General features: G+C 44.1%; 50 protein-coding genes (1 of these 50 running past the window's edge). 41 read left to right on the top strand and 9 right to left on the bottom strand.

The window, feature by feature from the left end:
• From lepA to acpS, 7 genes are all read left to right on the top strand, one after another.
• Positions 1-425, top strand: the final stretch of a protein-coding gene (gene lepA, locus AAY47_RS07700; RefSeq protein WP_047768505.1) for a translation elongation factor 4. It extends 1372 nt beyond the left edge of the window; 425 of the gene's 1797 nt are visible here — the last part of the coding sequence; its start codon lies beyond the left edge, outside the window; it ends in the stop codon at positions 423-425.
• Positions 426-447: 22 nt separating this feature from the next.
• Entirely contained in the window at positions 448-1419 is a 972-nt protein-coding gene (gene lepB, locus AAY47_RS07695) for a signal peptidase I (protein ID WP_047768503.1), read from the top strand.
• 227 nt (positions 1420-1646) lie between these two features.
• Positions 1647-2327, top strand: a complete 681-nt coding sequence (gene rnc / locus AAY47_RS07690; protein ID WP_047768501.1) for a ribonuclease III — start codon at positions 1647-1649, stop codon at positions 2325-2327.
• Positions 2324-3229 (top strand): GTPase Era, encoded by a 906-nt coding sequence (gene era / locus AAY47_RS07685; protein WP_047768499.1) that lies wholly within the window; start codon positions 2324-2326, stop codon positions 3227-3229. Before rnc ends, era begins: the two co-directional genes overlap by 4 nt.
• 9 nt (positions 3230-3238) lie before the next feature.
• Positions 3239-3976: a DNA repair protein RecO gene (recO, locus tag AAY47_RS07680; protein ID WP_047768496.1), complete on the top strand. Its 738-nt coding sequence runs from the start codon at positions 3239-3241 to the stop codon at positions 3974-3976.
• Between the two features lie 68 nt (positions 3977-4044).
• The gene (gene pdxJ, locus AAY47_RS07675) at positions 4045-4776 is read left to right on the top strand and encodes a pyridoxine 5'-phosphate synthase (protein WP_047768494.1); all 732 of its coding nucleotides are present in this window, start codon (positions 4045-4047) and stop codon (positions 4774-4776) included.
• Positions 4776-5156, top strand: coding sequence for a holo-ACP synthase (gene acpS, locus AAY47_RS07670; protein ID WP_047768492.1), 381 nt, complete (start codon positions 4776-4778; stop codon positions 5154-5156). The genes pdxJ and acpS overlap by 1 nt, the downstream gene beginning before the upstream one ends.
• A 2-nt stretch (positions 5157-5158) precedes the next feature.
• On the opposite strand, the gene AAY47_RS07665 is transcribed toward acpS, so the two are convergent.
• Positions 5159-5419, bottom strand: a complete 261-nt coding sequence (locus AAY47_RS07665) for a YfhL family 4Fe-4S dicluster ferredoxin (protein WP_047768490.1) — start codon at positions 5417-5419, stop codon at positions 5159-5161.
• Between the two features lie 250 nt (positions 5420-5669).
• Between AAY47_RS07665 and AAY47_RS07660 the strand changes: the two genes are divergently transcribed.
• From AAY47_RS07660 to tadA, 3 genes are all read left to right on the top strand, one after another.
• Entirely contained in the window at positions 5670-6320 is a 651-nt protein-coding gene (locus AAY47_RS07660; protein WP_047768488.1) for a hypothetical protein, read from the top strand.
• A gap of 170 nt (positions 6321-6490) precedes the next feature.
• A complete protein-coding gene (locus AAY47_RS07655) occupies positions 6491-7312 on the top strand; it encodes a DNA-3-methyladenine glycosylase family protein (protein WP_235428315.1) in 822 nt (273 codons plus the stop codon).
• An 88-nt stretch (positions 7313-7400) separates the two neighbouring features.
• Positions 7401-7910, top strand: coding sequence for a tRNA adenosine(34) deaminase TadA (gene tadA / locus AAY47_RS07650; RefSeq protein ID WP_072059758.1), 510 nt, complete (start codon positions 7401-7403; stop codon positions 7908-7910).
• A gap of 4 nt (positions 7911-7914) precedes the next feature.
• Here tadA and mltF read toward each other — a convergent pair whose 3' ends face one another.
• Entirely contained in the window at positions 7915-9450 is a 1536-nt protein-coding gene (gene mltF / locus AAY47_RS07645) for a membrane-bound lytic murein transglycosylase MltF (RefSeq protein ID WP_083446710.1), read from the bottom strand.
• A 265-nt stretch (positions 9451-9715) separates the two neighbouring features.
• On the opposite strand from mltF, the gene purL reads away from it, so the two are divergent.
• The 6 genes from purL (at position 9716) to glnB (ending at position 19991) form a co-directional block, all read left to right on the top strand.
• On the top strand, positions 9716-13603 hold the full coding sequence (gene purL / locus AAY47_RS07640) for a phosphoribosylformylglycinamidine synthase (RefSeq protein ID WP_047768531.1): 3888 nt from the start codon (positions 9716-9718) through the stop codon (positions 13601-13603).
• 658 nt (positions 13604-14261) lie between these two features.
• On the top strand, positions 14262-15701 hold the full coding sequence (locus AAY47_RS07630) for a sensor histidine kinase (protein WP_047768484.1): 1440 nt from the start codon (positions 14262-14264) through the stop codon (positions 15699-15701).
• Between the two features lie 5 nt (positions 15702-15706).
• On the top strand, positions 15707-16567 hold the full coding sequence (gene qseG, locus AAY47_RS07625) for a two-component system QseEF-associated lipoprotein QseG (protein ID WP_047768482.1): 861 nt from the start codon (positions 15707-15709) through the stop codon (positions 16565-16567).
• 2 nt (positions 16568-16569) lie between these two features.
• Positions 16570-17907, top strand: coding sequence for a two-component system response regulator GlrR (gene glrR, locus AAY47_RS07620; RefSeq protein ID WP_047768480.1), 1338 nt, complete (start codon positions 16570-16572; stop codon positions 17905-17907).
• Positions 17908-18014: 107 nt separating this feature from the next.
• Complete coding sequence (locus AAY47_RS07615; RefSeq protein ID WP_047768529.1) at positions 18015-19637, top strand: NAD+ synthase; 1623 nt, start codon at positions 18015-18017, stop codon at positions 19635-19637.
• A gap of 15 nt (positions 19638-19652) precedes the next feature.
• Complete coding sequence (gene glnB / locus AAY47_RS07610) at positions 19653-19991, top strand: nitrogen regulatory protein P-II (RefSeq protein ID WP_045971762.1); 339 nt, start codon at positions 19653-19655, stop codon at positions 19989-19991.
• Positions 19992-20221: 230 nt separating this feature from the next.
• Here glnB and AAY47_RS07605 read toward each other — a convergent pair whose 3' ends face one another.
• Positions 20222-20974 (bottom strand): M48 family metallopeptidase, encoded by a 753-nt coding sequence (locus tag AAY47_RS07605; protein ID WP_047768479.1) that lies wholly within the window; start codon positions 20972-20974, stop codon positions 20222-20224.
• Positions 20975-21365: 391 nt separating this feature from the next.
• Positions 21366-22562: an NO-inducible flavohemoprotein gene (gene hmpA, locus AAY47_RS07600; protein WP_419177435.1), complete on the bottom strand. Its 1197-nt coding sequence runs from the start codon at positions 22560-22562 to the stop codon at positions 21366-21368.
• A gap of 354 nt (positions 22563-22916) precedes the next feature.
• Here hmpA and glyA point away from each other — a divergent pair, with 354 nt between their 5' ends.
• Both glyA and AAY47_RS07590 read left to right on the top strand, forming a co-directional pair.
• Positions 22917-24170: a serine hydroxymethyltransferase gene (gene glyA / locus AAY47_RS07595; RefSeq protein ID WP_047768475.1), complete on the top strand. Its 1254-nt coding sequence runs from the start codon at positions 22917-22919 to the stop codon at positions 24168-24170.
• Between the two features lie 96 nt (positions 24171-24266).
• Positions 24267-25508 (top strand): 3-phenylpropionate MFS transporter, encoded by a 1242-nt coding sequence (locus AAY47_RS07590; protein ID WP_047768474.1) that lies wholly within the window; start codon positions 24267-24269, stop codon positions 25506-25508.
• Positions 25509-25594: 86 nt separating this feature from the next.
• Here the strand turns inward: AAY47_RS07590 and suhB are convergent, their stop codons facing one another.
• On the bottom strand, positions 25595-26398 hold the full coding sequence (gene suhB / locus AAY47_RS07585; protein ID WP_047768528.1) for an inositol-1-monophosphatase: 804 nt from the start codon (positions 26396-26398) through the stop codon (positions 25595-25597).
• 127 nt (positions 26399-26525) lie between these two features.
• Between suhB and trmJ the strand changes: the two genes are divergently transcribed.
• The 22 genes from trmJ (at position 26526) to der (ending at position 52661) form a co-directional block, all read left to right on the top strand.
• A complete protein-coding gene (trmJ, locus tag AAY47_RS07580; RefSeq protein ID WP_047768472.1) occupies positions 26526-27260 on the top strand; it encodes a tRNA (cytosine(32)/uridine(32)-2'-O)-methyltransferase TrmJ in 735 nt (244 codons plus the stop codon).
• 252 nt (positions 27261-27512) lie between these two features.
• A complete protein-coding gene (gene iscR, locus AAY47_RS07575; RefSeq protein ID WP_047768470.1) occupies positions 27513-28013 on the top strand; it encodes a Fe-S cluster assembly transcriptional regulator IscR in 501 nt (166 codons plus the stop codon).
• 62 nt (positions 28014-28075) lie between these two features.
• On the top strand, positions 28076-29290 hold the full coding sequence (locus AAY47_RS07570; protein WP_047768469.1) for an IscS subfamily cysteine desulfurase: 1215 nt from the start codon (positions 28076-28078) through the stop codon (positions 29288-29290).
• Positions 29291-29314: 24 nt separating this feature from the next.
• A complete protein-coding gene (gene iscU / locus AAY47_RS07565; RefSeq protein ID WP_047768467.1) occupies positions 29315-29701 on the top strand; it encodes a Fe-S cluster assembly scaffold IscU in 387 nt (128 codons plus the stop codon).
• A 78-nt stretch (positions 29702-29779) separates the two neighbouring features.
• The gene (iscA, locus tag AAY47_RS07560; RefSeq protein ID WP_047768466.1) at positions 29780-30103 is read left to right on the top strand and encodes an iron-sulfur cluster assembly protein IscA; all 324 of its coding nucleotides are present in this window, start codon (positions 29780-29782) and stop codon (positions 30101-30103) included.
• Between the two features lie 42 nt (positions 30104-30145).
• Positions 30146-30667: a co-chaperone HscB gene (gene hscB, locus AAY47_RS07555; RefSeq protein ID WP_047768464.1), complete on the top strand. Its 522-nt coding sequence runs from the start codon at positions 30146-30148 to the stop codon at positions 30665-30667.
• 107 nt (positions 30668-30774) lie between these two features.
• Positions 30775-32622 carry a Fe-S protein assembly chaperone HscA gene (gene hscA, locus AAY47_RS07550; protein WP_047768463.1) on the top strand — a complete coding sequence of 616 codons (1848 nt, stop codon included), beginning with the start codon at positions 30775-30777 and terminating at the stop codon, positions 32620-32622.
• A 2-nt stretch (positions 32623-32624) separates the two neighbouring features.
• Positions 32625-32960 carry an ISC system 2Fe-2S type ferredoxin gene (gene fdx / locus AAY47_RS07545; RefSeq protein WP_047768461.1) on the top strand — a complete coding sequence of 112 codons (336 nt, stop codon included), beginning with the start codon at positions 32625-32627 and terminating at the stop codon, positions 32958-32960.
• A gap of 14 nt (positions 32961-32974) precedes the next feature.
• Positions 32975-33169 carry a Fe-S cluster assembly protein IscX gene (gene iscX / locus AAY47_RS07540; protein WP_047768460.1) on the top strand — a complete coding sequence of 65 codons (195 nt, stop codon included), beginning with the start codon at positions 32975-32977 and terminating at the stop codon, positions 33167-33169.
• A gap of 170 nt (positions 33170-33339) precedes the next feature.
• On the top strand, positions 33340-34635 hold the full coding sequence (pepB, locus tag AAY47_RS07535; protein WP_047768458.1) for an aminopeptidase PepB: 1296 nt from the start codon (positions 33340-33342) through the stop codon (positions 34633-34635).
• Positions 34636-34733: 98 nt separating this feature from the next.
• On the top strand, positions 34734-35162 hold the full coding sequence (locus tag AAY47_RS07530; RefSeq protein WP_047768457.1) for an enhanced serine sensitivity protein SseB C-terminal domain-containing protein: 429 nt from the start codon (positions 34734-34736) through the stop codon (positions 35160-35162).
• Positions 35163-35509: 347 nt separating this feature from the next.
• Positions 35510-40513: an alpha-2-macroglobulin family protein gene (locus AAY47_RS07525; protein ID WP_047768455.1), complete on the top strand. Its 5004-nt coding sequence runs from the start codon at positions 35510-35512 to the stop codon at positions 40511-40513.
• Between the two features lie 57 nt (positions 40514-40570).
• Positions 40571-42904 carry a peptidoglycan glycosyltransferase PbpC gene (gene pbpC / locus AAY47_RS07520; RefSeq protein WP_047768453.1) on the top strand — a complete coding sequence of 778 codons (2334 nt, stop codon included), beginning with the start codon at positions 40571-40573 and terminating at the stop codon, positions 42902-42904.
• A gap of 295 nt (positions 42905-43199) precedes the next feature.
• A complete protein-coding gene (gene ndk / locus AAY47_RS07515; protein WP_047768450.1) occupies positions 43200-43628 on the top strand; it encodes a nucleoside-diphosphate kinase in 429 nt (142 codons plus the stop codon).
• A gap of 221 nt (positions 43629-43849) precedes the next feature.
• A complete protein-coding gene (locus AAY47_RS07510) occupies positions 43850-45028 on the top strand; it encodes a bifunctional tRNA (adenosine(37)-C2)-methyltransferase TrmG/ribosomal RNA large subunit methyltransferase RlmN (RefSeq protein WP_047768448.1) in 1179 nt (392 codons plus the stop codon).
• 128 nt (positions 45029-45156) lie between these two features.
• The gene (locus AAY47_RS07505; RefSeq protein ID WP_235428314.1) at positions 45157-45519 is read left to right on the top strand and encodes a fimbrial assembly protein; all 363 of its coding nucleotides are present in this window, start codon (positions 45157-45159) and stop codon (positions 45517-45519) included.
• Between the two features lie 116 nt (positions 45520-45635).
• Positions 45636-46586, top strand: coding sequence for a cytoskeleton protein RodZ (rodZ, locus tag AAY47_RS07500; protein WP_047768526.1), 951 nt, complete (start codon positions 45636-45638; stop codon positions 46584-46586).
• A 91-nt stretch (positions 46587-46677) separates the two neighbouring features.
• Positions 46678-47799, top strand: coding sequence for a flavodoxin-dependent (E)-4-hydroxy-3-methylbut-2-enyl-diphosphate synthase (gene ispG / locus AAY47_RS07495; protein WP_047768443.1), 1122 nt, complete (start codon positions 46678-46680; stop codon positions 47797-47799).
• 103 nt (positions 47800-47902) lie between these two features.
• Complete coding sequence (hisS, locus tag AAY47_RS07490) at positions 47903-49180, top strand: histidine--tRNA ligase (protein ID WP_047768441.1); 1278 nt, start codon at positions 47903-47905, stop codon at positions 49178-49180.
• 14 nt (positions 49181-49194) lie between these two features.
• A complete protein-coding gene (locus AAY47_RS07485) occupies positions 49195-49815 on the top strand; it encodes a YfgM family protein (RefSeq protein ID WP_047768439.1) in 621 nt (206 codons plus the stop codon).
• 16 nt (positions 49816-49831) lie between these two features.
• Entirely contained in the window at positions 49832-51004 is a 1173-nt protein-coding gene (gene bamB / locus AAY47_RS07480; protein WP_047768437.1) for an outer membrane protein assembly factor BamB, read from the top strand.
• Positions 51005-51164: 160 nt separating this feature from the next.
• Positions 51165-52661, top strand: coding sequence for a ribosome biogenesis GTPase Der (gene der / locus AAY47_RS07475; RefSeq protein WP_047768436.1), 1497 nt, complete (start codon positions 51165-51167; stop codon positions 52659-52661).
• A gap of 248 nt (positions 52662-52909) precedes the next feature.
• Here the strand turns inward: der and AAY47_RS07470 are convergent, their stop codons facing one another.
• From AAY47_RS07470 to hemF, 4 genes are all read right to left on the bottom strand, one after another.
• On the bottom strand, positions 52910-53131 hold the full coding sequence (locus AAY47_RS07470; protein WP_047768433.1) for a protealysin propeptide domain-containing protein: 222 nt from the start codon (positions 53129-53131) through the stop codon (positions 52910-52912).
• 281 nt (positions 53132-53412) lie between these two features.
• Entirely contained in the window at positions 53413-54471 is a 1059-nt protein-coding gene (locus AAY47_RS07465) for a M4 family metallopeptidase (protein ID WP_047768431.1), read from the bottom strand.
• 229 nt (positions 54472-54700) lie between these two features.
• On the bottom strand, positions 54701-55774 hold the full coding sequence (locus AAY47_RS07460) for a M4 family metallopeptidase (protein WP_047768429.1): 1074 nt from the start codon (positions 55772-55774) through the stop codon (positions 54701-54703).
• A gap of 248 nt (positions 55775-56022) precedes the next feature.
• Positions 56023-56931, bottom strand: coding sequence for an oxygen-dependent coproporphyrinogen oxidase (gene hemF, locus AAY47_RS07455; RefSeq protein ID WP_047768524.1), 909 nt, complete (start codon positions 56929-56931; stop codon positions 56023-56025).
• Between the two features lie 140 nt (positions 56932-57071).
• On the opposite strand from hemF, the gene AAY47_RS07450 reads away from it, so the two are divergent.
• Complete coding sequence (locus AAY47_RS07450; RefSeq protein WP_047768426.1) at positions 57072-57494, top strand: GNAT family acetyltransferase; 423 nt, start codon at positions 57072-57074, stop codon at positions 57492-57494.
• The last annotated feature ends 177 nt before the right edge of the window (positions 57495-57671 follow it).

The following is a 57671-nucleotide window of genomic DNA, read 5'->3' as shown; positions in this document are numbered from 1 at the left end:
TGAAATCAACCTCTCGTGGCTACGCCTCGTTGGATTACAATTTCATCCGTTTCCAGGACTCGGACATGGTTCGTGTGGATGTCTTGATTAACAATGAGCGAGTTGATGCTCTGGCATTGATTACTCACCGCGAGAATTCTCAATATCGTGGTCGTGAGCTGGTGGAAAAAATGAAGGAGCTTATCCCACGCCAGCAGTTTGATATTGCCATTCAGGCTGCCATAGGAACTCACATTATTGCGCGTTCTACCGTTAAGCAATTACGTAAAAACGTACTGGCGAAATGTTATGGTGGTGACGTCAGTCGTAAGAAAAAATTATTGCAGAAACAGAAAGAAGGTAAAAAACGCATGAAGCAGGTCGGAAATGTTGAACTGCCGCAGGAAGCCTTCTTAGCGATTCTGCATGTTGGCAAAGATAATTAACACAAGGTCGTAAGGAGTTCAAATGGCTAACACTTTTGCCTTGATATTAACGTTAGCAACGTTAATTACCGGTATTCTTTGGTGCATAGAACGATTTAAGTTCGCACCTGAACGTAAGAAAAAACTTGCTCATATTCAGGAACAGGCGACAGGCGCAGAAGCTCAGGAAGCTGTGGCTAAAGGACTTAACAAACCGTCATGGGTTGAAACACTTGCCTCTGTCTTTCCGGTGTTAGCCATTGTGTTGATCCTGCGTTCTTTCGTTTATGAACCTTTTCAGATCCCTTCTGGTTCAATGATGCCGACATTGTTGATCGGGGATTTCATTCTGGTTGAAAAATTTGCTTATGGTTTAAAAGATCCCATTACGCAAACAACCTTAATTAAGACTGGCGAGCCTAAACGTGGAGATATTGCGGTTTTCAAATATCCGAAGAACCCAAGCATAGATTTTGTAAAACGCATTATTGGTTTGCCTGGGGATAAGATCGTTTACGATTACGTCAATAAAGAGCTTCAGGTTTACCCTGGCTGTGGCTGGAATACACAATGTAAGGGCGATTTACCTGTTACTTACCGGAATGTGTTCCCAAGTGAATGGACAATAAAAGAAAATATGACACCAGAAGGCGTTCGTATAGGTGGTGTTTATCAAGTGCCTGTCGATGAACCCGTCGGGCCATACGCTCTTCGCCAGGATGAAAGAGTCGAAACTTTAGGTCATGTGTCGCATCATATTTTGACCATTCCTGTAATACAACGTTTCCCTGGTTTCTCTCAAGAAGGCTTGCCAATGGGGACTTGGGTTGTTCCTGAGGGGCAATATTTTGCCATGGGTGATAACCGTGACAATAGTGATGATAGTCGTTCATGGGGATTTGTACCGGAGAAAAATCTGGTAGGCCGTGCAACCGCCATTTGGATGAGCTTTGAAAAACAGGAAGGTGAATGGCCTACTGGCGTGCGTTTCAGTCGAATTGGTGGAATTCACTAATATTTATATATTAGCGCAGCATTAATTTATCTCACAGTGTAGAATATTCTTTCAAACGAGATGACTGGTTCCTGAAGAGGATGAATACTTCGGGAACCAGTGCAAACGCAACAGTTTTGTAAGGCATATCGCAAAAAATGTTCCCAAGATAAATTGTGAATGGGTATCGCCTCACAGGTTTGTTGCGTGTGCTTTTATTTGATGAATTCTAACTGAATTGGTAGCACATGAACCCCATAATAACGAGCCGGTTACAACATAAGCTAGGATATAGCTTTAAACAGCACGATTTGTTGCTTCAAGCGTTGACTCACCGCAGTGCCAGCAGTAAGCATAATGAACGTTTGGAATTTCTTGGTGACTCAATCCTGAGTTTTGTCATTGCTAATGCCCTTTACCATCGTTTTCCCCGTGTTGATGAAGGGGACATGAGTCGCATGCGGGCAACATTGGTGCGTGGTAATACTCTGGCGGAGCTAGCCAGAGAGTTTGAGTTAGGTGAATGCCTGCGTTTGGGACCGGGTGAGTTAAAGAGTGGAGGACATCGTCGCGAATCCATTTTAGCGGATAGTATTGAAGCTTTGATTGGTGCTACTTTTCTTGATAGCGATATTCAGACAGTCGAAAAGATTATCCTGAATTGGTATGAAACCCGTTTGAATGAAATTAGCCCGGGCGATAAGCAAAAAGATCCTAAAACACGTTTACAAGAATATTTGCAAGGGCGCCATCTGCCGTTGCCTACATATCTGGTTGTTCAGGTTCGTGGGGAAGCACACGATCAGGAATTTACAATTCACTGTCAGGTCAGTGGATTTGAACAACCTGTCAGAGGAGTCGGTTCCAGTCGCCGCAAGGCAGAACAGGCGGCTGCGGAACAAGCATTAAAACAACTGGAGCTTGAATGAGCGAAGAAAAAAACTATTGCGGATTCGTTGCAATAGTCGGTCGGCCTAATGTTGGTAAGTCAACGTTATTGAATCAATTATTGGGCCAAAAAGTATCCATCACTTCCCGTAAACCTCAAACAACGCGGCATCGCATCATGGGGATCCATACGGAAGGGGCTTATCAAACCATCTATGTTGATACACCGGGTCTGCATATTGAAGAAAAGCGGGCGATCAACCGCCTGATGAACCGTGCGGCGAGCAGCTCCATTGGTGATGTCGAACTGGTTATTTTTGTTGTAGAAGGTACGCATTGGACACCTGATGATGAAATGGTGGTGAATAAGTTACGTCATTTGCGTTGTCCCGTCTTACTGGCTATCAATAAAGTGGACAATGTGACGGATAAAACCCTTCTTCTGCCACATATCGGTTTTCTTAGCCAACAGATGAATTTTATCGATGTTGTGCCGATTAGCGCTGAAAAAGGCATGAATGTTGATACCATTGCCAACCTGGTGCGTGATCATATGCCCCAGGCGGATCATCACTTCCCTGAGGATTACATTACTGATCGCTCACAGCGTTTTATGGCGTCAGAAATCATCCGTGAAAAACTGATGCGTTTTTTGGGTGAGGAACTCCCCTATTCCGTGACAGTGGAAATTGAGCAATTTGTTACCAATGAACGTGGCGGTTACACCATCCACGGTTTGATTCTGGTAGAGCGCGATGGCCAGAAGAAAATGGTGATTGGTAATAAAGGAAGCAAAATCAAGAAGATTGGCATGGAAGCCCGTCAAGATATGGAAAAGCTGTTTGATATGAAAATCCACCTAGAATTGTGGGTGAAAGTGAAAGCGGGTTGGGCTGATGATGAACGAGCGCTGCGTAGCCTCGGTTACATCGACGACTTATAAGGCTGATGTGTGGACGGCTGGCAGAGAGCCTTTGTGCTTCATGGGCGCCCTTACAGTGAAACCAGTTTATTGCTGGATTTTTTTACTGAAAATGAAGGGCGGGTACGTGTTTTAGCGAAAGGGGCACGCAGCCGTCGCTCCAACCTTAAAGGTTGCTTGCAACCTTTCACCCCGCTGCTTATTCGTTGGAGTGGGCGGGGTGAAATCAAGACATTAAGAGATGCAGAGCCTGTCTCATTGGCTCTCCCCTTAACGGGAAGTGTGCTCTACAGCGGTTTGTATGTGAATGAACTCTTATCCCGACTCCTTGAGCACGGAACGGCATATCCCGCACTTTTTTTTGATTACCTCCAATGTTTACAAGCGCTTGCAGCGAGTGAATACACACCAGAATGTGCATTGCGTCGTTTTGAATTAGCGCTACTCACCAATATGGGATACGGGATAGATTATCTTCACTGTGCGGGCAGTGGTGAACCGGTATCGGATACCATGACATACCGTTATCGTGAAGAAAAAGGGTTTATCGCCAGTTTGGTTGTGGATCATTACTGTTTTACAGGTTATGAACTCAAGGCATTGGCAAGTCGTGAATTTCCCGATCAGGTAACCTTGAAAGCAGCGAAGCGTTTTACTCGCATTGCCTTGAAACCTTATCTGGGGGGGAAACCATTAAAAAGCCGTGAGCTGTTTCGTCAATTCGTACGTAAAAAAACGGATAACCCCAACAAGAAAAATGAAAACTAAAGTAAGCCACTTTTTCATGATGAAGAGTGTAGACTTTATTAAATCTTATATTATTGCAGGAGCTAAAAATGGCTGAGGTATTGTTAGGTATCAACATTGATCACATTGCAACCTTGCGTAATGCCCGTGGGACACAATACCCTGATCCCGTTCAGGCTGCATTTGTTGCAGAGCAAGCGGGTGCAGATGGTATAACCGTTCACCTACGTGAAGATCGCCGCCATATTACTGACAGAGATGTTCAATTATTAAAAAATACAATCCAAACCCGCATGAACCTTGAAATGGCGGTCACAGATGAGATGGTGGAGATTGCTTGCCAAATCAAACCTGCTTTCTGTTGTTTAGTCCCTGAAAAGCGTCAAGAGGTCACAACCGAAGGGGGATTGGCTGTGTCTGGACAAAAAGCGCACATTGCTGCGGCGGTTAAGATTTTATCAGAGGCGGGGATTTTAGTGTCTTTGTTCATTGATGCGGATCACCAGCAAATTGATGCTGCTGTCGAAGTTGGAGCGCCATTTATTGAAATTCACACGGGTGCGTATGCAGATGCAGGGAATGAGGTACAGCAGGAAAAAGAATTTCAGCGTATCAGAGAAGCTGCAACTTACGCAGCCGCTAAAGGGCTTAAAGTCAATGCAGGCCACGGCTTGACCTACCACAATGTGCAGCGTATTGCCGCCTTACCTGAAATTTATGAATTGAATATAGGACATGCCATTATTGGTCGTGCTGTATTCAGTGGCTTATCTGCGGCTGTTGCGGATATGAAAACTTTATTGCGGGAAGCTCGCCGTTAATGGCCATTCTTGGATTAGGCACAGATATTGTTGAAATATCCCGCATTGAAGAAATTGTCGGGCGTTCAGGCGAACGTCTGGCAAGGCGAATTCTGAGTGACAGGGAATGGCAGCAATATCAACAGCATAATCAGCCTGTCCGCTTCCTGGCAAAACGGTTTGCTGTCAAGGAAGCGGCAGCTAAAGCGTTTGGAACAGGTATCCGCAATGGACTGGCCTTTAATCAATTTGAAGTGACTAATGATCCACTGGGAAAACCCACTTTGAAACTTCATGGAGAGGCCGCAGTGCTGGCTAACAAACTGCGGGTAAAATCCATGCATGTCACACTCGCAGATGAACGGCGTTATGCCTGTGCGACAGTGATATTGGAAAATTAAATTCAGATCTTATCAGCATGATGTAGAAGCACAAACTTATCCCATAACTGCTCTTCAGTTTCCTGATGGTTAGGGTCAAAGATAATGGTATTCGTAATCGGGCAGACGGATTGGCAAGTTGGTTTTTCGTAGTGCCCGATACACTCGGTACAGCGTTCAGGCTCAATTTCGTAGATCTCTGTGCCCATTGTGATGGCCTGATTAGGGCATTCGGGTTCACACATATCACAATTGATACAGCGTTTGGTAATAAGTAGTGCCATTTCAACCTCTTACATCAATTAAGTCTTTTAAATTGCAGACTTAATTCTTCCTGATTTGTTGCTCCAGACCATCCTTTGTTAGCTCATACAATATATTTACAAAAAATATATTTTACAAAAACATGGTTACAACTAAATGCATTGTGCAAAGAAAAGCTATCTGGGGCAGATATTAACACATCAGAAAGCAGTCCAGTACATTTATCATGGTATATACTTAAGTATGTTTTCAATTCATTAGAGTAAAAATATGCTTGAATACATCGTAAAACATGGCAATGATATTGTGAAAGTTTTGGGATCTATCGGGACTTTTATTGGTATTATTCTGTCTGTATTAAAGAAGCTTTATGCCGATGTGTGTGTGTTTAGAGAGAGAAAGGCCATAAAGTATATAAAATACCTCAATGAATATAATGTTTATTTAGATGATTTGAGTAAAGAATATATTAAACGTCAAATTGCATCTGAAATAATGTTTGATGTTACAAAGATAAAACCTGATAAATTTAGAAAGCTATTTATTAAACTGAAACAAGATGGGTTGAGCCAGGAATATATGGATATTCTTAAAAAGTTGAAAGCATACACTGTATCAAATTCTGGCGTGGTGCAAGTTAATATTGGTTCTTATTATTATTATTTTACGTATTGTTTTGAAAGAGTATTTTCAACGTATTTTTTCACATTGGCATTCGTTGTATTGGTAGCATTTTTATTCAAAGTTGATGCCTTGAGTAATACCATCAGCAATGCTTTAGATTTCTTTTTTGTCATATTAAGTATGATTTTACTGATGGGGATTGGTATCTATTTATTGATGTTAAGCCCGTCAAAATATCAAATAAGAAAATTAAATAAGGAATTAATTAAATATAAAATCGATGATATTTCTTTATAGACGGTATGGGTTGAATTGTCATTGTATCTAAACGTAAAGTCTGTTAGATAGTGATATTCATTTCGCGTGTCTTCTGGAGCTACCCAATGAAATCAAGCTGTTTAACGGAAGTTATATTACCCAATAATTATCACACGAGCGATTTTTTGGCCTTTCATCAGAGGGATGAAATGGGTATTTCTGAGATCGTACAACATAATCAAATTAAAAAAGGGATTATTTGGTATGAAAATCCGGCCCTTTTGACCATCACAATAGAAAAGAATAGGGCAAAAATAGAGCTTGATATTGATGGTGATAAAGATTGTCCTTCACAACGTGAAGCGTTATTGACGCTAGCCTCCCATATGCTTGGTTTGAAACAACCGGTTGATGTATTTGAATCCATCTATCATGATCATCCCGTTATTGGCGAATTGGTTAACCGACAAACAGGCTTGCGCATTTATCAATCCGCGACACCTTTTGAAGCGCTGAGTTGGGCGATTATTGGGCAACAAATTAGTTTAAGCGCAGCAATTTCCATCAGGCGGCGTTTTATTCAGGCGGTGGGGCGCCAGCACTCTTCTGGGTTACTGTGTTTCCCGAATTATAAGCAGGTGATGCAATATTCCCAGCATGATCTCCGTCAGTGTGGTTTTTCTGAGAGTAAAGCCAATGCGTTATTGCATGTTTGTCAACTTATTGACTCTGGGTTATTGGAACTCAATATTCCAGAAGGAGAAAATGGCGTGAAACGGTTGGCGGATAGCTTACTTGCTATCAAGGGCATTGGCATGTGGACAGTGAATTATGCATTATTACGAGGATTCAGTTACCTGGATGGCTCACTACATGGCGATGTTGCCGTCAGGCGTAATCTCCAATATTTGCTCAACCAGGAAAACAAAGTGAGTGCGGAACAGGCAGAAAAATGGCTGGCAGATTTTTCTCCCTGGAAGGCGTTGGTAGGTGCGCACTTATGGCAACAGCAATCCAGTAGTGGATATTAATACCACTCCAGCTGAGATTCAGATTGAACCGGCAGATTGAGGTGATTGAGTATAATAGGCGGAATTTTCATAAGTAAGAGAATGGGCAGTGACAAAAAATTTTAATGATGAATATTGGATGCGTCGGGCGATAGGTTTAGCCATGCAAGCACAGGCAAAGGGGGAAATTCCGGTCGGTGCTGTATTGGTGGCCGATAATAAAGTGATTGCTGAGGGATTTAACCATCCAATCACTGACCATGATCCTACCGCTCATGCAGAAATTATTGCGTTACGGCGGGGCGGGAGGCAATTGCAGAATTATCGTCTGTTGAATACGACACTGTATGTCACTTTAGAGCCTTGTATCATGTGCGCAGGTGCGATGGTACACAGCCGGATACAACGGTTAGTTTATGGTGCCAGCGATATGAAAACGGGAGCAGCGGGTTCACTGATTGATATCTTGCGCCACCCGGGCATGAATCACCAAATTGACATTACCGGCGGGGTGCTGGCGGAAGAGTGTGCCACTATGTTGAGTGCTTTTTTTAAACAACGCAGGGAACAGCATAAAGCATTGAAAAAATTGAAAACTCAGCAACAGGACATGCCATAGTCAGTTATGGTTTAGTGGTCGTTTCAGATGGCGTCGGTGTTTTATTCTCCGACGCTTTTTCGTGAGATCCAGCGTTATTGCTGGTTATTTTGTCATTCTCAGCTTGAGGAGTATTGATGGTCGTGGTATCCGTTGCCACTTCACTCTCTTCCGTTTTCTCGCGGTTGGCTTTCGCTCTAAGGTATCCCTCCAGGCTCAAATAGTAACGCCGAATATTTTCAACGTAACGATAAGCTTCATAGCCACGGGCATAGCCATAGGTTGTATTGGCGTAATATCTTTTCTTGCTGAGCAGGGGCAGGCGCGTTTTAACATCCAGCCAGCTGTCTGGATTCCCTTTTTGTGCCGCGGTTAATTTACGGGCGTCAAGAAGGTGCCCATACCCCATGTTGTAAGCGGCAAGGGCAAACCAAATGCGCTCATCCTCAGGAATGGTTTCTGGCAAACGCGCCATCAGGTAGTGCAGATAAGCCATTCCCCCTTTTACACTCTCTTCTGGATCCAGCCGATCGTGAATTTCAGCCCATTTTGCTGTCGGGCGTGTGAGCATCATCAATCCACGAACACCAGTAGGTGAAGTGGCTTGTGGATCCCAATGTGATTCTTGCCATGCAATGGCAGCCACCAATTGCCAATCAAGCGATCCCGCGTATTGTTGAAAAATGGGTTGATAGGTTGGTAAGAGCGTATTGATGGCACGAATAAATGAAAGGGTATCGAAATAATCGAATGAACCGACATGGCTGAAATATTTTTCTTGTAGCCGCGACATGATGCCGTTTTCAGTCAACATACTGAAGAAATCGAGCATAGCGGAGTAGAGGCTATAATCGCCATTACGTTTTAAATACCAGGTTAAAGGGCTTTCTTCACTGACATCAAAAGCAACTGCCAGATTGGGATGAATGCGCTGTTGCAAGGCCAAACTGAGGGAGTCACTGATGGTATAGTCGATTTTTCCCTCGGAGAGTTGTTCGAGCAATTGCTGCGTATTCTCGTGTGGTGTTTCTTCCCAGGTTAACTCAGGATAAGACTTTTCTTTCCACTTTTTCAGTTCGCTTACATGAGCTGAGCCTGCCGTGACGATGAGTCTACCTTTTAAATCACCAAACGAATGTGGACGTGTCGCCCCCTTGCGATACACCAGTTGTTGTATGACTGAAACATAGGCTGGGCCAGTGCGTGTCTGGTTCAGCCTGTCTTTATTGTAGATAAGCCCGGCAGCCAGGAAATCGGCTTTATCGTTTTCCAAGTCGTCAAAAAGTTGCTTAATGTTAGGACGAAACTTAATCACCAGTTTAACGCCCAGATAATTGGCAAACCGCTTGATTAACTCATAGTCGAATCCTGTTGGCTCATTTTTGTTGTTAAGAGAGATCAGAGGAGAGCTGATGGTACTAACCCGTAGCTCTCCTCGTGCCAGAATTTTGTTTATCTGCTCCTGCTGTTTATTGGGCCAATTGATATTCAGGCCGATGATGGCAGCAGAGAGGAGCGTGATAATTATGATAACAAAATAATTTATCTTTATGTTATTCAAATAGTTATCTCTTTCCAGAACGATTAGTAATCGTGTGAAGTGCAAGATAATAGCATGGTTAAATTTCCAGTAATCGAGAATTTTGCGTAACAAAAGGGGGATGTGCAACCCTATTAAACCTATTTTGGCGTTTTATTGAGTCTATTATTGGGGGGATAAATCACCGCGCAAACGGTTTCGTCAGAGGAAACATTCCTCTATAATGCTTGCTGTTTCCCTGAGGCATCAGTCAGGCTTTGCTTCTAAGATGAGAGAACCTATTATTATGGAAATTCTGCGTGGCTCACCCGCTTTATCGGCATTTCGCATCACTAAGCTCCTTTCCCAGTGTCAAGATCAACATCTCCCAGTTACTGACATTTATGCAGAATATGTGCATTTTGCCGAAGTTAATGCCCCCATCACGGAAGATGAGCGAGAGAAATTAAATAAACTATTAAAGTATGGTCCCTCTTTGGCCGAACTTGAGCCTAAAGGACAACTTATATTAGTCACGCCTCGCCCTGGCACGATATCCCCTTGGTCATCGAAAGCGACAGATATTGCCCACAATTGTGGACTGAAGCAGGTTGTCCGTTTAGAAAGAGGGATTGCCTATTATATTCAGAGTGTTGGCCTGGATGACGGGCAATGGCAAACGTTGTCGGCATTACTGCACGATCGCATGATGGAACGTGTGTTCACTCAGTGTGAACAAGCCGAAGTCCTGTTTTCTCACCAGCCCCCTGCGCCGTTAAAACAGATTGATATCTTGCAATCGGGACGGGCCGCACTGGAATCAGCAAATATTGAATTAGGGCTGGCTCTGGCTATCGATGAAATTGATTATCTGATGAGCGCTTTTCAGGCGTTAGGACGCAATCCAACGGATGTTGAGCTGTATATGTTTGCCCAGGCAAATTCTGAGCATTGTCGCCACAAAATTTTCAATGCAGATTGGATTATTGATGGCCAGACTCAACCCAAATCTTTGTTCAAAATGATCAAAAACACGTTTGAACAGACGCCAGATTACGTGCTTTCTGCTTATAAAGATAACGCAGCGGTTATGGAAGGTTCTGATGTTGGCCGCTTCTTCCCTGATCCTGCAACCGGGGTTTATGACTATCATCAAGAGCCAGCCCACATCTTGATGAAAGTGGAAACTCATAACCATCCGACCGCCATTTCGCCCTGGCCCGGTGCAGCGACGGGTTCCGGTGGTGAAATTCGTGATGAAGGTGCAACCGGACGAGGAGCCAAACCGAAAGCCGGGCTGGTCGGTTTTTCAGTTTCAAACCTGAGAATTCCTGGGTTTGAACAGCCGTGGGAAGAGGATTTTGGTAAACCTGATCGCATTGTCAGTGCATTGGACATCATGCTGGAAGGCCCATTAGGCGGCGCAGCGTTTAATAATGAATTTGGGCGTCCGGCATTGCTCGGGTATTTCAGAACCTATGAAGAAAAAATTTGTTCCCATAACAGTTCAGAATTGCGTGGTTATCACAAGCCCATCATGTTGGCAGGCGGGATCGGCAATATCCGTGAAGAACATGTCCAGAAAGGGGAGATTTCGGACGGTGCAAAATTGATTGTGTTGGGTGGACCAAGCATGAATATCGGTTTAGGGGGCGGGGCGGCATCTTCAATGACATCCGGTCAGTCTGATGCTGACCTGGATTTTGCCTCTGTACAGCGTGACAATGCGGAGATGGAGCGTCGTTGTCAGGAAGTGATCGACAGTTGCTGGCAATTGGGGGATAAAAATCCGATTTTATTTATTCATGATGTAGGCGCTGGCGGTTTGTCAAATGCTATGCCCGAATTGGTCAGTGATGGCGGTCGAGGCGGGCGTTTTGAGTTACGTAATATTCTTAACGATGAACCCGGCATGAGTCCATTGCAGTTATGGTGCAATGAATCCCAGGAACGTTATGTTTTGGCGGTAGCACCAGAGCAATTAGCTCTGTTTGAAGAAATATGCCGTCGTGAACGTGCGCCTTACGCTGTGATTGGGGAAGCAACGGAAGAGCGACATTTGCTGTTGAATGACAACCATTTTAATAATCAGCCAATCGATATGCCGCTGGATGTGTTGCTCGGTAAGACGCCGAAGATGCTGAAAAATGTACAGGTTTTGCAAGCTCAAGGGCAAGGTTTGGATCGCAAGGGGATTGATCTCGCAGAAGCGGTAAAACGTGTCTTGCATTTGCCTGCCGTGGCGGAAAAAACATTCCTGATTACGATAGGGGATCGTTCCATAACCGGTATGGTTGCCCGTGACCAGATGGTTGGCCCCTGGCAAATTCCAGTCGCAGATTGTGCTGTGACTACCGCCAGTTTGGACAGCTATTATGGCGAAGCCATGTCAATGGGCGAGCGAGCGCCGATTGCATTATTGGATTTTGCAGCATCAGCGCGTATGGCGGTGGGTGAAGCACTGACCAATATTGCCTCCGCTTATATCCAGGATCTGAAACGCGTGAAGTTATCCGCTAACTGGATGTCGGCATCAGGCCATGCTGGTGAAGATGCGGGGTTGTATGCCGCCGTCAAAGCTGTGGGTGAGGAGCTGTGCCCAGCCTTGGGATTGACCATTCCGGTTGGTAAGGATTCGATGTCAATGAAAACCCGCTGGCGTCAAAATGGGGAAGAGCGTGAAATGACGTCACCACTTTCATTGGTTATCAGTGCGTTTGCGCGAGTAGAAGATGTGCGCTGTACCGTGACGCCAGAGTTATCTACTGAAGATGACAATGCGTTGCTGCTAATCGATCTGGGTAAAGGGCAGAATGCGCTGGGTGGGACAGCATTGGCGCAGGTTTATCGCCAACTGGGGGATAAAACCGCAGATGTTCGCAGCGTCGAACAATTAGCGGGTTTCTTTAATGCGATCCAACAGTTGATTTCAGAACAAAAATTGCTGGCTTACCATGACCGTTCGGATGGTGGATTATTGGTGACATTGGCTGAAATGGCTTTTGCCGGCCATTGCGGATTGCATGCCGATATCAGTGCATTTGATGAAGATATTCTGGCCGCATTATTTAATGAAGAATTGGGGGCGGTGATCCAAATTCGTGAGACTGACAGAGAGCAGATTGAGAACCTGTTGGCAGATTATGGATTAAATGAATGTGTGCATTATCTGGGTAAAGCCCGGGCGGGCGATGATTTTGTGATTTCCAGTGGCAATATGGAAGTTTATCATCAGAAGCGCAGCACATTGCGCTTATGGTGGGCAGAAACAACGTGGCAAATGCAGCGCCTGCGTGATAACCCTGAGTGCGCAGATCAAGAGCATCAGGCAAAACAGGATGTGAATGATCCGGGCTTGAATGTGGAATTAACCTTCAATCCTGCGCAAGATATTGCTGCTTGTTATATTGCAAAACAAGTGCGTCCGCGCGTTGCGGTATTGCGTGAACAGGGCGTTAATTCCCATGTTGAGATGGCGGCGGCATTCCACCGGGCAGGCTTTGAGGCGGTGGATGTTCATATGAGTGACTTATTGGCGGGGCGGATCACATTAGATCAATGCCAAACATTGGTTGCCTGTGGTGGCTTCTCATATGGGGATGTGCTTGGTGCCGGTGAAGGCTGGGCGAAATCCATTCTGTTTAATCCACGGGTACGTGATGATTTTGCGAGTTTCTTCGCAAGGCCGGATACCTTAGCACTTGGTGTATGTAACGGGTGTCAGATGATGTCCAACTTGCATGAATTGATCCCTGGCACAGAACACTGGCCGCGCTTTGTCCGTAACCGTTCAGAACGCTATGAAGCCCGCTTTAGCTTAGTGGAAGTGGTAAACAGCCCTTCATTGTTCCTGAAAGACATGACCGGTTCTCGTTTGCCGATCGCAGTGGCTCATGGTGAAGGGCAGGTGGAGTTTAGAAACGACCTGAGTTTGATGGAACTTGAAAAGCATCAGCAAGTCGCATTGCGTTTTGTGGATAACTACGGTTCAGTGACAGAAAGCTATCCGGCAAATCCGAATGGTTCTGTGAACGGCATTACTTCTGTGACCAGCCTTGACGGCCGAGTCACAGTGATGATGCCTCATCCTGAAAGGGTATACCGTACTGTTAGCAATTCCTGGCATCCTAAAGAATGGGGAGAAGATAGTCCGTGGATGCGCATTTTCCGTAATGCCCGCAAACAGTTAGGTTAATAGCAAAGGCCCTGAAAATGCATCAGGGCCTTTATTTTTTTACCGTGTCTCTATATCACGACAATGATGCTTCTGGATGTCTCAAAAAAGAGACGCTTAATACATTGATATAGTTTGGGAATTTTTTTTCTGGGGTAAAGTGTCATAAATAGGCGACACTAATGTTTATTAAAAATGAATAAATACCGATAAGAAAATGCAATAAGTCTGTATTTTTATTTATTTCTTACAATATCAATTGGTTAAAAATTTCTTTTCAAATTGGCATGTAATATGCATAATACAAGGCAGTTGCTCATTCAACATTGTTATGTCGGCCCGCAATTGGGTGGAAACATGCCACATAAGCCTCAGAATGACGCCAAAGTAAGGTGCCTACCGTCCAACTTAATGATATTCGCCTTTGGGCCTTATCAAACACAGGGCGACACGTGGAGTGAGGCACCGCCTACATGTTCACATGCAGGATCCTCACTGGCGGGATGGTAAAAAAAGTTACTGTCCCGCCGTCATTATGGCAGCCCACCCTGTTTATGTATGCATTCGCATCGCTTTCAATGACTGATTGTTTCAATTATCCGCCGTTTTCAACTATTATTCTGACCATTTTCAATAAAAGAAAAGTCACTGTAGCATCAATGTCATTACAGGTTATGAGATGATTTCTTTGAAAAAATGGCGTTTATTTCCACGCTCATTGCGCCAGTTGGTTGTTATGGCTTTCTGGTTAGTGTTATTGCCACTCTTAGTTTTGGCTTATCAGGCTTATCAAAGTCTTGATCAGCTTAGTACTCAGGCTGCTGAGATTAATCGTTCAACGCTGGTGGATGCCCGCCGTAGCGAGGCGATGGTTGGCGTCGCCCTTGAGATGGAACGCAGTTACCGCCAATACTGTGTATTAGGCGATAGTCGGCTAGAAAAGCTTTATCAACGCCAATATCGGCAGTATATGAATATGCTTGGTAATCAGATGGCGATGTTAGCTAATGCCGAGTATACAAAGAAATTCAATGAATTACTGTCGGGCTTGAGCAAAATCTCTTGTAGTAATGGGGCACCAGAAGCAACTTCGTCTAAATTACTTGAAGAATTCTCCAGGGCCAATAATCTTTTGGTACAGGAAACCCGTAATATTATTTTTAGCCGTGGTGAACAGCTGCAAAAAGACATTGCCGATAAAGGACAATTTTTCGGTTGGCAGAGCCTTATTTTATTCTTGTTAAGTGCCTTCTTGATAACCTTGTTTACGCGTATGATCATTGGGCCAGTAAAAGGCATTGAGCGGATGATCAATCGGCTTGGAGAAGGGCAATCATTGGAAAATCAGATTGATTCCTTTAAAGGACCACGGGAGTTACGATCACTGGCCCAACGCATTATTTGGTTGAGTGAGCGTTTATCCTGGCTTGAGTCTCAGCGTCATGAGTTTTTACGCCATATTTCCCATGAACTGAAAACCCCTCTGGCAAGTATGCGTGAAGGAACGGAGCTGTTGGCTGATGAAATTGCAGGGCCTCTGACGGCAGACCAGAGAGAAGTTGTCAGTATCCTGGATAGCAGTAGCAGGCATTTACAGCAGCTCATTGAGCAATTACTGGAATATAACCGCAAATTAGCCGATGGCGCAGCCGAACATCAGATTATTTCCCTAAAAGAAATTGTGGATAGTGTCGTACTTTCACATCAATTGCCGGCACGGGCAAAAAATATTTATACAGAAATTCAATTGGATATGGATTATTGTTGGGCGGAGCCTGGCTTATTAACACGGGTGATTGATAATCTCTATTCCAATGCAGTGCACTATGGCGCTGAATCCGGTAACATCTGGATTTCGAGTCGGCAAGTGGGGAAAAACCTTCAAATTGACATTGCCAATACAGGAACGCCCATCCCAGAGTTAGAGAAAAGTATGATCTTTGAGCCATTTTACCAAGGAAAACTTCAACGAAAAGGTGCCGTTAAAGGAAGTGGTCTTGGCTTGAGCATCGCGCAAGATTGTATTAAACAAATGCAGGGGGAGCTTTGCCTGGCAGAATCCGAATTTGCTGATGTATGTTTTCGAATTGAACTGCCATTAACCGCAGAGAATGACTAAATAATATGTATAACAGGTTTACTTACCGCTTTATGACGGAGACGGAACAGCAAAATATTGTGGCTAACCCAATGAAAAAAACGGCTGTCAGGCCATCTATCTTGGCACGTACTTCGATCCTGCGCTTACGGGCTATATTGCTATTGTTCGTTCCCTATTTGCTGGCAGGATGCGTTAAAACGAGTGGTTCAGACAATTTGACAACCCTGGCACAGTCTATCTTGCCAGAGCAGAGTGTCACGGATTATCGTCTTAAGGATTGTGATTCAATCTGGGACATTGCGAAGCCAGCGGCGATGGAAAACGGGCTTTATTGGCTGAGGTTCATTGATTGCACGGATCGATTGTCTTCGGCAGAAGCACGTGAGACGGCGAAACGGTTTACCTCAGAGACGCCGACTGATTGGCATCAAGTGCTTAAGCAAAGTATTTTAATGGGCAGGGCGACTTCTGTATTAGCTGAACGCCGGAAAACGGTGGAAAACTTTAATCGGTATAGTACACAATTTCCTATCGCTTTGCGGCCATTACTCCAATTGTGGCGTGAGCAGCAATATCTGAAAATTAATCTTGCCGAAGAAAGAGCCAAATTTCAGCGCTTCCAGTTTGACAGTGATAACAAAATTGATCGTCTGAAAGAAACACGAGCACGTTTAGAATATGAGCTTCATTTAATGTCCCGCAAACTAGAAAATCTGACCGATATTGAACGCCAACTTTCCTCCCGTAAACAAGAACAAAGTGGTGTTGTGACTCCTAACACAAACACTTCATCGGATAATAAAGCAGAACCGAAAGACAACCCCGCAACAAACGCGGAAGCCAATCCTTCAGAAGAAAAAGCAGAAGAAAAAGGAGCCGAATAATCATGACAGTTCGCAATTCCGCTCATCTTCTTTTAGTTGATGATGATCCTGGCTTGCTCAAACTCTTGGGAATGCGTTTGACCAGTGAAGGCTTTCGTGTCACGACCGCAGAGAGTGGTCATGAAGCGTTACGCATACTGGTGAGAGAAAAAGTAGATTTAGTGATTAGTGATTTACGCATGGATGAAATGGATGGCATGGCACTGTTTGCCGAGATCCAGAAACAGCATCCCGGTATGCCTGTCATTATTCTGACTGCCCATGGCTCTATTCCTGATGCAGTGGCAGCAACGCAGCAAGGTGTATTTAGTTTTCTGACCAAGCCTGTTGATCGTGACGCACTTTATAAAGCCATTGATAATGCGCTGGAATTGTCAACGCCAGCCATCGATGGACAATGGAGCGAGAAAATCGTCACCCGAAGCCCTTTAATGTTGCGTTTATTGGAACAGGCAAAGATGGTGGCTCAATCCGATGTGAGTGTTCTGATTAACGGGCAAAGTGGAACCGGTAAAGAGGTATTGGCTCAGGCTATTCATCGGGCAAGTCCCAGAGTGAAAAAGCCTTTTATTGCTATTAACTGTGGTGCCTTACCGGAGCAATTACTTGAATCTGAATTATTTGGTCATGCCAAAGGCGCATTTACGGGGGCCGTCAGTAGTCGGGAAGGGCTATTTTTAGCGGCACAAGGAGGAACATTGTTCCTTGATGAGATTGGCGATATGCCGATGGCATTGCAAGTTAAGCTTTTGCGGGTGCTACAGGAGCGTAAGATTCGCCCATTGGGGAGTAACCGGGATATCGACATTGATGTCAGAATTATTTCTGCCACTCACCGTGACCTGCCTAAGGCCATGCAGCGTAATGAGTTTCGGGAAGATCTCTACTATCGGTTGAACGTTGTTAATTTGAAAATTCCTGCTTTGAACGAACGCGCAGAAGATATTCCTCTATTGGCTAATCATCTGCTACGTGACGCTGTCAAACGCCATAAACCTTTTGTTCGCAGTTTTTCCACCACGGCTATGAAATGCCTGATGGCGGCAAGTTGGCCGGGCAATGTTCGTCAGTTAGTTAATGTCATCGAACAGTGTGTGGCATTGACGATGGCACCGGTCATTAGTGATGCTCTGGTCACTCAGGCATTGGAAGGGGAAAATACGGCATTGCCGACATTCGTGGAAGCCCGTGGGCAGTTTGAACTGAATTACCTGCGTAAATTGTTGCAGATAACCAAAGGTAATGTGACCCATGCCGCCCGTATAGCAGGGCGTAATCGGACAGAATTTTATAAATTGCTGGCACGCCACGAGCTGGATGCTAACGATTTTAAGGAATAACTTTTCTGCCACCGCAGAAATTTTTACACTGAATAGAAATGAATTGCTTTGCTGTTGAAATCCAGTAAGGCAGATAGATGATTTATGGCCCAGGAGAGCCGCATTCTATGAGTCGTACTCTTAAAATTGCTCTTGCCCAGTTAAATTGGTTGGTAGGAGACATTGAAGGCAACAGCGAACGTATGTTGCAGACAGTTCAGGAGCAGCAGGCAAAAGGCGCTGATCTGGTCATGTTTTCTGAGCTGTCGCTGTCTGGCTATTTTCCTGAAGATTTGTTATTCCGATCTGATTTACATCAGCGTTGTTGTGAACAATTGGTACGTTTGCAACAAGCAAGCGCTCAGGTTGGTATTTTGGTGGGGCATCCGTGGCAACAGGATGGCAAACTTTACAACGCGCTTTCCCTGTTTTGGCGAGGGGAAATTGTGGCTCGTTACTTCAAACAATTACTGCCAAACTATGGCGTTTTTGATGAAGAGCGTTATTTCAAAGCGGGGGATCAACACTGTGTTATACCATTCAAAGGTTATAACCTCGGTTTATTGATTTGTGAAGATTTGTGGTTTGACGCACCAATTGATGCCTTGAAACAGGCGGGTGCAGAAATCATCTTGTCGATTAACGCCTCTCCTTTTAATCGTGAAAAACCGAATATCCGCAGTACATTAATTAAGTCCCACTGCCAGCGTACTCATTTGCCCATTATCTATCTTAATCAGGTGGGGGGGCAAGATCAGCTTATCTTTGATGGCTGTTCTAAAGTCTTTGATGCCCATGGTGAAATAACCCATCGCATGGCGGCATTTGAGGAACAGGTTGAGCAATGTTGTTTCAATGAAATGGACATTGAACCAATGGCAAATCCGATCCCTCACTTGCCACCTCTGGCGCAAATTTATAAGGCGCTGGTGCTGTCTGTACGTGATTATGTGCAAAAAAACGGTTTTAACGGCGCTTTGCTTGGTTTGTCCGGCGGGATTGATTCAGGGTTGACATTGGCGATTGCTGTGGATGCTTTGGGCAAAGATCACGTGCAGGCGATCATGATGCCATTCCGCTATACCTCAGAAATGAGTATCCACGATGCCAGAGAACAAGCAGAATTGCTGGGGGTTGAATTTGACGTTGTCTCCATCGAACCCATGTTTGATGCATTTATGGCACAGCTTGAACCGATGTTTGCGGGAACAGAAAAAGATACGACAGAAGAGAATTTGCAGGCACGTTGCCGCGCAGTCATTTTGATGGCAATGTCTAATAAACGCCGCCGTTTGGTATTGACCACCAGCAACAAAAGTGAATCGGCAGTAGGGTATTCAACCCTGTACGGCGATATGGCGGGTGGCTTTAATGCTTTGAAAGATGTCCCTAAAACGATGGTATTTGCATTGGCTAAATATCGTAATACCGTATCCCCAGCGATCCCTCAGCGTGTGATTGATCGCCCACCGTCAGCGGAGTTGTCACCCAATCAACTGGATCAGGACAGCCTTCCTCCCTATGACATTTTGGATGCGATTCTCGAAGGGTATGTTGAAAAAGATAAATCAGTGGCTGATCTGGTATCTGAAGGTTTTGAGGAAGTCATTGTGCGTAAGGTGATCCGGCTGGTTGACATCAATGAATATAAACGTCGTCAGGCACCTATTGGCCCACGCATTACGCAGCGTGATTTTGGTAAAGATCGGCGCTACCCGATTACTTCTGGTTTCGGACGTAAAAACTGGTAATGACAGGAAAACTTCATGAAAAAGATTGATGCAATTATCAAACCTTTCAAGCTGGATGATGTGCGTGAAGCTCTGGCTGAGGTGGGTATCACTGGTATGACCGTGACAGAAGTGAAAGGGTTTGGCCGTCAGAAAGGGCATACTGAACTGTATCGCGGCGCAGAATATATGGTGGATTTTCTGCCAAAGGTAAAAATAGAAATTGTCGTACCGGATGATATTGTTGATACCTGCGTCGAAACAATCATGCAGGTTGCACAAACAGGCAAAATTGGCGATGGCAAAATTTTTGTTTTCGATGTTGCCCGTGTTGTGCGTATTCGTACTGGTGAGCAGGACGAAGAGGCGATTTAATCAAGTCACTAAAGTCATCTGAAAAAGTGATAACGGAAATATTATCGGTTAGCTCACACCCTAATGGAAGATGACGTGCGGGGTATCCGTTTTTCAATCCGTTATTACTTATCTTATATATACTCAATAAACTTCAAATTGCAATCCGCAAGACGACGCGAGTCCTCATATTTCCCCGCAGAGCGGGGGAATATAACACGCATCCTGACGTTGGATTGATAGAGAACTTATTATTTCTTATCTGCTGCGATACGATCACGAACGTGTTGAGCACGCTCCTGTGAAGGTGGGTGTGAATCAAACATGCTGGTTTCACCACTGCCCAGTTTAGCCAGTTTCTCGAAGCTGGTTGCTAAACCTTCAGTTTTGATATTGCGTTTTTTCATCAGATCATAAGAAAAGTCATCAGCCTGACTTTCCTGATGCTGTGAGAACTGTGAGTTGATCAGTTTTTCACCCAGTGCTGCAAGCTGAGAATCGCTCAGTTGTGCGGCGACACCACCGGCTGATGCAGCTGCGGTACGTGCAGCCACTGTAGCATAAGCAACCTGCATTGCTTTACGGGTGTGGCCCAGTGCAACGTGCCCCATTTCATGACCCAGAACGCCTTCGACTTCATTGTCGTTCATCATGTCCATCAGGCCGCTGTATACACGCACACAACCGTTAGCCATTGCCCATGCATTCACATCCTTAGTCAGATAAACTTTATAGTTAACCGATGTACCGTTAACGTCGCGGCCTAATGCTTTGGCGATTTTGTTCAGACGCTTAGTGTATTGGCTGGATGCCGGTGCAATTTTATTCTGTGCATCCATATCCTTACATGCTTGGCCAGATAACTGTTTGACATCAGAATCACTTAGTGTTGCCGCCTGGAATAATTGCATTCCAGAATGAGCCAGCATTCCCTGATCAATATTCTTACAACCTGTCAGAATTGCAGCAGAAACAGCGACTGCAACAAGAGCTTTAATTTTCATAAAATTGTTTTTCCTTTGTAATACATGCAACTATAGTTTTTTAAAAGCGTTAAAAGACTATGACTTTTGCTAGAAATAACAATAGGAATAAACTCTAATATTTATGATTATGTGAGTGCAGTAACATTTTTAAAAAATAATCAAATCATAAGTAGAATAATTTAGTTTAAATTATTTTAACGAAATGGCTTTTCGTTTATCTAAATGAGTTCTCAAATGCCCGCTCACACTCTTACCGACGACACTTGTTGTCGAGACAAAATTGCTCCCCTATTTTGTCCATCGCCTGTTCCTTTTTAGATCAGTATGTTATTGGTCTAAGATACTGCTCTTGGAACAGGCTTTTAGTTCAATTTCTTATCCAGCATTCGGGGGTATCAGGGAAACCGTACTAAATGACTTTATGTGGGCCAAAACATTCATAATGGATATGTTGTTCATCAATGCCCATTGCCAGCAACTGTTTGGCGATATGTTGCATGAAAGCCACAGGTCCACAGAAATAGAAGTGCATCCCTGCTACCGTTATTGCGTCTCGCACGAGAGACAAATCCATAAGCCCGGTATGTTGATAATGTACGCCTTTCTGATCGAAGTCTCTGGGTTCACGATACCAAACTTGTGCATACAGATCAGGCATGGACTGGGAAATTTCATTCACCTTATCCGCGAAAGCGTGGTGGCCGCCATGCTCTGCGGCGTGGAACCAATTGACTGAACCCGCATGGTGTTGGTTATGCAGGGATTGCAGCATACTCATCATCGGTGTCAAACCAACTCCGGCAGAAATCAGCGTCACTGGCGTATCAGATTGCACATCAAGGAAGAAATCACCGTGTGGTGCAGCCAGCATCACAATATCCCCTTCCTGTACCTTATCGTGCAGATGGTTTGAAATTTTGCCTTGAGGTTCACGCTTGACGGCAATTTGATAACTGGTGCCATTTGGCGCGGCGGTCAGTGAATATTGGCGAATTTCACGGTTTTCAAGAGTTGGATCTTCCACATAGATCGCCAAATATTGCCCCGGCTTATAATCCATGACCTTGCCACCATCAACAGGCACAAACTCAAAGCTAGTAATGACATCACTTTGTGGTTGTTTTCGGCTGACACGGAACTGACGCAGATCACGCCAACCACCCTCCAGAGACTCACCGCCCTGATAGATTTCCTCTTCCCGATTGATAAAGACATTAGCCAATACGTTGTAGGCTTTTCCCCAGGCGGAGAGTACTTCATCACCGGGATGAAACAGTTCATCAATGGTTGCCAGCAGGTGCGTACCTACAATTTGATAATGCTCAGGTTGAATACTGAGGCTGGCATGTTTATGGGCGATTTTTTCTACGGCAGGTAAGAGTGCCGACAGGTTATCGATATTGGCAGCATAAGCACAAAGGGCACTGAAAAGGGCTTCACGCTGATCACCATTGATCTGGTGACTCATATTAAAAATATCCTTTAATTCAGGATGGTGTTTGAACATACGTTCGTAAAAATGCGCAGTGAGCTTAGGGCCTGTAGAAACAATGAGTGGAATGGTCGATTTTATGGTTGCGATAACCTGATTATCTAGCATGGGGATCTCCTGAATTTTTCTCACATAATGCTGAAATTTATAAATTGTATTTTAAATGCAACTTATAGGGTTTGGGAATATATCAGCCCAAGAAAAGAGGATTATCTTTCTTTAAATCAAAAAAATAGGGGTATTGTCATTGCTGTTCCCGATCAGGATCACAAATATCAGTAATAAATCCGTAATCATTAGCAAAACAATCCGTTATTTAACGGCTAGTCGACCACTAACCCATGAAGCAAACGTTTGCGTAATTTGTTTTGTCAAGACTATCTCATTCGATAAAAAGAGTTTACACTGTGTGACATTCTGGCCCTCAGGGGTATTTTTTAAGAGATGTAGCTGAGTCAGGAGAACCCAATGTTAAAGCGTGAAATGAATATTGTGAATTACGATCCCGAACTGTGGCAAGCGATGGAACAGGAGGTTTGTCGTCAAGAAGAACACATTGAATTGATTGCTTCTGAAAACTACACCAGCCCAAGAGTCATGCAGGCACAAGGCTCTCAGCTTACTAACAAGTATGCGGAAGGTTATCCGGGTAAACGTTACTACGGTGGCTGTGAGTATGTCGATGTAGTTGAACAGCTTGCGATTGACCGCGCAAAAGCGCTGTTTGGTGCAGATTATGCTAATGTCCAGCCTCACTCTGGTTCTCAGGCAAATGCGGCTGTGTATATGACACTGCTAAAACCCGGCGATACCGTTTTAGGGATGAACCTGGCGCACGGTGGCCATCTGACTCACGGTTCCCCGGTTAACTTCTCTGGTAAACTTTATAACATCGTGCCTTATGGTATTGATGAAAATGGCAAAATCGATTACGACGATATTCGTCATCAAGCGCAAAAACATCAGCCTAAAATGATCATCGGTGGCTTCTCTGCGTATTCTGGCGTTGTCGATTGGGCGAAGATGCGTGAAATTGCGGATGAAATCGGTGCCTATCTGTTCGTTGACATGGCCCACGTAGCGGGTCTGGTTGCCGCTGGGGTTTATCCAAACCCAGTACCTCATGCACACGTTGTGACAACCACAACGCACAAAACATTGGCTGGCCCACGTGGTGGCTTGATTTTGGCGAAGGGTGGCGATGAAGCGTTTTACAAAAAACTGAATTCCTCTGTCTTCCCGGGTTCCCAGGGTGGCCCGTTGATGCATGTGATTGCCGGTAAGGCAGTTGCATTGAAAGAAGCGATGGAACCTGAATTCAAAGTTTACCAACAACAAGTCGCCAAGAACGCGAAAGAGATGGTAGACGTATTCCAGCAACGTGGTTACAAAGTGGTTTCTGGGGAAACCGAAAACCATCTGTTCTTGCTGGATCTGGTGGACAAAGACATTACGGGTAAAGATGCTGATGCGTCCTTGGGACGTGCCAATATCACGGTGAACAAAAATAGTGTGCCTAACGATCCGCGTAGCCCATTCGTCACCTCTGGTATCCGTATCGGAACACCGGCAATTACCCGTCGTGGTTTCAAAGAAACCGAATCTCGCGAGCTGGCGGGCTGGATGTGTGATGTGCTGGATAACATCAATAATGAAGCAACCATTGAACGTGTTAAGCAAAAAGTATTGGACATCTGCGCAAAATATCCTGTTTATGCCTAATTTAAATAAAATGTAGTTTAATGTAGTTTAGTAATAAGCCCGACTCATAACGTTAGTTTTGAGCGGGTTTTTTGTATCAAAAACGGGGGCATTCGGATGGTTGTTCCATCGACATTTTGGTTGGGCCTGGGTTATTTCACCTATTTTTTCTCCTACGGTATATTTTTGCCTTTTTGGTCTGTCTGGTTAAAAGGTGAAGGCATTGATGCCTCAATGATAGGTGTTTTGCTAGGTGTTGGCATGGTAGCTCGTTTTGTCGGTAGCCTGGTTATCTCACCTACGGTAAAAAACCCCGCTAAATTAATTAATGCATTGCGTCTCCTCTCATTACTGGCATTACTTTTCGCTGTTGGTTTTGCATTCGGTAGTTATTGGGTATGGCTTTTCTTTATTATGGTTGGTTTCAACTTATTCTTCTCACCACTAGTTCCCTTATCAGATGCGTTGGCGGGAACATGGCAAAAGCAGTTTACCTTTGATTATGGCAAAGTAAGGGTCTGGGGTTCGATTGCATTTGTGATTAGTTCGTCGTTGACGGGCATATTGATGTCTGCCAATGGTATCAATCTCTCAATCAGCAGTCTGAATTTTGGCTGGAATATATCGTCTGATAGTTTGAATCATTGGGTTGGCCACGAGTTATTTGGCACACACCATATCATTCTGGCTCTTTTGCTATTCAGCGTTACAGCTATGTTACTGGGAATGATGTTGAAACCTTCCATCATGCCGGTAGGTAAGATTAAAGCCGCCAATACCAATGCCGTTTCTTTTAAAGAACTCTTATCTGAAAAATCAGTGTGGCAGTTTTTACTCTGTGTAACTTTATTGCAGGCTGCCCATGCGGGATATTACAGTTTTGGTTCCATTTATTGGGAGCAAGCGGGTTATTCCTCATCAACTATTGGTTATCTCTGGTCGTTGGGAGTGGTGGCTGAAGTTATTATCTTTACTTTTAGCAAGCAATTATTCCGTCGTTGGAGTGCCCGTAATTTGCTGTTATTGTCGGGAATTTGTGGGGTTGTCCGCTGGGGACTCATGGCAACCTCAACGGAATTATCGATGCTGATTATTATTCAAATCCTGCATTGTGGTACTTTTACCGTTTGCCATTTGGCAGCGATGCGTTTTATTGGTGCCAGAAAAGAAAACGAAATCATCCGGTTGCAGGCAACTTACTCTGCTTTAGCTATGGGAGGCGGTATTGCCGTCATGAGTATGATTGCGGGTTTCATGTATGAGCAGATAGGATGTGGCATATTTTGGGTGATGGCGCTGGTTGCGTTGCCCGCCCTGTTCCTGAGACCAAAAGTTGAAGCTCATCCACTTTCGCACTAACAAAAAACGAAAATAAGAAAAAAGGGCACCTGAGAGGTGCCCTAAAAATAACATTGCTCAAATTATATTTATTCAATAATAACGAATTAACGTTTCAATGCTTCAGTCAATTCTTCACGCATTTCAGATAGAATATCTTTAACGATACGTGGGCTACCAGCAACGATATTGCCAGAGGTGACATAGTTATGACCACCAACGAAATCAGTGACAATGCAACCTGATTCACGTACCAACAATTCACCGCCGAAGAAATCCCAGGGTTTCAGACCAATTTCGAAGAAACCATCTACCCGTCCGGCAGCAACATACGCCATATCCAACGCCGCAGAACCCGTGCGACGAAAATCGGCACAGCGATCGAATAATTTGTTCAGTACATTCATATAAGGAATAGTGTGTTGCTTGGCTTTGAATGGGAAACCGGTCGCAAGGATAGTTCCATTCAGATCACGGGCATTAGTACCACGCAGACGATAACCGTTCAATTGAGCGCCTTGACCACGAGTTGCAGTGAACAGCTCATTGCGCATTGGATCGTAAACCACGGATACTTCTGTGCGGCCTTTAATGCGCACAGCAATAGAAACAGCAAAATGGGGAAGACGTTTAATAAAGTTGGTGGTGCCATCCAGTGGATCGATAACCCATTGGAAGTCATCCTCTTCTCCTATGTGATCACCACTTTCTTCGGTGATAATCGTATGCTTAGGGTAAGATTTACGGATGATGTCAATGATCAGCTTTTCTGCTTCACGATCAACATTAGTAACGAAATCATTACTGCCTTTTTGGCTTGCTTCAACAGCATCAGGAGTTTCGTAGCTTTTGGCAATGTAGTTGCCGGCCTTACGTGCAGCGCGTATAGCGATGTTTAACATCGGATGCATGGGTATCTTCTTCCACCAGAATTTTAAAGAACGGGAAATAAATTGGCGCACATTATAGCAGTAGTTCGTCAAAATAACTAATGCTGTGTTAAGATATTCGGCTCTTATACTGAATTTAAAAGCCGTCATGTTAGAGAATATCCGCATTATTCTGGTAGAAACTTCCCATACAGGGAACATGGGATCAACCGCTAGGGCCATGAAAACAATGGGATTGACCAACCTGTATCTGGTGAATCCGCTTGTCCAGCCTGATTCTCACGCTATTGCACTTTCCGCTGGTGCAAGTGATGTTATCGGCAGTGCAACGATTGTGAATTCGTTGGATGAGGCATTGGCTGGGTGTGAGTTAGTCATTGGCACCAGTGCCCGTTCCCGAACCCTATCCTGGCCGATGGTTGAGCCACGTGAATGTGGTGAACGTTGTGTCGAAACCGCCAGCCACTCTCCCGTTGCTATTGTCTTTGGCCGTGAGCGTGTTGGCTTGACTAACGAAGAATTGCAGAAGTGTAATTATCACCTTTATATCCCAACCAACCCGGAATACGGTTCGTTGAATTTGGCGATGGCGGTTCAGTTGGTTAGCTATGAAATTCGCATGGCATACCTGGCGACCCAAGAGCAATTAGAAGAGGCAACGTCACCAGAGCACGAAGTAGAGTATCCCCCTGTCGAAGATATGGAGCGTTTTTATCAGCACCTTGAACAGGTATTGCAAGAGTCTGGTTTCATTCGCAAAGCGCATCCGGGCCAGATAATGAATAAATTAAGACGTCTTTATACTCGTGCCCGGCCAGAAACCCAAGAGCTGAATATCCTGCGTGGTATACTGACTTCAGTGGAGAAGTGGGATAAAAAATAATTTGATGTAGTTAAAAAATGTATAGTCAGAACTGTGGCAGAAAGTAACAGGAAGCGTCGCCAGAAAATACAATTTAACGGGATAATAGGTCACTGGATAATAGCGGAAAGCAGTTGGGAAAGCCGTGGGATAGGCAAGTGAAAACGTGAAAGATAGGCAAATAATAGTTGAGTAAATTACTCGGTTAAATAGTTGACTAAAATACTCAGGAATGCCACAATTTCATCCATATTTCACCACGGAGTTTTTGTTATGAGACTGACATCAAAAGGACGTTATGCGGTAACAGCCATGTTAGATGTGGCGTTGCATTCACAAGAAGGGCCGGTGCCGTTAGCCGATATTTCTGAACGTCAGGGTATTTCTCTTTCCTATCTTGAGCAGTTGTTTTCCCGCCTGCGTAAAAATGGTCTGGTTTCTAGCGTCCGTGGTCCAGGTGGCGGCTATTTATTGGGCAGAACTGCCGGTAAAATTTTCGTTGCCGAAGTGATTTCAGCCGTTGACGAATCTGTTGATGCCACTCGTTGTCAGGGGCGAGAAGGTTGTCAAGGCGGCGATCGGTGTTTGACTCATGCCTTGTGGCGTGACCTCAGTGATCGTATCACGAGTTTCCTGAGTAGCATCAGTTTAGAAGAATTAGTCAATAACCAAGAAGTATTGGATGTTGCTGATCGTCAAGACGGCGATAAGCGCCGTACCCCTGGCCCTAACGGCAGACTTCAAGAGACGATTAACGTTAATCTGCGTGCGTAACTTGCGGCAAATACTTGTGTGGCAATGAAAGTATTAAAAGTGTTTTACGGAGCATGTGAGCAATGAAATTACCCATTTATTTGGACTATTCAGCAACAACACCGGTCGATCCACGTGTTGCTGAAAAGATGATGAACTATTTGACTATTGACGGCGTCTTCGGTAACCCAGCTTCCCGTTCACACCGTTTTGGTTGGCAGGCTGAAGAAGCGGTTGATATCGCGCGCAATCAAATTGCTGACTTGGTTGGTGCGGACCCACGTGAAATCGTGTTCACTTCAGGTGCAACAGAATCAGATAACCTGGCAATTAAAGGTGCTGCAAAATTTTATCAGAAGAAAGGCAAGCACATTATCACCAGCAAAACTGAACATAAAGCGGTTTTGGATACTTGTCGGCAGCTGGAGCGCGAAGGTTTTGAGATCACTTATCTGGCACCAATGAGCAATGGCCTGATTGATCTGAAAGAACTGGAAGCGGCCCTGCGTGAAGACACCATTCTGGTTTCCATCATGCACGTCAATAACGAAATCGGTATTGTTCAGGATATCCTGACCATTGGTGAATTATGCCGTAGCCGTGGCATTATTTTCCATGTGGATGCAACCCAAAGTGTTGGTAAATTGCCAATCGATCTCAGTCAGTTAAAAGTTGATTTGATGTCCTTTTCGGCCCATAAACTTTATGGCCCGATGGGGATTGGTGCGCTGTATGTTCGCCGTAAGCCTCGCGTGCGTATTGAAGCACAACAGCATGGTGGCGGTCATGAGCGCGGTATGCGTTCAGGTACATTGCCTGTTCACCAGATTGCTGGCATGGGTGAAGCTTACCGTATCGCGAAAGAAGAACTGGAATCAGAGGCAGTACGTTTGCGTGGTCTGCGTCTGCGTTTGTGGAACGGTATCAAAGATATTGAAGAAGTTTACCTGAACGGTGATTTAGAACAGGGTGCGCCGCACATTCTGAATGTCAGCTTCAACTATGTTGAGGGTGAGTCATTGATGATGGCATTGAAAGATCTGGCCGTTTCTTCTGGCTCAGCGTGTACTTCAGCGAGTCTGGAGCCTTCTTATGTCCTGCGCGCACTAGGTATGAATGATGAACTTGCGCACAGTTCTATTCGTTTCTCTTTGGGGCGTTTTACCACAGAAGAAGAAATAGACTATGCAATCAATTTGATTCACAACGCAATTGGTCACCTGCGTGATCTTTCTCCATTGTGGGAAATGTTCAAACAGGGCGTGGATCTCAGCACCATCGAATGGTCTCATCATTAATCAGACGGTTTCAGGAGTAACGACATGGCTTACAGCGACAAAGTAATTGATCACTATGAAAACCCACGTAATGTTGGTTCATTCGATAGCGAAGATCCGACAGTGGGTAGTGGCATGGTAGGGGCACCGGCTTGTGGTGACGTCATGCGACTGCAAATCAAAGTCAACGATGAAGGCATCATTGAAGACGCTCGTTTCAAAACCTATGGCTGCGGCTCTGCAATTGCATCCAGTTCTTTGGTAACAGAATGGATGAAAGGTAAATCATTGGAACAAGCTGAGTTGATAAAAAACACTCAGATTGCTGAAGAGTTAGAATTACCACCAGTGAAAATCCATTGTTCTATTTTGGCAGAAGATGCTATCAAAGCGGCTATTGCTGATTACAAAAGCAAGCGCCAGGCCAAATAATTTTTTCGCAAAAAGAAAATAATTCTGGTGGATATTGTTGCAATATCCACCTTTACTAGTTTTAAAGTGAGGTGTTGTATGTCAATTTCCCTGACAGAAAGTGCAGCCCAACGTATTTTGGCCTTTCTTGCCAATCGAGGAAAAGGTGTCGGGTTGCGCTTGGGAGTGAGAACATCCGGCTGCTCTGGTATGGCATATGTGCTTGAATTTGTTGATGCAGTAAATGAAGAAGATCAGATTTTTGAAGATAAGGGCGTGAAAGTCATCGTTGACGGTAAAAGCATCATTTACCTTGATGGTACTGAGTTGGATTTTGTTAAAGAGGGCCTGAATGAAGGCTTTAAATTCAACAACCCCAATGTTTCCAGCGAATGCGGTTGTGGAGAAAGTTTCCACGTTTAACCCTGTTTTTTGACCCGCATTTTGCGAAACCAAGAGTAACTTATGGACTATTTTACTTTATTTGGGCTGCCTGCACGTTATGCGATTGATCGTGAACAGTTGGTGACCCGTTATCAGGAATTGCAACGCCAGTTTCATCCTGATCGTTTTGCCAATCAGCCAGAACGTGAAAAAACACTGGCACTCCAACAAGCTGCTACCATCAATGATGGTTATCAGACGCTAAAACATCCCCTGAAACGCGCAGAATATATGCTGTCTCAGCACGGGTTCGATCTATCCAGTGAACAGCACACGATGCAGGATACGGCTTTTTTGATGCAGCAATTAGAATTGCGTGAAAAGCTTGATGCCATTGGGCGTAGCGTAGATCCAACAACAGCATTGAGTGATTTTTCATCTCGCTTGAATAAAATGATTAAAACACGTAGTGAGCAGATGGAACAGCAACTCAATGCTGCCGAGTGGTCAGTTGCAGCCGATACCGTCCGTAAATTACGCTTTCTGGATAAATTGCAACAGCAGGTTGAACAACTGGAAGAGCGGTTGTTGGATGACTTTTAGCAGACTTTTGACTGACTTTCAGCTGAATCGTATTGTTTAGCATGATTTTTGGCTGAATGGATTTCAGTTGAATAAATTTATGCTGATATAGATTTATAGGGGCACATATGGCTTTATTACAAATCAGCGAACCGGGTTTATCTGCCGCACCGCACCAACGCCGGCTGGCAGCGGGGATTGATCTTGGTACAACCCACTCATTGGTTGCGACTGTCCGTAGCGGTCAGGCAGAAACATTGGCAGACAGTGAGAACCAGCACTTGCTTCCATCTGTTGTACAGTATCGCAGAGAAGACATTCTGGTTGGTCGGCAGGCGCGTCAGCAAGCTGCATCTGATCCTGCCAATACCATCAGCTCAGTCAAACGGCTGCTGGGGCGCTCTTTGGCTGACGTGCAACAACGTTATCCCAACCTGCCATATCAGTTTCAGGCCAGTGAAAACGGTTTGCCGTTGATCAATACCGTGGCGGGGCTAGTCGATCCTATTCAGGTTTCTTCTGAGATATTGAAGTCGTTGGCACAACGGGCAGAAGAAACGTTGGAGGATAAACTGGATGGGGTCGTGATCACAGTTCCTGCTTATTTCGATGATGCCCAACGTCAGGGAACGAAAGATGCAGCTCGTTTAGCGGGCTTGCATGTTCTCCGTCTCTTGAATGAACCCACTGCGGCAGCGGTTGCCTATGGGCTTGATTCCGGTCAGGAAGGCGTGATCGCCGTTTACGATCTTGGTGGCGGGACATTTGATGTCTCCATTCTTCGTCTTAGCCGAGGCGTGTTTGAAGTACTGGCAACGGGGGGAGATACCGCCCTCGGTGGGGACGATTTTGATTTGCTGCTGGCAGATTGGATACGTGAGCGAGCCGGGATCAGCGATAACGGTCACGGATTGCAGCGTCAATTACTGGATATTGCTACCCAAACCAAAATTACCTTGAGTGAAGCTGAGAAGGCGGAAATCAATATTGCTAATTGGCAGGGTAATATTACCCGTGCCGAATTTAACGAATTAATTATCTCTTTGGTCAAACGCACACTACTTTCCTGCCGTCGGGCATTGAAAGATGCAGGTGTGACCGTTGATGAGGTTTTGCAGGTTGTCATGGTGGGGGGATCAACGCGCGTGCCGTTGGTGCGCAGCATGGTGGGAGAATTCTTTGATCGTGAGCCATTAACTTCTATCGACCCGGACAAAGTGGTGGCCGTTGGTGCTGCCATTCAGGCCGATATTCTGGTGGGTAACAAGCCAGACAGCGAAATGTTGTTACTTGATGTTATCCCGTTGTCACTTGGTTTGGAGACAATGGGAGGGTTGGTTGAAAAAATCATTCCACGTAATACCACCATTCCTGTTGCAAAAGCGCAAGAATTTACCACTTTCAAAGATGGTCAAAGCGCGATGAGCATTCATGTGGTGCAAGGCGAGAGAGAATTAGTCACCGATTGCCGTTCACTGGCGCGTTTCGCGCTGCACGGCATTCCGCCATTACCGGCTGGCGGTGCACATATCCGTGTGACGTTTCAGGTTGATGCGGATGGCCTGTTGAGCGTCAGTGCCTTGGAAAAATCCACGGGAGTTGAAGCCTCCATTCAGGTTAAGCCTTCCTATGGTCTGTCGGATGAAGAAATTGCCCGCATGCTCAGAGACTCCATGACTAATGCACAGGAAGATGTTCAGGTACGCAAATTAGCTGAACAGAAAGTAGAAGCCGCCCGAATGCTGGAAAGTTTAACCCGCGCATTGGAAAAAGATGCGGATTTACTGAGTCAAGAAGAGCAGGCTGCTATTGATGCTGCCGCACAAGTATTAATCGAAAGTGCTCAGGGAACCTCCCCTGATGCGATTGAAAGTGCAATTAAACAATTGGACAAGCAAACGCAGGAATTTGCAGCACGCCGTATGGACACATCAATCCGCCGGGCTTTGGCGGGTCATTCTGTGGATGAGATTTAATTATGCCTAAAATTGTCTTTTTACCTCATAACGAACTTTGCCCTGAAGGAGCAGTATTGGACGCACAGGAAGGCGAATCCATTCTGGATGTGGCATTACGTAATGGCATTGAAATTGAACATGCTTGCGAGAAATCCTGTGCGTGTACCACGTGTCACTGTATCGTCAGGGAGGGCTTTGACTCACTGGAAGAAAGCTCTGAGCTGGAAGATGACATGTTGGATAAGGCATGGGGATTGGAGCCTGAAAGTCGTTTGAGCTGTCAGGCCAAAGTTACCGATGAGGATTTAGTCGTTGAAATCCCGAAATACTCCATTAACCATGCGCGCGAACACTGACAGGAGAACAGAAAATGAAATGGTCTGACAGTCGTGATATTGGCGAAGCGCTGTATGATAAATTTCCTGATTTAGATCCCAAAACAGTGCGTTTCACCGATATGCATGAATGGATTTGTGAGCTGGCGGATTTTGATGATGATCCACAGAAATCCAACGAAAAAATATTGGAAGCAATCTTGCTGGTGTGGCTGGATGAATATGAATAGTGTGCAATTTATCTAAGAAAAAATAGCGCAATTTCACCGATTCCTGCTCAAGAGCTTGGCATAGTCTGTATTTAGTGGAAAACTGGCAATCGCCAGTTTTTTTATAAACCCTTACTGTGGAACAGTGACCGATGTGACACAGTGAACAATAAGATAAGAAGTGAGAAAAAATGACAAAGCAAATCATGCCCATAACACTGTCTTATGAGCCAGCTAACGCTTGCTGGGGTGAAAAAGCACTAATTAGCTCAAGTGAGCAAGGGATCACAATCCATTTAGAAGGCAATGGCAAGCTGGGTGCAATTCAACGTGCTGGACGTAAAATTGACGGGCAAGGAATTCGCAATATTGCTTTAGTGGGTGAGGGCTGGGATCTGGAAAAAAGTTGGTCATTTTGGCTGGGTTTCCGTTCCCCTAAAGGATTGCGCACCATTGAATGGCCACAACTCCCTGCGGCGGAAAAACAGGAGCTGGAAAGAAGGATCAAATTCATTGATTGGGTGCGTGATACCATCAACCTTCCGGCAGAAGATTTAGGACCAGAACAACTTGCTCAGAGAGCGATTGATTTATTGCGCGGGGTAGCGGGCGATGCCGTGAGTTATCGCATTATCAAAGGGGATGAGTTGCGTGAACAGGGATATGCGGGGGTATATACCGTCGGCCGTGGCTCTTCTCGTGATCCCGTGTTCCTGGCATTAGATTTCAATCCAACAAAAGAGGCAAAAGCACCGGTCTTCGCCTGTTTGGTTGGTAAAGGCATTACCTTCGATTCCGGTGGATACAGCCTCAAGCCTTCTAATTTCATGGAGTCTATGAAATCAGATATGGGGGGTTCTGCAACATTAACAGGGGCACTGGCTTTGGCGATTAGTCGTGGTCTGAAACATCGTGTAAAGCTGTTTCTGAGCATTGCAGATAACATGGTGAGCGGTAACGCTTTCAAATTGGGCGATATCATTCACTACCGCAACGGTAAAACGGTTGAAGTGATGAACACGGATGCAGAAGGGCGTCTGGTTCTGGCTGACGGTTTGATTGAAGCCAGTGCGGAAAAAGCGCAACTTATTATTGATGCTGCCACTTTGACGGGAGCAGCGAAAACCGCAGTAGGAAATGATTACCACTCAGTCTTAAGTTTTGATGATCAACTGGTATCTGACCTAATGGCAGCAGCCGATCATGAACATGAATTATTCTGGCGTTTACCGCTGGCTGAATTCCATCGTAGTCAACTGCCATCCAACTTTGCTGATCTGAACAACATTGCGTCACCGGCACATTCGGCAGGAGCAAGTACCGCAGCAGCATTCTTGTCGCACTTTGTTGAAAATTACAAAAAAGATTGGGTACATATAGACTGTTCAGCAACTTACCGTAAATCCGCTGTTGAACAATGGGCGGCGGGAGCAACGGGATATGGTGTACGTACCATTGCCAATTTATTGCTGACGAAAGCGAAATAAACTGAAACTCTTTTCTTAATAGCTCCTCTTGTGGGGAGCTATTGTTGAATTTTTCGATGACCTTAACTTCAATTAAAACAGTATTGTCGGAGATGCTCATGAGCTTATTAAATGGGACTATTGCTACCGAAATAGAAGTTCCTGACGGAAGCCTTATTACGCTAAGTCAGCCAGAAGAACAGCCGATTCAGCTTATTGAGTCACTCATTGAATTATTTAAACAACATAAACCTGTTCGACAGGCGTTTTTAATTATGGCTCATGATAAAAATGTGGATGAAAAACCCAATGTATTAATTGGCTTGGAATTCAGTGTGACACTGACAGAAAATGAGATTAATTTGTTGATGCAAGAAGCTGGTGAACTGGCTTGCAAATATCTTGATGAAGATGAATTTGTCGATTTTTGCCAGCTTGATGAACAAGAAGGGGGTATCAGCCATTTCTTGCTTCATCATACTCAACCCTTTTATCAGCGAAAATTAGGGAGCTGGCTGCGTAATACCATCCCAGTTATTAATCAATAACGGCTTGATTGTTTTACCATGACACCGTGTTCTTCGTTATGAAATCAGCGCCTACAGCAATAGAATTTATTTTAAACGTAACGCATGACATTGCTGTTTCACCTATTCCGCCTTGTGACTTTCTTGTGATCTACGTTTATGTAACTTGATAACATTTGCTAAACTAATATTGCGAGGAGTATCGAAAATCTACAAAAACATCGGATATAACTATAAGATGACTTTTTCTTTTGTCAGCAAATTAGTTATTTTTTCTGTGCGTTAGTCATGCGAAACAAGAAGTACCATAGTAAATACCCAAAAAATAATATCTCGGTATATCCGGTAAATTGATAAGGATTATGGTTATGTATCAATATCAATGGCAGCAATGGGTGGCATGGAGAAAACAATATCGGGTCGTGCTGTTTGCCATCTTATTTTCGCTTCTTGCATTAGCTGGCTGCGATCAATCTGAAAAAACGAAATCAGAAGCATCAAAAAATAAAGTTGTGCAATCGACAGAGGACACAGCTTCGAATAATGCACAAACCAAAATATCGGCACAACGCTATGCGGGTAAAGATGTCACTATCTTAGATGCTTCCGAGCTGCAATTGGATGGCGCCAGTGCAATGGTCGTGACGTTTTCTGTTCCTTTGGAACCTGATCAGGATTTTTCTCAAAAGGTACATCTTGTTGATGTTAAATCGGGAAAGCTGGATGGTGCGTGGGAACTTTCCAATAATCAGATGGAACTCAGGTTACGTCATTTGCCGCCTGCTCGTAAGTTACAGCTGACGGTTGACGCGGGCATAAAAGGTATCAATGAGCGTCAATTGATGAAAGCTTATGAGAAAAAGCTTGATACCGCGTCTATTACACCTACCGTTGGGTTTGCCAGCAGGGGGCTATTGTTACCCGGCAAAGCAGCAGAAGGATTACCTGTTCTGGCTCTTAATGTTGATAGCGTAGATGTCAATTTTTTCCAGATTAAGGAAGGTGCCTTACCTAAATTCATCGCCAATTGGCAATACAGCAGTAATATGAACGATTGGGATTCCGAGGAATTACTGCGAGACACGGAGTTAGTCTACACTGGACGTTTTGACCTCAACCCTACCGCCAATACCCGCGAAAAAATATTACTGCCCTTAAGTAATATCAAAGAACTGCAAAAAAATGGGGTTTATTTGGCAGTCATGCAGCAGGCGGGAAAATATACGTCTAGTAATCCGGTTACGCTGTTCACACTGAGCGATATTGGTGTTTCTGTGCACCGTTATCTGAACAGGGTTGATGTATTCACCCAATCTTTGGGGCAAGGCTCTGGCCTGAAAGGTGTTGAGATCCGCATGTTGGACGCGAAAGGACAACTCGTGGCAAAAGCGACGACAGACAGTGACGGGCATGCTTCTCTGGAAAAAAATAACAAAGCTAAACTATTGCTGGCTATCCAGGGTGGACATACCAGCATGGTTGATTTGAACTCACCGGCCTTAGATCTCTCTGAATTTGATATTGGTGGGCCGCAAGGATATAGCAAGCAGTTTTTTGTATTTGGACCCAGGGATCTTTATCGGCCAGGAGAAACGTTGATCGTTAATGGCTTACTGCGTGATGCTGATGGCCACCCGTTAAAATCACAACCCGTTAAGGTGGATGTATTAAAAGCGGATAATCAGGTTGTCCATAGTTTTGTTTGGCAAGCGGAAAACGGATTATACCAATACCATTACCTGATCCCTCGTGAAGCCGAAACCGGAATGTGGTCACTGCGATTTGATTTAGGAGATAAGACACCGCGCTATTACAAATTTAATGTTGAAGATTTCATGCCTGAACGGATGGCGCTGGAGATCAAAGGAAATGTTAATAATCAGCCGATATTGACTAATGAAAATGTTGAATTTGCTATAACGGGTCGTTACCTGTACGGTGCGCCTGCCGCTAATAATCGCTTGCAGGGGCAATTGTTTCTGCGTCCTGCCCGACATGCTGTGGCGAAATTATCGGGATACGAATTTGGTTCTGCAAAAGAAACCGATTTGCGACGGGCACTGGATGAATTTGACCTTACCCTAAATAGTGAAGGGAAGACGAACCTTTCTGTCAGCAAGGATAACTGGAAGTCAATGGCATCTCCGGCAACCGTTGTTGTACAGGCCAGTTTGCTGGAATCGGGTGGACGTCCAGTGACACGCCGTGCTGAACAAGCTATCTGGCCGGCTGATAAATTGGTTGGCATACGTCCTCTTTTCAACAAAAAGGGCATTTATAATTACCGTACCGATCGTGATGAAGATCGCTATAGTGTGGATGAACACTCACTGGCCGAATTTGAAATAGTGTATGCAAATGCCAGCGGTAAAAAATATGCGGCACCAGACTTAAGAGCGCGTCTGATATATGAACGGCGTGATTACTATTGGCGTTGGTCAGACGATACCGGTTGGAACTCGGATTATGACCAGAAAGATTTGGTTATGGACGATGAACATATCCAGATTGCGGAAAATGGAACAGCTAAAGTCAGTTTCCCTGTGGATTTTGGGTCTTATCGTATTGAAGTTGTTAACCCTCAAAATCAGCTCGTTACCAGCCTGAATTTCTGGGCGGGTTATTCATGGCAAGATAATACCGGAGGGACGGGGGCTGTACGTCCGGATCAGGTTAAATTGTCATTGGATAAACCTGCCTATAAACCAGGCGAAAAAATGCAAGTGCGTTTGGTTGCACCACAACAAGGTAAAGGTTATTTGCTGGTGGAATCTAGTGATGGGCCATTATGGTGGCAAAAGATAGACGTCCCGGAAAAAGGGCTGGATATTGAAATTCCAATGAATCAGGCATGGGCCCGTCATGATCTGTATCTCACTGCCGTTGTTGTGCGTCCCGGTGATAAATCCCGTCAGGCAACACCTAAGCGGGCAATCGGTGTATTGCACATACCTCTGATGGATGAAGGACGTAAATTAAACGTAGCCTTAAATGCACCCGATAAGATGCGTCCAAATCAGGATCTCAAAGTTAAAATCAAAGTAACGCCTCAACAAGGGCAACAACTGCCGCAACAGGTTAATGTTCTGCTTTCAGCCGTAGATACAGGCGTGTTAAGCATTACAGACTTTAAGACCCCCGATCCTTATGAAGCATTCTTTGGTCGTAAACGTTATGGCGTTGATCAATATGATGTTTATGGTCATCTGATTGAAGCCGAGGGACGACAGGCCAATCTACGCTTTGGAGGAGATGGTAGTAATGATGATCTGGAACGAGGGGGTAAAAAGCCGCTAACGGTAGTCAAAATTATCGCAGAGCAGGCTAAACCCGTCACCCTGAACGCCAATGGTGAAGGCGAAGTGACCTTGTCTATTCCTGACTTCAACGGAGAACTTAGGTTGATGGCTCAAGCCTGGAATAATGATAAATTCGGTCACAGTGAGCGTAAAATTATTATCGCCGCACCGGTTATTACGCAAATGTCATTGCCTCGTTTTATGGCAGGGGGCGATAAATCCCAATTGTCGTTGGATCTCACTAACTTAACAGAGCAGCCTCAAACCCTGACATTGAGTTTCTCTGCGAAGGGATTAATTAAATTACAGGGCGTGACGAGCAAAAAACTCGTGTTGGAAAAAGGGAAACGTTCAACCATTCAAATTCCGGTTAAAGCAGAGCATGGATTTGGGCAAGGTGAAGTTTTCTTGAAGATTAATGGCTTGGATCTGCCCGATGAAAAACGGACGCAATATAGAAATAGTTGGAAAATCGGTGTTCGTCCTGCTCATCCAGCCAAAACAATCTCGTTTTCTGACGTGATCCATCAAGGGCAAAGCTGGCAATTACCCCCGTCAGCCATTGCAGGTCTGGCACCAGAAACAACAGAAGGGCAGCTATTGCTGACCAGTCGGCCACCATTGCAAATTGCCCGTTATATTCGTGAATTGTACGCTTATCCTTATGGCTGTTTGGAACAAACAGTGAGCGGGCTTTATCCATCACTCTATTCCAATGAAGCTGAGTTGAAAAAGCTGGGTATTAATACACAAAGTGACGAAAAGCGCAGGAAGGCCATTGAGGTGGGAATTACCCATCTGCTCAGTATGCAGCGTTATGATGGCAGCTTTTCATTGTGGAACCGTAATGGTAATGAAGAGTTTTGGCTGACGGCTTATGCGACAGATTTTCTGTTCCGTGCAACCCAGCAGGGTTACAGCGTTCCTGTCGATGCCCTGAAAGCAGCTAATAACCGTTTATTACGTTATCTACAAGACAGAACCATCATCAGTGATCGTTACAGTGGTTCAGGTTTAGCGACACAATTTTCTGTGCAGGCTTATGCTGGTCTGGTTCTGGCCGGTCAGCAAAAAGCACCGCTGAGTGGGTTGAGGCAACTCTATGAACGTCGGAAGCAGGCTGAAAACGGTTTATCTTTGGTTCAATTGGGTATCGCACTGAAAATGATGGGAGATAATACCCGGGGTGATGAAGCTGTTTATCTGGGAATTAATCAACCCCGCAAACCGGGTTATGGGCTGGGGGACTATGGCAGTGTTATCCGTGATAACGCACTGATTGTTGCTCTGTTGACAGAGCACAAGATGTTGCAAAAAGAGCGTGATGAGAAGCTGCTCAACTTATCCAATGAGTTGTCAGGCCGCCGTTATTTCTCAACTCAGGAAAGTAATTCGCTGTATCTGGCCGGACGTTACTTTATCAGTGCGACTGAACAACCGTGGAGAGCGGTAATTAATCAGCAAACGCCACCACTTAACCGTGACAGTGCGTTAACCGAAACGTTAACGGCAAGCCAGCTTTTAAAAGGTGTGGATATCAGCAATCGTGGCGACAGTACCCTGTATTCACGCCTGAATATCGTCGGGTATCCACTGAATACTCCTGCCCCTTACTCAAATGTTCTGAAAATTAAGCGTACTTACCTTGATCTGGAAAGCCGTCCTGCCTCTATCGAGCGTATGAGAAGTGGTGAAATGGTTGCCGTGAGGCTGGAGATCAGCGCAACCCAACCAGTGCCAGATGCATTGGTTGTTGATTTATTACCCGCCGGATTAGAGATAGAGAATCAAAATCTGGCGACCCGCAGTGCCAGTTTGGATGAAAGTGCGACGGGGTTGACCGATTCTGTTGAAGAAATGCAGGATGCGGATATCCGCCATATCGAATACCGCGATGATCGTTTTGTTGCCGCTGTTGCTGTGCCATCTTATACCCCAGTGACATTACTGTATTTGGCTCGTGCGGTTACACCTGGTATTTATCAAGTACCGGCACCACAGGTTGAATCCATGTATGTCCCTGACTGGCGGGCGGTGGGTAAAACAGACTCAAGACTGGAAGTTGTCCGCTAATCATCGTTTGCCCCTATTTCGGAAGGTAGGGGCTGTTTCACTTCGGATACGGCTTTAATGAGAAAATCACCTTTTCGCAAGCATCAAATTATTTTGGCGCTGTTTCTGGTCATTTTATTCGTTTTTCCCGCCGTCCTGTGGCTGGCAGATAAAATCTGGCCGTTGCCAATACATAACGTCAAAATGACACGAGTAGTCGTGGGGGCTGATGGATCACCGTTATGGCGTTTTGCTGACCGCGAAGGAGTCTGGCGTTACCCTGTTACATTAGATCAAGTTTCTCCTGAATACCTTCAGGCATTACTGACTTATGAAGATCGCTGGTTTTATAAGCATCCGGGCATCAACCCAATCTCTCTTTTGCGGGCAGCATGGCAAGACTTTCGTGCAGGAAAAATAGTGTCAGGGGGCAGTACTATTTCCATGCAAGTCGCCCGACTGATTGAGCCACACTCACGAACCCTTACCGGAAAATTCAAACAACTTTGGCGCACATTGCAACTGGAATGGCACTATTCAAAAGATGAAATTTTGGTGATGTACCTGAACCGTGCGCCATTTGGTGGAACATTACAGGGGGTAGGGGCGGCAAGTTGGGCTTATTTGGGGAAATCACCGTCAGAACTTTCAGCCGGAGAAGCGGCATTATTGGCTGTCTTACCACAAGCGCCCAGCCGATTACGGCCTGATCGTTACCCGGAACGGGCACAAGCCGCGCGTGACAAAGTATTGCAGCGATTGGCGCGATATCATGTTTGGTCAGAGAAGAAAGTGGCTGATATTAAGGAAGAAAATATCTGGCTGGCTCCACGTCAGATCCCTCATCTGGCGCCATTATTGGCGAGGCGAATGGCAAATGAAAATCAGGCGGAAGTGATCCAAACGACCATTGATATCGGTTTGCAACGCCAATTAGAAGATATGGTGCTTAACTGGAAATATCAGTTGGCGGGCAAAACTTCAATTGGCGTATTAGTGGTGGATCACACCGATATGTCTGTTAAAGCCTATATTGGTTCCGCCGATTTTCAGGATAACAGTCGCTTTGGGCATGTGGATATGGTCGGTGCATGGCGTTCACCCGGCTCGACACTGAAACCTTTTTTATATGCTATGGCGTTGGATGATGGATTAATTCACGCAGAGTCTTTATTGCAGGATGTTCCCCGTCGTTTTAATGATTATCGACCGGGTAATTTTGACCGTGGATTCAACGGGCCGGTGAGTGCCAGTGAGGCATTGGTAAGATCGCTCAATTTACCCGCTGTACAGCTTCTTGAAGCCTATGGTTCGAAGCGATTCACGGCTAATTTACGCAATGTAGGAATGAAATTACGTTTCCCGTTGGGCAGTGAACCCAACTTATCCCTTATCTTGGGAGGGACAGCTGCTCGAATGGACGAATTGGTCTCGGTTTACAGTGCCTTTGCCCGTCAGGGAAAAGTATCTCCACTGCGCTTTACACCGCAACAAAAAATACGGGACAGGCAATTGTTCTCTGCCGGGGCAGCCTGGATTGTCAGAAGAATTATGGCCGGTGAGGGACGTCCTCAGCCTGATGATATTCTGCCTGCCCGTGTTCCGCTGGCATGGAAAACAGGCACAAGTTATGGCTATCGGGATGCATGGGCAATTGGCCTGAACGCTCGTTATACCTTCGGGGTTTGGGTCGGCCGACCCGATGGAACGCCGGTTATTGGTCAGTCTGGGTATGCTACGGCGATACCGATCATGAACCAAATCAATAACTTATTAATGGAGAGCTTGCGTTATAGTCCAATGCACATTCCTGTTGATCCCCGCCCTGCCCGCGTCACTCAGGCAACCATTTGCTGGCCGAGTGGTACTGTCCTGCCTCAGGGCAGTAATAACTGCCGGCAACAGCGCTTAAGCTGGATTTTGGATAATACTATTCCCCCGACACTCTCCGCTATAGAGCAGGAAGGTATTTCAGGCATTAACGAGCCGATTTGGTTAGATAAGTATGGCTTGCGTGTTGCTCCTGATTGCTCGGATGCTCATCCTGAAACCATAAGCTTATGGCCAATCTCACTGGAAGCCTGGCTACCGGCTAGAGAGCGCCGGGCAAATCGGCTGCCTCTTATTAATCCACAATGTCCGCCCATAAAAACGGAGGTAGCACCATTATTGATTATTGGTGTACGGGAAGGAGAGGTGTTGAAGCGTATTCCAGGGAAAATAAGCCTGGATTTGCGGCTCACAACACAAGGAGGCAGCGGCAAGCAATGGTGGTTTTTGAATGGTGAACAAGTGGCCGTGACAGAAAATAATCAACCCTGGAGCGAGACGTTATCACAATCAGGAAAATACCAACTTAGTGTTTTAGATTTGGGGGGGCAGGTTAGCGCAATCAATTTTGTGCTGAAGTAACAGGAAAATTTATAGTCTCTGATGAAAGTAAACAAGATATGTCCCTCCAACGTCAAGATGCGTGTTACATTTCCCTGCACAGCGGGGAAATATAAGCGGAAATGTGATTTATGCTAAAAAATGATATTTTCGCTAAGAAAGTCTTAATGAAATGTTATGTTTTTTGTAGGCAAGCCGAAACTCTCCTCCTATAATCAACGCCTATTTTATCCCTGTCAGATTCAGGGTAGAGTTGCCCCTCTGGGGCATAAAAATTAAAATGAATCATCGCTGAAAGTGCCAAAGAGGTTACTCAATGACAATTGAACGTACTTTTTCCATTATTAAACCCAATGCCGTGAAGAAAGATGTTATCGGTTCTATCTATGCCCGTTTTGAAAGTGCAGGATTTAAAATCATCGCGGCCAAAATGCTACATTTAACTCGCGAACAAGCGGAAGGTTTTTATGCTGAACACAAAGGCCGTCCTTTCTTTGATGGTCTGGTGGAATTCATGACCTCTGGCCCAATAATGGTACAGGTTCTGGAAGGTGAAAATGCCGTTCAACGTCATCGCGATCTGATGGGTGCGACTAATCCTGATAATGCTTTGGCAGGTACTCTGCGTGCAGATTATGCAGACAGCTTTACTGAAAATGCCGTTCACGGTTCAGACTCGATTGAATCTGCAAACCGCGAAATTGCTTATTTTTTCAGTGATGATGAAATTTTCCCTCGCTGCTAACGTTTTTCGCTGCATGTAGCATATAAACAGTAAAGTTTGTACAATGATGCGCCCCACTGATTTGGTTCAGCGGGGCGTTTATTATTTTATTTCAATGTCCATTCAATATGGCTCTGATTAAAAGAGAGAATGATCATTGAATTGGCAGTCACCGCATGAAAACTTAATGCTGAAATCAGATCAGCATAGAGCCGAAAGTGTAACAACGAGGCGATGTAACAATGTCCCAACTTAACGAAACCGTACCACTTGCAACTTCCGCCGTATCTGTCACACCTGAAAAGAAAAACGGTAAAGTCAATTTTCTCGACCTTAACCGTAAACAAATGCGTCAATTTTTTGTCGATATGGGAGAGAAGCCTTTTCGTGCCGATCAGGTCATGAAATGGATTTACCATTATTGCTATGACGATTTTGAGCAGATGACCGATATTAACAAAGTGCTCAGGGCAAAATTGCAACAAGTTGCTGAAATCAAAGCACCCGAAGTTGCCGAAGAGCAACGCTCTGCTGATGGCACTATCAAATGGGCGATTACTGTCGGTGATCAACAGGTTGAAACGGTTTATATCCCAGAAGATGATCGCGCGACACTGTGTGTTTCATCTCAGGTGGGATGTGCTTTAGAGTGTAAATTTTGTTCTACGGCTCAACAGGGCTTTAACCGCAATCTGCGAGTTTCCGAGATTATTGGTCAGGTCTGGCGCGCCGCCAAGATTATAGGATCATTGAAATCCAGTGGTCGTCGTCCCATTACCAACGTCGTGATGATGGGAATGGGAGAACCACTGCTTAATTTGAATAATGTCGTGCCAGCAATGGAAATTATGATGGATGACTTCGGCTTCGGTCTGTCGAAACGTCGTGTGACATTGTCAACGTCTGGTGTTGTCCCTGCACTGGATAAACTGGGGGATATGATCGATGTTGCACTGGCCATTTCTTTGCATGCACCCACTGATGATATTCGTGACGAAATTGTGCCTATTAACCGTAAGTACAATATTGAAGAGTTTCTGGCAGGAGTACGTCGTTACCTGACAAGATCCAATGCTAATCAGGGGCGGGTTACGGTGGAGTATGTGATGCTTGATCATGTCAACGACAGCGTTGAGCAGGCCCATCAGTTGGCCGAATGCCTGAAAGATACTCCCAGCAAGATCAACCTGATCCCGTGGAACCCGTTCCCGGGGGCACCTTATGGACGCAGCTCAAACAGCCGCATCGATCGTTTTGCTAAAGTCCTGATGGGATACGGTTTTACAACCATCGTGCGTAAAACGAGGGGAGATGATATTGATGCAGCATGTGGGCAGCTTGCCGGTGATGTCATTGACAGAACCAAGCGAACCATGAAAAAACGTCTTGCAGGTGAACCTATTCAGGTAAAAACAGTCTAATTTTTTGTTTAATATCGATTAATGGCCGAAAATTTGGCAAATTTTAACATATCCTTATAAATGAAGATGGTATGATACGGAAATCAATAATTTGGTCTATAGTTTGTTTTGGCCTGTTAACGGGGTGTGTGGAACAATCAACGCATCGCGCTCATCAGGTTGTTGCCATAGATACACGATTGCAGCTAGGGAAAGCTTATTTGACGGAACGAAATTTATCGGCCGCTAAATATCATTTTCAAAAAATTCTGCTGGCGGAACCTCATCATTCAGAGGCACATTTAGGCATGGCACGGCATGAACAATATGCAGGTCGCCCGGAAACCGCCAGTCAGCATTATAGAATGGCTATGCAGTATGCGGCTGAAAGTGATACCGTAGTACATCACTACCATATTTTTCTTTGTGAGCAAAAGCAGTATGAAAAGGCTGAACAGTTGATCATGAAAAGTATGAAAAGTAACACAGGCCATTATCGCTGTGATAAATGATTTTCTGTGTCCAACGCAGTATTTAGATGATTTCGCTACACAAATTAAATGATATGTTCTGTTCATTTAATTTGTGTAAATTCTTTAACCCAGAACAGTACCAGTATCCCTTGCTAATGAAGACTGAAACTTATCCAGAAGAAGCCAATCTGACAACAGGTCAGATTTTGCGTCAGGCTCGTGAAAAACATGAGCTTTCTCAGCAAACTGTGGCAGATCGCTTGTGTCTTAAACTGTCCACTGTTCGTGATATTGAAGAAGATAATATCTCGTCAAATATTTCACCAACATTCCTTCGTGGATATATTCGCGCCTATGCAAAATTGGTTCAGGTGCCTGAAACTGAAATCTTGAGTACCCTGGATAAACAGATACCTTCCAGGGACATAAAAACGGCCCCCATGCAAAGTTTTTCAGCGGGGAAAAAACGCAAGAAACGCGACGGTTGGTTAATGAAAATAACATGGGCTGTTATTGTTGTGTTGTTGGGAATGACATTCCTGTGGTGGTGGCAGAACTATAAAGTACAACAAACAGAACTGTCTTCAATGTCCACACAATCAAATGCCCAGAATAATCAGGTAACAGGTTCTGAAACTAATGCTCAATCTGATGTTTTCCAGGAAAAAACATTGTTGGCAGAGGCAAATGGCACAGAAGTAAACAGCAATGCTCCCATATCTTCCAGTGCGCCGGTATCCACAGCAACCAATCAGCCTGCAACCAATGCAATACCAGAAAATACGGCTACTGCTGCCAATGCAGAGATAAATAGTGCTGTTGTGAGTCCCTCATCGACTGATGTAAATAGTATCAGCACGGCGAACAACGGTGAATTAGTGATAGATTTCAGCGGTGAATGTTGGCTAGCAGTCGAAGATGCTAAAGGTAAAGTGTTGTTTAGTGGCATAAAAAAGAAAGGGGATAGCCTGAAACTTTCCGGTAATTTACCTTATTTGGTGAATATTGGCGCCCCCGCTAAGGTTAAGGTTCAGTTTCAGGGAAAACCCGTGGATCTAAGTTCCTTCGTGAAGAAAGGCGTCACGGCTAAACTGACTCTGAAATAAATGCCTTAACTGTTTTGGCCAAATTATTCACCACAGCATAGTTGTCATTCTTATAAACAAAAATACAGGGATGTAGGGGAGTAATGTAAAAATGCATATTGAATCACCGATAAAAAGACGTCAGTCTACACGGATTTATGTCGGTAATGTGCCTATCGGGAATGGCGCACCGATTGCAGTGCAATCAATGACTAACACACGAACAACTGATGTTGAAGCAACAGTCAATCAAATTAACGCGTTAGAGCGTGTAGGTGTTGATATCGTTCGGGTGTCTGTTCCAACAATGGATGCAGCCGAAGCGTTCAAGTCCATCAAACAGCAAGTCAATGTCCCTCTTGTTGCCGATATTCATTTCGATTACCGCATAGCCCTGAAAGTTGCGGAATATGGTGTTGACTGTCTGCGCATCAATCCTGGCAATATTGGTAATGAAGATCGTATTCGTCAGGTTGTGGATTGCGCCCGCCACAATAATATTCCAATTCGCATTGGGGTTAATGGTGGATCACTGGAAAAAGATCTACAGGAAAAATATGGTGAACCCACACCAGAAGCGTTGGTTGAATCGGCAATGCGTCATGTGGATATTCTTGATCGCCTGAACTTCGACCAATTTAAAGTGAGCGTTAAGGCCTCTGACGTTTTTCTGGCGGTTGGGGCATACCGTTTACTGGCACAAAAAATTGATCAACCGCTGCATTTGGGTATTACGGAAGCAGGTGGAGCCCGTGCGGGTGCGGTGAAATCTTCAATTGGCCTTGGTATTTTGTTGTCAGAAGGAATTGGCGATACACTGCGTATTTCGTTGGCCGCAGATCCCGTGGAAGAAGTTAAAGTCGGTTTTGATATTCTGAAAGCATTGCGTATTCGTTCACGGGGGATTAATTTCATTGCCTGTCCAACGTGTTCACGCCAGGAATTTGACGTTATCGGTACGGTTAATGCCCTTGAGCAGCGTCTTGAAGACTTAGTCACCCCGATGGATGTTTCTATCATTGGCTGTGTCGTGAATGGTCCGGGAGAAGCAGAAGTTTCAACGCTTGGCGTAACGGGGGCGAAAACAAAAAGCGGCTTTTATGAAGATGGCATTCGTCAAAAAGAGCGTTTTGACAATAACAACTTGATTGATCAACTTGAGGCGAAAATTCGGGCGAAGGCCGCTATCCTCGATGTTAAGAACCGAATCGGCATCACTCAGCTTGATGAGTAGTTTATTGGGGATATAAGCATATAGATTTGCTTGCAGATTGAACCTTGCAAGTATTCGCTTTTATAATCGTTGGCATTGTATAAATATTAATAAGAGATAAAACGTGACAAAAAATATCCCAGCTATTCGTGGCATGAATGACTGCCTTCCTGCTGAAACGGCCATCTGGCAACGAGTTGAATCTACGATGAAGCGTGTGCTGTCAGGTTACGGTTTCAGCGAAATTCGGACACCGATTGTAGAGCAGACCCCGTTATTCAAACGTGCAATTGGGGAAGTCACTGATGTGGTCGAAAAAGAGATGTATACCTTTGATGATCGCAATGGTGAAAGTTTGACCCTGCGCCCAGAAAATACCGCAGGATGTGTCCGTGCCGGTATTCAGCATGGTCTGCTGTACAATCAGGAACAGCGCTTATGGTATATCGGGCCGATGTTCCGTTATGAGCGCCCCCAAAAAGGCCGTTACCGTCAATTCCATCAGTTAGGGGCTGAAGTGTTTGGCTTACAAGGGCCAGATATTGATGCTGAACTTATTTTAATGACAGCACGTTGGTGGCGCGAGCTTGGCATTGCTGATCACGTTACACTTGAATTGAACTCAATTGGTTCATTAGAAGCCCGTGCCAATTATCGTGAGGCGCTGGTGGCATACCTTGAACAGCATAAAGAGAAACTGGACGAAGATTGTCAACGCCGCATGTATACCAACCCATTGCGTGTATTGGACTCTAAAAACCCTGAAATTCAGCAGCTTCTGAATGATGCACCGGAGCTGTTTGATTATCTTGATAGCGAGTCAAAAGAGCACTTTGATGGACTGTGTCAGCTACTGGATAGTGCAGGGATCAAATACCGCATCAACCAGCGTCTGGTTCGCGGCCTTGATTACTACAACCGTACTGTTTTTGAATGGGTGACATCGGCGTTGGGGGCACAGGGAACCGTCTGTGCGGGTGGTCGTTACGATGGCTTGGTTGAACAATTGGGCGGTAAGGCAACACCCGCAGTTGGTTTTGCCATGGGCCTGGAACGTATGGTCCTGTTGGTGCAGGAAGTCAATCCTGACTTTGTTGCTGATTTGGCTGTTGCCGATGTCTATTTCTCTTCCTTTGGTGAAGGTAGCCAGCAAGCGGCATTAATATTGGCCGAAAAAATCCGTGATCAATTGCCAGAATTACGTCTGATGACCAATCATGGCGGTGGTAACTTTAAGAAACAGCTGACGCGTGCGAGTAAGCACGGTGCCAAAGTTGCCTTGATCCTGGGAGAAGATGAAATTCAGGCAGGCAATATTACAGTGAAAAATTTACGCAACGGTGAACAAGAAACGTTGTCACAACAAGCGGTCGCAGCGCGTTTGAGCGAACTGTTAGGCTAAGGAGAGAAACTCTAGTGCAAGTCTATACCACAGAAACTGAACAAGTTGACGCGATCAAGCGTTTTTTCGCTATTAACGGTAAATACCTTGCTGTTGGTCTGGTGCTAGGTGTTGGTGTTTTGTTGGGTTGGCGTTACTGGCAGTCTCATCAAACCAACCAATTGTATAATACGGCCGCAGTATTTGAAGAGTTGAACAAATCACTGGCGTCGGGGTCGAAAGAAAATGTTATTGCCGTAGAAAAGTTCGCTAATGAGACAGACAATGTCTACGGTGTTATGGCTGATCTGGAACTGGCAAAACAGGCTATTGCTCAGAATGATCTGGCTCAGGCAGAGAAAAATTTGCGAGCGGCATCCGGTAAAGCCAAAGATGGAAACATGCAGGCATTGTCTAACCTTCGTCTGGCTCGGGTTCAATTAGCGGAAGATAAAACAGATGTTGCATTGAAAACGCTGGATTTGGTCAAAGGCAAAGGCTGGCAGGTTATGGTTGAGGATATTCGTGGGGATATTCTGGCTAAAAAAGGGGATATTGCTGGTGCACGTGCAGCCTATTCCACAGGGCTTGGACTTGATGGCCCGCAGGTAATTAAGGATTTTATGAAAATCAAACTTAATAATTTATCCAACTAAGGGAGCCAACTTCATAATGCAGCTGCGAAAAACACTCTTGGTTGGGCTGGTTGCTTCTGTTCTGCTAGCAGGTTGTTCAAGTGAACAGGATACGGTAACAATGTCACCGTTACCGAAGGTTGAAAATCAATTCAAACCTCGTATCGTTTGGGATAAGTCCGTTGGGAGTGGTACGGGGAAGTATTACTCTCATTTATCACCAACCTGGCAGGGTTCAACCGCTTACGTTGCTGACCGTCATGGTGTTGTCAAAGCATTTGATATAGACAGCGGCAAAGAGATATGGGCAACGGATTTGTCAGAAAAAGCAGGTTTATTGTCATCCCGTTTGCCAGCGCTGCTTTCTGGTGGTTTGACTGTATCCGGTGATCGTCTGTATGTCGGAACAGAACAAGCAAAAGTCATCGCGCTGGATACAACGAACGGTAAGGTTGAATGGGAATCGACGGTTGCTGGCGAAGCGTTGTCCCGTCCTGTAGTGAGTGATGGTTTTGTCTTGATTCATACCGGCAATGGTATGTTGCAGGCATTAAACGAAACCGATGGTAGTATTGCCTGGTCAGTTAATATGGAGACACCTTCGTTGTCCGTTCGTGGTGAATCCGCTCCTGCCGTAGCCTATGGTGCAGCGATTGTAGGTGGTGACAATGGCCGTATTAGTGCGGTGCTGTTGTCTGAGGGGCAACTAATTTGGCAACAGCGTATTTCTCAGGTAACAGGTTCTACCGAAATAGATCGCCTGAATGATGTCGATATGAGTCCGGTCATTTCTGACAATGTTATTTATGCGATTGCTTATAACGGCAATTTGGTGGCAATGGATATGCGTTCAGGCCAGATCATCTGGAAACGTGATCTGGGATCGGTGCATGATATGGTGGTCACTGACAGCAATATTTTCATTGTTGATCAAGATGACCGTATCTTGTCCCTGCGCAAGAGTGATGGTGTGACACTATGGTCGCAAAATGATCTCATGCACCGTAACCTGACGGCACCGGAAATGTACAATGGCTATCTGGTTGTTGGTGATGCTGAAGGTTACTTGCATTGGTTGAATATGGCTGATGGCAAATTTGTAGCGCAGAATAAGGTTGATAGTTCCGGCCTGTTGAGTCGTCCGGTTGTTGCCAGCGATAAACTGATGCTACAAGCGAAGGACGGGACAGTTTATCTGTATACCCGCTAACTTCGTGCGTGTTTAAATAACACGGAATTATACGGCTCCTGGACAATAACAGGGGCCGTTTCGTCTTTTTAGACTCTTTGTATCTTGCTGTGGTGAACAATATTGAGACGTCACTTTCAGCAGGATATCGATTTAAATCTAGTCATGAGGCATCAAGAAAATGATACCTGTCGTTGCGCTGGTTGGGCGCCCCAATGTTGGAAAATCCACCTTATTTAACCGATTAACCCGAACCAGAGATGCGCTGGTAGCGGATTTCCCTGGCTTAACCCGTGATCGTAAATATGGACGGGCAGAGGTTGAAGGGCAAGAATTCATCATCATTGATACGGGCGGTATCGATGGTATGGAAGAGGGAGTAGAAACGCATATGGCTACGCAATCCCTGATGGCCATAGAAGAGGCGGACATTGTTCTATTTATGGTTGATGCCAGATCGGGATTGATGCCTGCTGATCATGCGATTGCCAAGCATTTGCGTAGCCGTGAAAAAGCAACTTTTCTGGTGGCGAATAAAACCGATGGTATCGATATTGATATCTCGGTAGCTGAGTTTTATTCACTCGGTTTAGGGGATGTTTATTCCATCGCGGCTTCTCACGGCCGGGGGGTAACACAACTGATTGAACGTGTGTTGTTGCCGTTTTCTGACAAAGAAGAAACAGAAGAAGACGTTGAATTAACGGAAGAAGAAGCAAACGCAGCTTATTGGGCCGAAATGGAGCAAGCCGAATTGGAGGCTTCTGCTGAACAGGAAAAAGAGGAGGAGGCATTTGATCCCACAACCTTGCCTCTGAAACTTGCGATTGTTGGCCGCCCTAATGTGGGTAAATCCACATTAACCAACCGTATCCTCGGTGAAGAGCGTGTTGTCGTTTATGATTTGCCAGGTACGACCCGTGACAGCATTTATATTCCCATGGAGCGTGATGGCCGTGAATATATTCTGATTGATACAGCGGGCGTTCGTAAGCGTGGAAAAGTCACTGAAACAGTTGAAAAATTCTCTGTGATTAAAACGCTCCAGGCGATTGAAGATGCCAATGTTGTATTACTGGTAGTGGATGCCCGTGAAGGCATTTCTGATCAAGATCTTTCTCTGCTTGGTTTTATTCTTAACAGTGGTCGTTCTCTGGTTATCGCCATCAACAAATGGGATGGTATGAGTCAGGAAGACAAAGATCATGTCAAAGATATGCTTGAGCTGCGTTTGGGTTTTGTTGATTTTGCCCGTCTTCACTTTATTTCCGCGCTACATGGTAGTGGTGTCGGGAATTTATTTGAATCAATTCAGGAAGCCTATGAAAGTGCAACCCGCCGCGTTAGTACTTCCTTATTGACTCGTATAATGCGCATGGCAGAAGATGATCACCAGCCGCCAATGATCCGTGGTCGTAGGGTGAAAATGAAATATGCCCATGCGGGTGGCCATAACCCACCTATCGTGGTTATCCACGGTAATCAAGTAACAAATTTACCTGATTCCTATAAGCGTTATTTGATGAATTATTTCCGTCGTTCTTTGAAAGTGATGGGAACACCTATCCGCATCCAATTTAAAGAAGGGGCTAACCCTTATGCGGATAAGAAAAATACATTAACAGCAACTCAGCTCCGTAAACGTAAACGTTTAATGGAACATATGAAAAAACGGTAATTGTTTAAAAATATTAATATAAATAAAGGGCTATTCCTAGCCCTTTATTATTCCTGTATTTAAAGCATAGTTTAGCCATTATTAAACAGAGCAGATAGAAATAATTTTAAGAATTAAGCTAATTAGCTTTAAAATATTTCAAGTTTATCAATGAACCTACTGTATATTTAATTTTATTAATTTCGGTATTTCTTTTTTGTTATATAAAAAATCATGAAAATCAGAGGGTAACGTTAATTTCCTGATAATTAATAGCTATCTTCTGGTTCAGGATTTTTTCTGTTTTTATACAATAAAGGATCATCCTCAGAGTTTAAGGCCTCTTCTTTGGTTGATTGCTTCATGAGTTTATTGACATGATCTAATGTGTTCAAAACATACTCTTTGTCATTAGCATTACAGGTTTTTGCAAGATACTCCAATAAATAAGGGGGGATTATATTTTGTTTTATTGCTTTATTATTACTCATGATAATGCCTTATTTTGTATCTATGTTATGTTATGTTATGTTATGTTATGTTATGTTATGTTATGTTATGTTATGTTATGTTTATGTTATGGTGTTGGTGTATATTTGGCCGAATATGAATAGTAGCCAAACTAACCATGTTAGTCACTACTAAAAATGTAAATTTTTTTATGATATGGCATGGCGGGATAAGATGATTAGCTTAATTAAATTAAGGATAAATATATAAACGTAATCAAGACCTTCCCTGGTCTTGAATGATGAGAGAGGTATTACAATTTTTAGAGTAAAGTTCCGACTTGTTTCCATGAATGAGTCACAATATCTGAAATTTCCTTGCCAAATAATGTGTCAGCATTGTCAACGGTTAGCTGTGCAAAATCATTAAAACTGGCTTTATGGGATAATCGTTTATCTAATAATGTGTGATACCAAATTTTTCCAGCTTGCTCCCAAGAATACCCTCCCAACGCTGTTGCCAATAAATAGAATGCCTTATTAGGAATACCAGAATACTTGTGGACACCGCCGTTATCATCTCTGACGGATAAATCCTGATATTGATCCATATGACCAACTTGATTATCTTTCGGATTTGCTGTTCCAGGATTTTTGAATGAGCGCAAGGCAACATTAGGGTCATTGTCCTGATTAAGTGCCGGGCCAAATATTCCCTGACCTATCAACCAATCAGATTCATTAACCTTTTGGTTGTTTGCATACTGTTTTACCATAATACCGAATACATCTGAGATAGATTCATTTAATGCACCCGATTGATAGGCATAATCAAGGTTTGCTTCACTTTCAGTGACTCCGTGAGTGAGTTCATGCGCAGTAATATCAATGCAGGAGGTGAAACAGTTAAAATAAGGGGCATAACCATCACCGAAGACCATTTGATTATTATCCCAAAATGCATTCATATAGTGTTTTTGATAATGCACAGTAGCAACTAATTTAAGCCCCTTGTTATCTATAGAATTACGGCCAAAAATTTCCTTGTAAAACTCATATGTTTTACCAAGATAATTATAAGCCTCGGTGGCTACAATATCATCAATTACAGTCATGCCTTCGCATAAAATTAATTTATGTCCTGGATATTTATCATTATATTCAGCATTGTAAATAGTTCTATTTAATTTATTGTCAAAACCTGGCCGATATCCATGAATTAATATATCCATTTCATCAGGATTATTCATTAGATTGTAAACATGATCTAATGTTTTTAATATATATGCTTTATCTGTTTGGCCACAAATTTTAACAACGTATTCCAATAAATATGGTGGGATGATGCCAGATTTATTTAATTTACCTTGATGATTCCGCATAATGATACCCCCGGCTTTTAGGTGTTGTGCATATTTTATCTCTAGGGACTTTAATTAATTATTAATCTAAATGATAATATTTTCTACTAATGGGAGGTGTTTTTGTTGGGATCTGAAATATTAATTTATAAACATAATAAAGGGTTGTGATTAACCCTTTATTATTTATTTTAGGATTATCTTAATGCTACTGCATAAAATATGAATTGGTATTTTGTTAATGGTAATTTCATTTATCTTCGGAAAGTGGAACACCAACTTCTTTCCAACCATGACTAACAATATCTGACGTTTTCTTGCTGAATAATTTTTCAGCATTATCAATCGTCAGTCTGGCAAAATCTTCAAAATCTGCATCTGAAGATAGACGTTTGTCCAGTAACGTTTCATACCAAATTTTTCCTGCTTTTTCCCAGGCGTAGCCTCCCAACGCCATCGCCACTAAATAAAATGCCCTGTTAGGAATGCCTGAATGTATGTGAACGCCGCCATTATCAATGATGAAGGGAAGGTCTTCATATAGATCCATATGACCTACTTGCTTATCGCCGGAAAATGCGCTTCCGGGGTTAATAAAGGTGCGTAAGCCAACCTCGGATTTATTTTCTGGATTAAATTTTAGCCCCAGTAGACCCTGGCCCAATAGCCAATTGGATTCATCGACTTTTTGGTTATTAACATATTGTTTTACCATAATACCAAATACGTCTGAGATAGATTCATTAAGTGCACCAGACTGATAGATATAATCCAGTCCCGCTTCGCTTTCGATAACACCGTGGGTTAACTCATGAGCGATAATATCAATGGCAGAGGTAAAACGATTGAAGTATTTTCCATCACCATCACCAAATATCATTTGTTTTCTGGTCCAGAATGCATTCAGATAATTTTTTCCATAATGTACGGTAGCAACTAACTTGATTCCTTTGTTATCAAGAGAATTACGCCCGAAAATTTTTTTATAGAATTCATGAGTCTTACCAATATACTCATAAGCCTCATTAACTGAATCATCTGAACTCTCTGGCATACCTTCACTGCGAGATAACTCTTCCCCTGGGAATTCCTCTTTATTTTTAGCGTCATAGATAGTGCGATGCGGTTTATCGTTCACCTCTTTTTTAGTTTCTTGTTTATTCTGTTGAGAAATAATTTCTTCAGCAGGCGTACTCATCAATTGATAAACATGATCTAATGTCTTTAATACATATTGATTAGTATATGTATCACAATCATCAGAGATATTTTCCAGAACAAATGGAGGGATTAAGCTGTATATGTTGGTTTGATTATTGCTCATCATAATACCCTATTTTGTTGTTAGATGTTGTATTCGTTTTTTTCGGGCCCGGATTGAATACTAGCTGTAATGAATAGGCGAGTCATTAGTGTAAGTATTGACTTTTTATGGCAGGGTATTGTTAATGAAAAATAATAAATATTTTTATCAGAATTATGACAAATAACCCATCTGTTTTAGGTTGATTTTTTATAAATAAGGAATAAAACAGGAATAAAGAAATTGTCTTGTATTCCTGTTTTGAATTGTCATACCCAATCTTTTTTTATCAGAAATGAAGTATATAATTCAGATTCAGGAGAGTCTTTTTCTGGAGAGTAGCCATATTCCCAACGCACTAATGGAGGCATAGACATTAATATGGATTCAGTTCTTCCACCGCTTTGCAGGCCAAAAAGCGTTCCCCTGTCCCAAACAAGATTGAATTCAACATAGCGGCTTCGACGATATAATTGGAATTGTCTTTCATGCTCACCCCAGGTTAAATTTTTTCTTTTTTCTACAATAGGTAAATAGGCAGATAGGAATCCATTTCCGACAGCTTGCGTGAAATTAAAGCAGGTATCAAAATCAGGCGTATTCAGGTCGTCATAAAACAAACCACCAATGCCACGTGGTTCATTACGGTGTTTAATAAAAAAGTAATCATCACACCATTTTTTATATCTGGGATAAATATCATCGCCAAACGGTTGACATAAATTTCTGGCAACGGTGTGCCAATGAATAGCATCTTCTTCGAAACCATAATAAGGCGTAAGATCAAAGCCACCGCCAAACCACCATACAGGAGGCTCACCCTCTTTTTCAGCCATAAAGAAACGGACATTGGCATGGCTGGTTGGGACATAGGGATTAAGTGGGTGAATAACAAGAGAAACGCCCATTGCTTGGTAACTGCGCCCTGCTAACTCAGGACGATGAGCCGTAGCAGAAGCGGGCATTGAAGCACCAGAAATATGTGAAAAATTCACCCCGGCTTTTTCAAAAACCTTACCTTCCGTCAACACACGGCTTCTTCCACCACCACCTGCTTCTCGTTGCCAGCAATCCTCCATGAAGGTTGATTGACCATCAAGTTGCTCTAGCTGCTTGCAGAGGTGCTCCTGTAATGAGAGGAAAAAATTCTTAACTTGATATAAATTAGGTGTATTCATTTCTGCTTTCATTTTGGTTAGTTTACGAAGTTCCGCAGTATACCTGCTAGTATCAGTAAACGCATTTTCAGATTGATTCCAAAATAAAAGCAGTGATAATTAACATTGATTCAACTGCTTATTAAATAGGCTGACTAACTATGGAAATTCGGGTATTTCGGCAAGACGATTTTGAAGCCGTTATCACACTTTGGGAACGTTGTGATTTGATTAACTCTGGTGATGATCCAGAAATAGATATTGAGCGCAAACTCACCCATGACGCTGATTTATTTCTGGTTGCTGAAGTTGCGGGAGAAGTGGTTGGTACAGTGATGGGCGGTTATGATGGACACCGTGGTCATGCCTATTATCTGGGAGTCCATCCTGAATTCAGGGGCAGAGGGATCGCCAATGCATTGATCTCCCGCCTGGAAAAAAAATTATTGGCCAGAGGTTGCCCTGGTATTTTGATTGTGGTTCCAGAAGAAAATGATGCAACAATCTGCATGTGTGAAAAAATGGAATATGATTATTTGGGCCAAGAAAATGTCATGTTTAGCAAACGATTGATTATTGATTAAATGGATCGTGATATAAATATACACGCTAATGAAATGGCTGAATAGAAGCATACTATTTATACCAATCCAACTTCAAGATACGTGTTATATTTCCCCGCGCAGCGGGGAGGTATACAGGGCAACCGCATGAATGATCAAATAACATTCAGGTTAGAAAATCCTGCTTGTAATACCTGT

The sequence above is a fragment of the Xenorhabdus griffiniae genome (genome assembly GCF_001028135.1).
GTDB classification, from domain to species: domain Bacteria; phylum Pseudomonadota; class Gammaproteobacteria; order Enterobacterales; family Enterobacteriaceae; genus Xenorhabdus; species Xenorhabdus bakwenae.
Note: the sequence above shows the minus strand (reverse complement) of the source record. Positions and strands in the feature narration are given on the sequence as shown.

What these genes read in the sequence shown, in the direction of transcription:
- lepB (WP_047768503.1), top strand. Translation starts at nt 448, where the DNA reads ATGGCTAACACTTTTGCCTTGATATTAACGTTAGCAACGTTAATTACC.
- rnc (WP_047768501.1), top strand. Translation starts at nt 1,647, where the DNA reads ATGAACCCCATAATAACGAGCCGGTTACAACATAAGCTAGGATATAGC.
- era (WP_047768499.1), top strand. Translation starts at nt 2,324, where the DNA reads ATGAGCGAAGAAAAAAACTATTGCGGATTCGTTGCAATAGTCGGTCGG.
- pdxJ (WP_047768494.1), top strand. Translation starts at nt 4,045, where the DNA reads ATGGCTGAGGTATTGTTAGGTATCAACATTGATCACATTGCAACCTTG.
- acpS (WP_047768492.1), top strand. Translation starts at nt 4,776, where the DNA reads ATGGCCATTCTTGGATTAGGCACAGATATTGTTGAAATATCCCGCATT.
- AAY47_RS07665 (WP_047768490.1), bottom strand. Translation starts at nt 5,419, where the DNA reads ATGGCACTACTTATTACCAAACGCTGTATCAATTGTGATATGTGTGAA.
- AAY47_RS07660 (WP_047768488.1), top strand. Translation starts at nt 5,670, where the DNA reads ATGCTTGAATACATCGTAAAACATGGCAATGATATTGTGAAAGTTTTG.
- AAY47_RS07655 (WP_235428315.1), top strand. Translation starts at nt 6,491, where the DNA reads ATGGGTATTTCTGAGATCGTACAACATAATCAAATTAAAAAAGGGATT.
- purL (WP_047768531.1), top strand. Translation starts at nt 9,716, where the DNA reads ATGGAAATTCTGCGTGGCTCACCCGCTTTATCGGCATTTCGCATCACT.
- AAY47_RS07630 (WP_047768484.1), top strand. Translation starts at nt 14,262, where the DNA reads ATGATTTCTTTGAAAAAATGGCGTTTATTTCCACGCTCATTGCGCCAG.
- qseG (WP_047768482.1), top strand. Translation starts at nt 15,707, where the DNA reads ATGTATAACAGGTTTACTTACCGCTTTATGACGGAGACGGAACAGCAA.
- glrR (WP_047768480.1), top strand. Translation starts at nt 16,570, where the DNA reads ATGACAGTTCGCAATTCCGCTCATCTTCTTTTAGTTGATGATGATCCT.
- AAY47_RS07615 (WP_047768529.1), top strand. Translation starts at nt 18,015, where the DNA reads ATGAGTCGTACTCTTAAAATTGCTCTTGCCCAGTTAAATTGGTTGGTA.
- glnB (WP_045971762.1), top strand. Translation starts at nt 19,653, where the DNA reads ATGAAAAAGATTGATGCAATTATCAAACCTTTCAAGCTGGATGATGTG.
- AAY47_RS07605 (WP_047768479.1), bottom strand. Translation starts at nt 20,974, where the DNA reads ATGAAAATTAAAGCTCTTGTTGCAGTCGCTGTTTCTGCTGCAATTCTG.
- glyA (WP_047768475.1), top strand. Translation starts at nt 22,917, where the DNA reads ATGTTAAAGCGTGAAATGAATATTGTGAATTACGATCCCGAACTGTGG.
- AAY47_RS07590 (WP_047768474.1), top strand. Translation starts at nt 24,267, where the DNA reads ATGGTTGTTCCATCGACATTTTGGTTGGGCCTGGGTTATTTCACCTAT.
- suhB (WP_047768528.1), bottom strand. Translation starts at nt 26,398, where the DNA reads ATGCATCCGATGTTAAACATCGCTATACGCGCTGCACGTAAGGCCGGC.
- trmJ (WP_047768472.1), top strand. Translation starts at nt 26,526, where the DNA reads ATGTTAGAGAATATCCGCATTATTCTGGTAGAAACTTCCCATACAGGG.
- iscR (WP_047768470.1), top strand. Translation starts at nt 27,513, where the DNA reads ATGAGACTGACATCAAAAGGACGTTATGCGGTAACAGCCATGTTAGAT.
- AAY47_RS07570 (WP_047768469.1), top strand. Translation starts at nt 28,076, where the DNA reads ATGAAATTACCCATTTATTTGGACTATTCAGCAACAACACCGGTCGAT.
- iscU (WP_047768467.1), top strand. Translation starts at nt 29,315, where the DNA reads ATGGCTTACAGCGACAAAGTAATTGATCACTATGAAAACCCACGTAAT.
- iscA (WP_047768466.1), top strand. Translation starts at nt 29,780, where the DNA reads ATGTCAATTTCCCTGACAGAAAGTGCAGCCCAACGTATTTTGGCCTTT.
- hscB (WP_047768464.1), top strand. Translation starts at nt 30,146, where the DNA reads ATGGACTATTTTACTTTATTTGGGCTGCCTGCACGTTATGCGATTGAT.
- hscA (WP_047768463.1), top strand. Translation starts at nt 30,775, where the DNA reads ATGGCTTTATTACAAATCAGCGAACCGGGTTTATCTGCCGCACCGCAC.
- fdx (WP_047768461.1), top strand. Translation starts at nt 32,625, where the DNA reads ATGCCTAAAATTGTCTTTTTACCTCATAACGAACTTTGCCCTGAAGGA.
- iscX (WP_047768460.1), top strand. Translation starts at nt 32,975, where the DNA reads ATGAAATGGTCTGACAGTCGTGATATTGGCGAAGCGCTGTATGATAAA.
- pepB (WP_047768458.1), top strand. Translation starts at nt 33,340, where the DNA reads ATGACAAAGCAAATCATGCCCATAACACTGTCTTATGAGCCAGCTAAC.
- AAY47_RS07530 (WP_047768457.1), top strand. Translation starts at nt 34,734, where the DNA reads ATGAGCTTATTAAATGGGACTATTGCTACCGAAATAGAAGTTCCTGAC.
- AAY47_RS07525 (WP_047768455.1), top strand. Translation starts at nt 35,510, where the DNA reads ATGTATCAATATCAATGGCAGCAATGGGTGGCATGGAGAAAACAATAT.
- pbpC (WP_047768453.1), top strand. Translation starts at nt 40,571, where the DNA reads ATGAGAAAATCACCTTTTCGCAAGCATCAAATTATTTTGGCGCTGTTT.
- ndk (WP_047768450.1), top strand. Translation starts at nt 43,200, where the DNA reads ATGACAATTGAACGTACTTTTTCCATTATTAAACCCAATGCCGTGAAG.
- AAY47_RS07510 (WP_047768448.1), top strand. Translation starts at nt 43,850, where the DNA reads ATGTCCCAACTTAACGAAACCGTACCACTTGCAACTTCCGCCGTATCT.
- rodZ (WP_047768526.1), top strand. Translation starts at nt 45,636, where the DNA reads ATGAAGACTGAAACTTATCCAGAAGAAGCCAATCTGACAACAGGTCAG.
- ispG (WP_047768443.1), top strand. Translation starts at nt 46,678, where the DNA reads ATGCATATTGAATCACCGATAAAAAGACGTCAGTCTACACGGATTTAT.
- bamB (WP_047768437.1), top strand. Translation starts at nt 49,832, where the DNA reads ATGCAGCTGCGAAAAACACTCTTGGTTGGGCTGGTTGCTTCTGTTCTG.
- der (WP_047768436.1), top strand. Translation starts at nt 51,165, where the DNA reads ATGATACCTGTCGTTGCGCTGGTTGGGCGCCCCAATGTTGGAAAATCC.
- AAY47_RS07470 (WP_047768433.1), bottom strand. Translation starts at nt 53,131, where the DNA reads ATGAGTAATAATAAAGCAATAAAACAAAATATAATCCCCCCTTATTTA.
- AAY47_RS07465 (WP_047768431.1), bottom strand. Translation starts at nt 54,471, where the DNA reads ATGCGGAATCATCAAGGTAAATTAAATAAATCTGGCATCATCCCACCA.
- AAY47_RS07460 (WP_047768429.1), bottom strand. Translation starts at nt 55,774, where the DNA reads ATGAGCAATAATCAAACCAACATATACAGCTTAATCCCTCCATTTGTT.
- hemF (WP_047768524.1), bottom strand. Translation starts at nt 56,931, where the DNA reads ATGAATACACCTAATTTATATCAAGTTAAGAATTTTTTCCTCTCATTA.
- AAY47_RS07450 (WP_047768426.1), top strand. Translation starts at nt 57,072, where the DNA reads ATGGAAATTCGGGTATTTCGGCAAGACGATTTTGAAGCCGTTATCACA.